This window comes from Sphingomonas sp. CFBP 13714 (genome assembly GCF_014842205.1).
Taxonomy (GTDB): Bacteria; Pseudomonadota; Alphaproteobacteria; order Sphingomonadales; family Sphingomonadaceae; genus Sphingomonas; species Sphingomonas aerolata.
Genome location: NZ_JACYVG010000005.1, coordinates 115344 through 173014, shown reverse-complemented (window position 1 = coordinate 173014; position 57671 = coordinate 115344). Strand labels below are relative to the sequence as shown.

Genomic DNA, 57671 nt, shown 5'->3' with positions numbered 1-57671 from the left:
TGGATTGCAGGCTGTTCGCCACGTCGCGCGCGGGCAGCGCCGCGACGATCGGATCGCACCGTTCGGGCATGATTCCCTGGCCCAGCATCACCGCCACCCAGCTCGGGCGGGCAAAAAGCTCGTCATCATAGCGGAAGATGCGCCCCGTTTCGCGGAACAGTTCCATCTTGTGCCGGAGGCTGTCCGGCACGCTCATGGTCCGGCAATAACGCCAGAACGGCGTATCGTCCCTGTTCGTCGCGACATAGTGCAGCACGATAAAGTCGCGCACCTGCTCGAATTTCTTCTGCATGTAGCGGTTATATTCTACTCGGAGTATATCGGGCATATCCCCGTTGGGAAACAGCGAGATGAAACGGCTGATTCCTTCCTGGATCAGATACAGCGACGTCGACTCGAGCGGTTCCAGAAAACCAGCCGCCAACCCGATAGCGATACAATTGCCGCGCCAGAACTGCCGCCGGTGCCCGGCCTTGAACCGGATCGAGCGGGGCTCTGCGAGAAGCGCGCCCTCGACCCCCTTGCGCAGGACCCTCTCCGCTTCGTCATCGTCCATGAAGCTTCGACTGTAGATATGGCCATTGCCGACGCGGCGTTGCGTCGGAATCCGCCACTGCCAACCGGCGGGGCGCGCCGTGGACCGGGTGTAGGGCGGGGGCGGTCCGACATGCGCGCTCGGCACCGCCAGCGCGCTGTCGCACGGCAGCCACGCGCTCCAGTCGACGAAATCGATGTCCAGCGTCTGCCCGGTCAGCAGCGCGCGAAATCCCGTGCAGTCGAAGAAGAAGTCGCCCTTGACCTGCGAGCACGAGTCCATCGTCACGGCGGCGATGCCGTCGCCCCGCGCGGTCCGGTGAACCTCATTCACGACACCCTCGATGCGCTTGACGCCCCGCTTCTCGGCGTAACGCCGCAGATATCGCGCGTAGAGCGTCGCATCGAAGTGATAGGCATAGCGAAGATGCGAGAACACCGATCGCGGGTTCGGGTCAGGCAGGGCGAAGCGACCTGCGCCGGCGGCAACCGCGGAGAGGCTGTAGTCCTCGATCGGTGCAGTGCCGCCATCCCTGTTCAGGCGCAGCCAGTATTGGTGGAAGTCGATTCCCTCCATGTCGACACCGTGCTGACCGAAGGGGTGAATGTAGCGGTCGCCCTTGTGACCCCAGTCGACGAACTCGATCCCGAGTTTGAACGTCGCCTCGGTGGCACGCATGAACTCGGCTTCGCTGATGCCGAGCATCTGGTTGAAGACCAGCATGTCCGGAATGGTGGCCTCCCCGACACCAACGGTGCCGATCGCATCGGACTCTATCACCGTGATGGACACGTCCTTGGTTTGGACAAGGCTGGAGAGCGCGGCGGCGGTCATCCAGCCGGCCGAGCCGCCGCCGACGATGACGATGGATCCTAGGGGGGCCTGCGTCATTTGCGTGGATCCTGGCGGAGATAGCGTTCCAATTGAGTCATGTAGACGTGGTTCGACGACAACGCGGCGGCGGCACTCGCGACCTGCTGTGCCGCATCGTCGAGATAGCGGCGGACTCGTTTGGCATCGGCGCGGTCCGCCAGACGATCATGGCGTCGCGGACGTCGCCCGATACCGAAGTGCATGATCAGCCAGTCCTCGGGATGAAAGGGCTCGAGGTCGTAGGAGACGAGCAACCCGCGTTCGGCGAACATCGCGAGCTTGTGCTCGAGTTCCGCGTCTGGCGTGTCGCGCGCCGCGCGCCAGAAATCGCTATCCGGCAGGGCGGACGTTTCGAGAAGCGCGCGGGTGAAGCGCATCGCATGATCGTGATCCTCGCCATGCCTGCGGTTATATTCGCGTTCTTCGACGGTCGTCGACGCAGTCGAAACGGGGATCAGCGTCATCAGCCGCTCGATGTCGCGTTCGAGCAGCATCATGGGCGCCAGTGTGAGGGGCTCGACGATGCCGGCCGCGTGTCCGATACCGACACAGTTCCCCGCCCAGGCCCGTCGGCGCCGCCCGAGCGTCGCAGACGCGCTCAGCCCGCCTCTCGCGTTGCACGACGCAGTTGCATCGGAGACCGTCAGCGATCGCGTCGACCCACGCAGCGGGGTCTGTGCCGCCCAGCCCTGGTCGTGAAACGAAACGCTGCGAACCGGCGGGCCAAGCCGGGCCTCGGCCACGTCGTCTGCGGAGATCTGCAGCGCGCGCCCGCCCAGCCACGCGGGATCGAGCCGAGATAGAAGTTCGGCCGACGGTCCGCTGCAATCGAGATACAGGTCGGCCGTCACCATGTCGGCACCATCGAGCGCGATGCCGGTGATCGCTCCGTCGCCCACCGCGACCCGGGTCAGCGCCCCCTTCAGATGGTGGATGCGGCCGGGCGGTACGGCGGCGGCGAAACACCGCGCGTGGCTTGCCGGGTCGAAATGATAGCCATATTCCGCACGCGCCAGCGGCTGCTGACCCGCCGCGCCGGGTGATCGCGGGGGATGCGCAAACGTGCCCCGGCTTCCGGCGACGGCACCGAGAAGAAACGGGTCGAGCCGCGTCATGCCCTGTTGTACCAGATACTGGTGCATCAGGACGCCGTCGATCACCGGCAGCGCCAGGTTGAAGCACTGGATCCAGGACCGCCCGCCTTCCGCCCAGCGCACATATTTGCTGCCCCAGGAAAAGGCGGCGGAACTGCCGAGTACGAGAGCGGGCTCGGTGACACCGGCCGCGAGGTTGAACGCATAGCTGGCCGGACCGGAGACGGTGCCGTAGAAAAGATCGGTGCGCTGGTGATCGCTATCGATCTCAGCAAGCGTGATCCGCACCGTGTCCGGCAACTGGCGCGCAAGCGTCGCGACCGTCATCCAGGCGGCAAGTCCTCCGCCGCAGACCATGACGTGGCTGACGCCGTTGCCCGAGGTCGACGTAGCGGGTGTGCCCGGTCCGTCGATCAAGCCCCGGCAGCGGCCAGACGCGCCGCTCCTCCGCTTTCCCGGATGAACGCGGTGTGCTCGGGTGTCCGCCGTACCGCAGCATCTACCTTCGTGCGCACGTCCGATGCTCTGGCCGTCAGAGCATCGACGCTCATGTTCTCGACGCGCGGATCATGCCGGTCGGGAACGAGATTCTGACCCAGGAACACCGCGACCCAGCTCGGCGACAGGAAAAGGCCGAACTCGTATTGGATCAGGTGACCGCGGCTACGCCAGGCCTCGATCCGCTCGGACAGGCTGTCGGGAAGGCGAAGATTGCGGAAATGGCGCCACATCTCGGAGTCGTCGCGTTGCGTTGCGACGTAATGCAGCAGCAGGAAGTCGCGGATGCGCTCATAGTGGAGGCCTATGCGGCGGTTATATTCCGCGATGTCGCGCGCCGCGAATCCCTTGTCCGGGAAGACCGCGAGCAGTTCGGTGATGCCATCCTGGATCAGGTTGATCGACGTCGACTCGAGCGGCTCGAGGAAGCCGCCTGCCAGCCCGATCGCCACGACGTTCTTTTTCCAGAACTCGCGCCGCCGACCCGTCGTGAACGACAGCCGGCGCGGCTCTGCCTGCATCGGTGCGTCGAGCCCCGCAACGAGCTGGTCATGTGCCTCGTCATCGGAAATGAAGCTGCTGCAATAGACATGGCCATTGCCGACACGGTGCTGCAGCGGAATCCGCCACTGCCACCCCGCGGTTCGCGCGGTCGCGCGGGTGAACGGGCGCAGCACGCCATTGCTCTGCGTCGGGACCGCGATCGCCCGATTGCACGGCAGCCATGCGCTCCAATCGTCATAGCCGCTTTGCAGGGCGGTCTCGATCAGTAGCCCTCGAAACCCCGAGCAGTCGATGAACAGGTCGGCGGATAGCGTCGTGCCGTTCGTCAGCACGACATCGCGCACAAAGCCGGTTTCACCGTCCTGTACGACCCTGACCACCCTCCCCTCGGTGCGCGACACCCCCCTTTTCTCGGCAAAGCCTCGGAGAAATTTCGCATAGAGCCCCGCGTCGAACTGATAGGCATAACCAAAGGTCGATTCGACGGCGTCCAGGTCACCAGAGGGCCGTCGAAAGCGGCCCTGCTCCGCGGCGATGACCGGGTAACTATATTCGTCGATCCGGCTCCGGTCTCCCGATTGCCGCAGCTTCAGCCAGTATTGGTAGAAGGGCACATCGTTGGTCGTCGGCCCGAAATCACCGAACGGGTGGATATATCGATCGCCGCGGCGGCCCCAGTCGCAAAACTCGATGCCCAGTTTGTAGGTGGCCTCCGTCGCCCGCATCATTTCCGCTTCGTCGATGCCGAGCGCGAGGTTGAATGCTCGAATATGCGGCAGCGTCGCTTCGCCAACGCCAACGGTGCCGATCTCGTCCGACTCGACCAAAGTGATCGCTATCGGCAGCCCCGCTAGCTTTGAAGCCAAAGCGGCCGCGGCCATCCATCCTGCGGTGCCGCCCCCGACAATGCAGATGCTGCTAATGTCAGACTGTTCTGCCACGAACGCCCACCACGTATCTTGCGGGTGCACCACAATATGGCATCGCCGCTGCCCCTCCTGTTCCCCGCGCCTATTGGCGCCTTACGCCTGATTAAAGCCTGAGCGCGGGAAGGCAAGCGCGGTCGCGAACGTCGGCAAGTGATTAAAAGACAAGCATTCTGTCGCAATATTCAGGTCTTGATTGTCGCAGAAAGCGGACGTAGCATTACTCTTACATTTGACGACCGGTCGTGATGAAGAGCTCAAAAGCTCAGATCACTCAGAAGCTGGCGCAGGTGAGGAGGAAGCCCGGAACAAACCGGACAAAGAGGGGATGCTGTGATGCAAAATTCGGTTTTTCCGGCGTTATCAAGCTCGACCAAGCGCTTTCTGCTTTCGACTTCGGCGCTCTCGATAGCGTTGATCGGGTCACCAGCCATGGCCCAGACGGTTTCGTCACCGGCAAACGAGCAGACCTCGCCGCCGAAATCCGGTTTGCCGGATACCGACCCGGCGACCGCGCCTCAGACGACCGAGCTCGACGAGACGACGACCGAGGACATCGTCGTAAGGGGCATCCGCGCCGCACTCGAAAGCGCGAAGGACATCAAGCGCAACGCCGACACGGTCGTCGACTCGATCACAGCCTCCGACATCGCCACCTTGCCCGATCTGTCGGTGGCAGAGGCGCTCGGGCGCGTCCCGGGCGTGACGATCTCGCGGTTCGCGACCGGCGGCGCGTCACCCGACTTCCCCTCACCCGAAGGCCAGGGCAACCTGATCCGCGGTCTGGGCTTTGTCCGCTCCGAGTTTAACGGCCGCGACGCGTTCAGCGCCAATGGCGGGCGCGTGCTCGATTTCTCGAGTATTCCGCCGGAGCTCATCGGCGCAGTCGATGTGTACAAGAACCAGACGGCCGATCTCATCGAGGGCGGCATCAGCGGCACGATCAACCTGCGCACCCTGGAACCATTCGATCGCCAGAAGCCGTTTCTCGCGATCTCGGCGGACAATACCTACACCGACCTTCGTAAAAAGTCGTCGCCGTCGGGCAGCATCACGGGCGGCAGCAGATGGAAGACGGGGATCGGTGAATTCGGCGTGGTAGCGTCGGTTTCGCGGTCAAAGCTGAGTTCGCGTATCAACGGCTGGCAGCAGAATTCGCCGTTTCCGCGCGTGCTCGACGCGACCGGCAACGTTCCGCAGACAAGCCTGACCGGCGCGGCGAAGCTGTCCGAGTTCACGGGCGTGGATCCGTCACGCATCCTTGGTACGACGCCGGGATTTCAGTTGCGTACGAACGACGTCGATCGTGATCGTCGAAGCTACTACGGCGCGCTGCAGTGGAAGAATGATACGCTGCAACTCACGGCCAAGTATATCCGGGTTGAGGAGGACACGGACAGCATCGAGCGGACGTTCGAGTGGTTCCCCGAGCACGATACGGGCACGACGGCAGGGATCAGCAATCTCAAGGTCAAGCCGGGCTTCGGATCTGATGGTGTCGCCATGTGCAGCGGCGCGGGCGGCTTCCCCTCGAACCCTGGCGACTGCGAGACGCTGATCCCAATTCGCGGCGGTCTGATGGAATCGGGCTTCGTCACCAACCGGATCGATGCCTGGACGGGCGCGGTGGGATCGCCGGTCGGATCGCTCGGCATCGGCAGGACGGAAGAGAGCAAGACCGAGGATTTCAGCCTCAATCTGCGGTGGCAGCCGACCGAACGCCTGCTGGTGACGGTGGACGGCCAATATACCAAGGCAAGCGCACGGCAGCGTCAGATCTGGGGCGGCTTCAACACCTATCTGGACTGGCAGATTGCGCCCGATCTCGACAACCCGCGGATCGCCTTCTCGGTCAACCCGGCCCATCGCTTCAATCCGGGCAATACGCGCTTCAGCGGTGACAGCGATGCCAATCCGCTCGCGTCGCCGACATCGGCCGGCGATCTGAACGGCGCGACCTGGCAATTTGCGGCCGACCAGTTCCAGGTCGGCAAGGGCGATCTCTACGCCTTCCGTGCCGATACCGCGTACGACGTGTCGGGGAGTGATGGACTTGCCGGCTGGTTCGACAGCGTCAAATTCGGTGGTCGCTACTCCGAGCGGAGCCAGACGAACTCGGAAATGGCGCTGAACTGGGGTGCCATATCGCCTGCATGGGACGGGCGCGGCGGTTACGGCGTGGTCGGCACCTTTCAGGAACCCACCAAGGCTGCAGAGGCCATCAGCTTCGCCAACTTCTTTCGGGGCGGCGTGGTCGAAGGTCCGAACCAGACCTTCGTCTTTGCGAACTCCGCACTTCTCAACGACTATTCCGCATTCCGCAAATATCTGAACGCAGAGCCGCAGCTGGCCAACGGCAATTACAACTGGGTGCCCAGGGGTACGGACGACGGAAGTAAATTCGGGGTCCCCATATTCCGTCCCGAGGACACGTCCAACATCACGGAGCAGACGGCTAACGCGTACGCTCGCCTTGATCTCAAGCACGAGTTCGACAACGGCATGTCGATCGCCGCAAACTTCGGCGTCCGATACGTCCGCACCAAATTGCGATCGACCGGGTTCCAGGCGTTCCGGCCGTTCGTGGCCGATGCCCAGACACCGGCGTTTGCCGACACCGATGGCGACGGCGTTCTTGAGCGGACCAGAACGGATGATGCGGAGAGCCGCGACGATCCCGCGGACTTTCTGCCCCAGTCAATCGCGTACGGGGCTCAGGCGGCCGTACCGATCAGCTTCAAGCAGACCAACGAGAACTGGCTTCCGTCCTTCAACCTGCGCTGGAATGTCGACTCGCAACAACTCATCCGGTTCGCGTACAGCAAGGGGCTGAGCCGGCCGAACGTACAGGACCTGCGCGCGTCGCAGGAATATGTCGTGACCACGAACCGCGTGAACTTTCCGCCGATCACCGATGAGAATGACCCGCTGTTCGGCATCGATCGTGGTGCCCAGAACATCACGGCAGGCGACATCCGCGTAAATCGGGGAAACCCGCTGCTGCGACCGACTACAGCCGACAGCTTCGATCTGTCGATCGAGCGCTATTTCCGCGGGGGATATTTCTCCGTCGCCGGATTCTATAAAAGCTTGTCCAATATCGTCACGAATGGCGATCTGGCGTTGGGAACGACGACGCTCGATGGGCAGACGGTCAATATCATCTACAATGGTCAGGTGAATCAGGCCAAGGCCAAGGTCAAAGGCATCGAGGTCAGCTACCAGCAGTTCTTCGACAAGTTGCCGGGCGTGCTGAGCCATCTCGGCTTCCAGGGAAACTATACCTATATCGACTCGTCGACGACACCGCCTGCGAACGGCGTCGACAGTGATGGCGACGGGAATGTCGATGACCAGACGACCTTCTTCCGGTTCGGCGTCGATGATCTTCTCGGACAATCCGATCACATCCTCAACGTGGTCGGAATCTATCAGGACTCCGCGCTCGAGATGCGGCTGGCGTATAACTGGCGCTCGAAATACCTTACGACCTACCGAGACTATGTGACGGGCAACCCCGTCTACAACTCGGCGGCCGGGTTCCTTGACGCTTCGGTTCGATACAGGATCGGCCCCCTGACGCTGCGCACGTCGGTCGCCAACATCCTCGACACGAAGAGCAAGGCGCGCGTGCAAATCGACCAGAGCGGACAATTGTATGATCGGTTCAGTTTTCTAAACGATCGGCGAATCGTCTTCGGCATCCTGTTGCAGTATTGAGGCTACGCGATCGGGACGGTCGAAACCGTCCCGATCTTCTTTCGTGATGGAGGGCATGATGAAATATGCAGTCCTGATAGTAGCGGCGCTGATCTGCACCCCGGCTGCTGCGCAAAAGGGGTATAAGGCCGCGAAGGCGGCAAGTGACGTTGGTTATCAGTCGTCCGTTGCCGCCGACGGCAGGGTGACCATCGTCTACACCGGCGCAAAAGGCGCAAAGCCCGATGATGTCGCCAAATTCGCCATGTTGCGGGCGGCGGAACTCACCCAGGATGCGGGTAAGGAGTGGTTCGCCGTCATCAAGGCCGAGACACGCGACCTTGCTGCCGGTGGCTCCGACCTGCGCGACAAAACCGGGCCGAGCTTCTCTACAGGGACCGGCGCCAGCGCTTCGGTGGGTTCGGCCAGTCAGGCTGGCAGCCCTCCAGGGGTGGCCGATGCAGCCGTGCCGAATGGCCCTACGACGGGTGGCTTTGGCGGCGGTGACGTTCCCTACCAGGTGCTGGAACGCTGGCGTCCGAGCCAGTCTGCACAGACCACGGTCGTGATCCAGATGGGATCGGGCGACCAGGCCTCGTTTCCAGGGCTCACTACGCAGCCGACAATATACGCTGCTACGGACGTGATCGAACAGATACGGGGAAAACGCAAATAACGCGCAGCGTGCCGATCGGACACCCTCGATCGACCGGTACACTGGTCGCTAACACCCCCCCCTTGGGGCGGCGCACGGCCGCCCCGCTTTTTTTTGCGCGAGACGCAGGCTCGGTCGGTTGGGCAGCACCGAGTTTCGGTGCATGACCATCGCCGATCCTGACAAACCAATGCGAGAGAATGCCAGCGGGCGCCGGATGAGAAGCGCCCCCGTTTTTCCCCTCGATTTGGAGCCGGGATCCGCACTCGGAATGGACGGGTGAAGCAGCAAATCATCGGCATTCTGAAGACGGGCGCGGTGGTGACGCATGGGAAGCTATGGCAGAGAGGCCGGGAATGCAGGCGTTTGTTCGGCCGCATCTGCAGGTCAAAGCCCCCCCCTGCCGAACGACCGCTCAGACAGTCGGCTCGCCGGTGAGATACGGATCGACCGGCACCTCTGTCGGAACCGATACCCGCGGCACCGCCCTTGACGCTGCCGCGGCGAGCCATTCTTCGCCGCCGTCCCTGCGCCGGGTGGAGCCGTCGCCGCGTGTCGAGACGCGCCCGTAGATCGGTCGCTCGCGGTCCGATGGCGAACCGGCGAAGATCGCGGCGATGTTGCCGTAGGTCGACGGGTCGCGACCGTCGAGGCTGAGCCGGTCGTTGAGATAGCAGGCGGTAGACCATGCCGCTTCCGGGCTGGGCGTCATCGCGATGATGCGCTTGCCCCAGTACATCCGCAGGTTGTTGTGCATCCAGCCGTCGACGAGGAATTGCTTCTGGCAGGCATTCCAGGTCTCGTCGCGCGTCTCGCCGTGAAGCATCGCGCTCAACGTCTCCAGTTCGGGTCGGGGATCGGCGGCATGCTCTGCGAGCGTGTCGACTGCCCAGCCGGCGACGCGGTCGTAGCGCTCCGGCGCGGCAAGATTCCGCGCCTGGTAGTGGAACCACTCGCGCCATCCGAGGAGCTCGTCGGCGAACTTTGCCTTGTGCTTGCTACCTGCATCAGCCGCGGCGACCGCGGCCATCACCTCGCACGGGCCCAGCACGCCAAAGTGCAGATAGGGCGACAATCCGCTGGCGCCGTCCGCGCGCGTGGCGTCGTTGCGCGCTGATGCATAGCCGGGCAGCACCTCGGTCACCAGCCGACGCAGCCGTTCCTCTGCCGCGCCCCGGCCGGCCGGGTGTAGGTCGCTGACCGGCACCGTATGATCGATCGCGAGACTGTTCACCAGCGCGTCGAGATCGCATGTCTCCAACCTGTCCGGCGTGAAGGGCAGCGTCCCGGCGTATGCGGGCTGTTCGGGCACCGCCTCCTCCGTCTCCACCCAGTTGAGCCGCTCGGGTTCGTGGCGTCGCAGGAACCCCGACCGTCCACGGATGTCGTCGCCCAGCACGGCCGGGGGTACCAGGCACGCAGCCTCGACCGCGTAGACCGGCGCCGCGGCGCGGGCGGCCACCCGCTCGGACTGCCAGCGGGCGACGAAGGTCGGCTGGTCCTCCAGCACAATCGCCGCCGCATCGGCGCCAAGCCGGTGCACGAGACCTTTTTCACGGTGCCCAGCCCGATCGACGTGGTGAACGCAGGCCAGACCACGCTTCGTGCACCCGGTACCAAGGTCGCGGCTCGCCGCCAGGATAAAGTGATGCAGCCGGTCGGAGGCATAGGGATAATCCTCGCGCACGCCGTGATACACCAGGACCGGCAAACCCAGCGCGTTGCCGAGCAGAATGCTCGCATCGATCACCGGATTGTCCCGGGCCCGCAGCGCCTGCTGCAGCCAGCACAGGACGTAACGGCCACTGACGTTCACCGCACGGTCGTTCAGCACCCGCACGCGCGGCGCTTCTCGCCAGTCGCGAAGACCGGCAGGCAGAACGGCCGTCACCATCCCATGCTGCCCGGTATGCCTTTGAACGGCCCCACAAGGTCCGACGTTATCCAGCCGCCGTAAAACCCGCCGGGCTGCGGGACCACCTGCTCGCCGTCCACCGTGCATCTATCGAGCGGACCGGCATAGAAGGCGACATGGTCGCGCAATACCGCAAAGGCCGGCGTCGGCTCCGGATAGCTCCACGCCACGTCGCGCAGCACTTCGGCTCCGATCGCCAGGTGCCAGTAGACCGCGTGGCCCTTCCACTCGCAGAACGAACGTCGCTCCGAACGGCGAAGCAGGCCGAGGTTCAGAGCGTCTGGCGGCAGGTACCAGCTGGGCGGATGGCTGGTCTCCAGCGTGCGGACAGCCCGGCGCGTATCGGCGACGAGGACGCCGCGATGCTCGATGCGGATCCACCGCTCGCTCGCTTCGGCGATGGCCGGGCGAGGAAAGCGCCACACGCTCTCCTGGCCGGGCGCGAGTGAAGGATCGCGGTCGTTGTCGCTCACCGGCGACGACCGAGCCAGATGCCGATACCCGCAAGGCCGAGCACCGCGATACCGGACGTCGCAGCCGCGACCTTGCGCCCCCGGTGCGGATCGCGTCGGCCGCCATCCGGACCGGCTGCGACGCCGGGCTCGAACAATACCCCGTCGCTGTCGTCACCGTCGGGTGCGCGCGCTGACCAGGTGTCGAGGAAGCCGCTCAGGATCGCCGCCAGCAGGTTCGGCGCTGCGAACTCCCCCAGCTTGAAGGCGATCGCCGGCGCGCCGACTGCGGTGAGATTGCGGGGTCGCGTGGCGAGCCCCACGACGGCCTTCGCAACCGTCTCGGGTGCGAGCGAACCCGGCGGCAAAGAGAGCCGTGCGCCCGTATAGTTGCCGGCGTGGTCGACGCCGGGCGTGTCGACGAAGGTCGGACAGACGTCGCATATATGGATGCGCGGGCGCTTCGACACCTCGCCGCGGAGTGCCGCACTGAACCCGCGCAACCCGAACTTGCTCGCCGAATAGGCCGCCGCATACGGCGTGGCGACGAAGCCGCCAGCCGAGATCATGTTGACCCAGGTGCCGCGATCCTGCGCGAGGAAAATCGGCAGCACCGCGTGCACGTCATTCATGTGAGCGACGAGGTTCACGTCGACGACGCGCGCATGGTCTGCGATCGGCACGTCCTCGTACCGGCCGAGCACGCCAACGCCCTCGCAACTGAACCACAGGTCGATGCCACCGAGCAGGTCGCGGGCCTCGGCAGCGAATGTCGCCACCGCTGCTGCATCGGTACAGTCGACGGATCGGACGATCGCAATTCGGCCCGCCGCGGCACAGCGGCTAGCGACGTCGTCCAGCCCTTCCCTGCCGCGGGCACCCAGGACGACCCGTGCACCCGCCGCCGCGAAGGCCACCGCCGTCGCCGCGCCGATACCGCTCGATGCACCGGTGATCACCACCCGGTGTCCAGCGAATGAGAGGTCCGCGCTCATCGGATCTTGCTCGGGGGGCTTGGCCGCACAGCGTCGGCGGGAGGACGATGTCGCGTCGGAGAGGCTGGCCTGTTGTCATGCATGACCCCTAAACGTTCTGAAGGCGCTGCGGTGTCCCACGAGCGCCGCGGTACGCATCTTACCGTATCGGACACTAGCTTCGAGAGGTGCTCTCACTACGGAATGCCGGACGATTTTGAACGCGACGCAGGTCCGTGCGTTGGTGTTGCTCGAGACGGGGCGCGCGCCCTTGGAACGCAAGGACACGAGATGGCAAAGCCCTTTACGATTGCAGTACCCGACGAGCGGCTCGCCGGCATCAACGCCAAGGTCGCATCGTTCGACTGGGGCGCGCTGCCGGACGCCGGAAGCTGGACGTCAGGGGTCGGCCTTGCGGACCTCAAGCGGCTCGTGGACCATTGGCGCATGCGGTTCGACTGGCGCGCGCAGGAACGTCGGCTGAATGCTCTACCCCAGTTCACGACGGAGGTGCTGGGTGAAAAGCTTCACTTCATTCATGCGCGGGGCGATGGGTCGCGCGCGCCCCTGCTCCTGCTGCATGGCTGGCCGGGCTCGTTCATGGAATTCGAGGCGCTCATCGCGCCATTGGTCGCCGACGGCCATGACGTCGTCGTGCCCTCGCTTCCGGGCTACGCCTTTTCCGGGCGCCCCGCCGCGCCGATCGGACCGCGCCGGACGGGCGAGTTGATGCACGGTCTGATGACCGAGCTTTTCGGCGATGCGCGCTTTCTGGTACAAGGTGGTGACTGGGGCGCGGCGATTGGGAGCTGGATGGCGCACGATCATCCCGAAGCCGTGGCCGCGCTGCACCTCAACATGGTGCTCCTTCAGGCGGCGGACATATCGCCAAAGACGCCCGACGAACTCGCTTGGGCGGCCCGACGTGCTACGCTGGCGAAAGAGGAAACCGGCTACGCACAGGAGCAAGGCACGCGTCCGCAGACGCTCGGCATTGCCATGTCGGATAGTCCCGTCGGCGTTGCCGCCTGGATTCTGGAAAAGTTCGGCGCTTGGGCGGACGTGCCGCGTGATGAACAGGGTCGGCCCGATCTCTGGCAGGTGTTCGATGAGGATACACTCCTCACCAACATCATGCTGTACCTCGTCGAGGGGTCCTTCATCACGTCCACCTGGATGTATCGCGGCCGTATGCTGGAGGGTTCGGGCGAACTTCCGGCAGGCAGCCGTATCAAGGTGCCGACCGGCGTCGCAGCCTTCCCCGATCCCGTCTTCCCGCCGCCCCCGCGCTCGCAGGCGCGCAAGACCTACAACATCGTCCACTGGAACGAGATGAAGGCAGGTGGCCATTTCGCGGCGCTCGAACAGCCCGGTCTCCTGCTGGCGGATATGCGACGCTTCTTTGCCGACCAGGCGTCCTCGAAAGCGCGCAGACGGCGTCGGATCGCCGGCGCGGCGGGTGTCATCGGCGTTGCCGCCCTTGGATTTTGGACGTTGGCGGATAGTCATCGACGCCCGGACGATACCCAAGCCCGGCATCGCGCGACCTACCCGCCACTGGATGTCCCGAAAGCTTTTGCCGAGGGCGTCTGGATCGTCGACAGCGGACCAATAAACGCGATGGGGATAGCGTTGCCCGTGCGCATGACGATCATCCGGCTCGAAAACGGCGATCTGCTGCTGCATTCACCGACCCCCTATTCGGCCGAGCTGGCCAGGGCGATCGAAGCGCTGGGCCGGGTACGGCATCTCGTTGCCCCCAACATCGCGCACTGGACATACATTGCCGATTGGCAACGGGCCTACCCGGATGCGACCACCTGGGCTGCGCCAGGGCTGCGGGACCGGGCACAGGTCCGCGCATCGTCGGTGCGGTTCGATGCCGAACTCGGTGGAACGGCCCCGGCCGAATGGTCGGACACGCTTGATCAAGGCATGGTGCCGGCAGGGGCTGGCTTTAACGAGATTTGGTTCTTCCACCGGCAGACCAGGACGCTCGTGCTAGTCGACCTCATCGAAAACCTCGATCCTGACAAGCTGCCGCCTGTCACGCGGCTATTGATGCAGGCCTCCGCTGCCACGGACGGCACGACCGCACGGTACCTTCGGCTACCAGTACGGCTAGGCGGCGCGGACGCTCGAAAAGCGGTGCGAGCGATCGTGGCGCTCGAGCCTGACCGGGTGATCTTCGCTCATGGTCAGCCGTTCGACTCCAATGGTGCTGCACGACTGAAGCGTGCTTTCGAATGGCTGATCTAGGCGGGCCTTAGGGCAGCTTCCGTGCCTAACTGCAGCGCTGCATCGCGCACCTGCCCGACGCGATCGAGGCAGTTTAGAAAAGTGATGCACGCTGCGCCGAAACGGTTTGCGCGTTGCGCATCGAAGACGTTTACAAGGAGTCACCAATGTCGTTTCCCCGTCCGTACGTCGCGTCCCCGCTCCGGTATGACAGCGGCATGCCCTATCGACGCACCGGCCGAAGCGGGCTGAGGCTCCCGGCAATCAGCCTGGGGCTGTGGCAGAACTTCGGTGGACAGGATGTGTTCGAGACGGGGCGAGCCATCCTGCGGCGGGCATTTGATCGTGGCGTGACCCACTTCGATCTCGCCAACAATTACGGCCCGCCCTATGGCTCGGCGGAGGAGAATGTCGGTCGCGTCCTCGCCTCTGATTTCGCGGCCCATCGCGACGAACTCATCATCTCGACCAAGGCGGGTTGGGACATGTGGCCCGGACCGTATGGGGATGTCGGTTCATCCAAAAAATACCTGATTGCGAGTTGCGACCAGAGCCTCAAGCGGATGGGCCTCGACTATGTCGACATCTTCTATTCGCACCGGGTGGATGCCGCGACCCCGCTCGAGGAGACGATGGGTGCGTTGGTGCAGCTTCATCGACAGGGCAAGGCACTGTATGTCGGCATCTCCTCCTACGAGCCGGGGCTGACCCGCCGTGCGGCCGAGATCCTGGCCGCGGAAAAGGTGCCGCTGTTCATCCACCAGCCCAGCTATTCGATCCTGAACCGGTGGATCGAGCGCGATCTGCTGGCGACGCTGGAGGAGCTGGGCGTCGGCTGCATTGCCTTCTCACCCTTGGCGCAGGGCATGCTGACGAATAAATACCTCCAGGGCGTCCCGCAGGATGCGCGAGCCACCCGTGACGGGTCGCTGTCACAGGCCTTGCTTACGGATCGGAACCTTGCTGCCATCCGTACCCTGAACGATATCGCAGGTGAGCGCGGACAAACCCTGGCCCAGATGGCGATCGCGTGGGTCTTGCGCGACCCGCGCGTCACGTCGGCGCTGATCGGCGCCCGCACGGTCGAACAGCTCGACGACTCCCTCGACTCGGTGAAGACGCTCGACTTTTCCGCCGACGAACTCACCGCGATCGACAACGCGGCCGACGATGGTGGCGTCAATCTCTGGTCGGGATCATCTGACATCACTGCACTGCCGACAGCGCAAGGAGTGCCCGCCTGAACAACGGCCAGGACGACCGCCTTCGGGACATTCCAGGCGGCGTTTGCGCGCCCAACCTTCGGACATCCGTTCATGCCCGGTTACGTTCGCCGACAGCGCCGCAAACAATTGTTAAAATACGCGAAATCGTAATCTGTTTGAGCAAATTACGTTTCTTGAGCCTTGCCCCGTCGTGATCTGAGAAACTCGCGACGCTCGTAGATGCTCGCCTCGAACGAAGAGCTCCGATGTCAGGCTGATAGCGGAATGCCTGCTTCCGATCCGGACCAAGCGGGGCGCCGCCTTACCGGGCCGGGACGACATGGTCGTGTGTTCCGATCTGGCGATGCAGCTTGAGCGAGCCGCCAGCCTGACGCTGCCACAGCCGTATGCCGCCGCCCATGACGGTGCCGGACTGGCCCCCCGCGGTCCACTCGACGCGGAATTTGGGATATTCGATCACCCACGCACCGTGATTTTCGAACGCCAGGGTCCAGACCCGCACGTCGCGGAAGGTCGCGCCGCTTCCCGCTGCAGTATAGGCGGTCAGATAGGGGCGGATCTCGGCCATGCCGGGTTTGGGCGTTTCGGCGAAGGGCATGAAGATGGCGTCGTCGGTATAATCCACGAGCTTCGCCTCGACATCCTTGGTCCGCACGGCTTCGGCGTCGCGGTCGTTATGCGCCCGTAGGAATTCGCCCACGGACCGATCGCCTGCGGCTAGCGGGATGGGCGAGGACGACGGCTCCGGGATCGCGGTGAAGAAGCCCGCGGGATCGGCCAGTGGGCGGAAATAACCCCAGGTGTCGGCCTTGAGCCTGAGGCTGCCGTCCCGCTCGACGCCCCAGACATGCGCGTATTTTCCGCGCTCCTCATCGGTGCGGTCGGACCAGCGGATCGTGAAGGTTCCGATCTCGACCAGTGTGCTGCCCAGGTCGAAGACTTCGCTCGTGACCGGCACATAGCTGATCACCTGCCGCCGTTCGCGCATCGCGCGGTGATAGGCCGCGATCTGGCGCGTGCCGATCAGCACCGGCTGATATTCGGGCATCGAGCGCGCATCGGCGCGGTAGAGCATGGCGCGGGCATCGGCATCATTGGCAAGCATCGCCTGACGCAGCTTAGCGTGCGCGGCGTTGACGCGTTCGGTCGGCGTCGCGGGAGGTCCGAACATCAGGTGCCGCGCGAAGAAGGGCAGCATATCGGTATAGAACCGCCCCTGCTCGCCCCAATGGCGGTCGCGAAAGCCGCCGCCATGCTCCTCGGCTTCGTGTGGAACGCCATATTCGGCAAGGAGATTGGAGAACGCCTGCGCGCCATAGACATGATCGACCAGCGTGTCCTGACGCCCCCAGTCGAACTTGAAGCCCCGCAGCGATTTGAGATTGTCGGCATAAGCGGGGAGCAAGGCCGTCAGCGCGAATCCCTGTTTGAAACGCGCCGTACGGTCGCTGTCCACTACGATGCGCCCGTCGACACGCCGCGCCGGTGGATCGAAGAACAGCGGCGGTCGGTTCGGGTTCGGCGCGAAGGCCTGATAGATCGACGTGAAGATCAGCGAGAAGCCGTCGTCCCGCAGATCGTCGAGCGATGTCGCGCGCGCCATGCGTTCCAAGTTCGGGCGGCTGTGCGTCGGCTGGATATTGGGGCCGCTCGCCACCGGCTGCATGCCATAGACCGCGCCGAATATTTCGGGATGGCGCATCCCGAAGCGGATCGCGCCATAAGCCCCCGGACCGTCCCCCGCGATCCCGCGCGAATCCCGGGTGGCGAGCGTGCGGTAGGTGGCATCGATGTGCGGCACCAGCTCGCGCACCATGAAATCCTCCCAATTGCCCGTCGCCGGCGAATTCACGTACCATGAACTGCCCGCGGGGGTCGTGAAGTCGGCGGTCACGACGATGACGTCGCCGATCAGACCCTGCCCTATCGTCTTGTCCAGCAACGCCTTTGCGCCGTGGCTGGCGAAGGGTTCGCGGTGATCTTCGAAGAAATAGTTGAGGAAGTAGAGGACGGGAAATCGCTTGCCTGCCTCGGCGTAGCGCGGCGGCAGGTAGACCGTGAGGTTGCGGACTGGCGAGATGCCGATCTTGCTGCCGGCGAAGCTGGTCGATTGCAGCGTGCTGACAACCAGCCGGCCCTGCGGCTGCGCCATCGCCGGAGCGACGAACAGCGCCAGCAAGCAACAGGCAACGGCGCAAAGCTTGCGGAGCCCGGTCATGACGACGCTCCATCGCTTTGCCACGTGGGGCCTGATGTACGCCGGAAGGGAATCACGAGTGTCTCGCGTTCCTGGCCCGCCGAGCGATTGAGGAAATAGACCGTGAAGCTATCCAGCCCGGTTCGCGAGAAAGTCGCGCCGTCGAAGTAGAAGCTGGTCGAATCGCGATCGACCAGCGGACGGTCGATATAAGCCGCCTGCGCTTCCCAGCCGGCGAGTTCCGGCGTGAAGTGCTTGACCCGAAGCGTCAGCGAATTGCCAATCTCGGCGAACACGCCGATCTCGTAAAAGGCGAGATTCTGGGGAGCGAGCGCACGGACGAAGCCCGGAAGCTGCCCAAAGCGAGGACTGAGAAGCACGTGCTCGACCGGCCCATCGGGCATGTCGCCGATCCAGTGGCCCTCGATCCACGCCATGTCGGCGATCGTCGCACGCGGCGCCTGGCGGCCTTCGGCGTGGAGCTTGATCATGGCCCGGGGGTTGGCGCGTTGCGCCGATGAAGGGCTTGCGGGGAACAGGATCGCCAGCGCGAACACCGCCGTCGGAAACCTGAAACGGGCATATGCCCTGTGGCTCAACCCCATGCCCACCCCCTGTTTTGGTTGAGCGGCATACGGGCCCGGAACGGGGTTCGCCGGCAATGGATTTTCGCCGGGCGGGTTCGGCGGATCGCCGAGCGGGATCAGCGGGTGAGGTAGACGTCGATTGGCTCGCGATATCGCCGGCTGAACCGGAGCTCCGCGCCGCACGCCAGCCGCACCACACCGTCGCCGTGCGTGCCGGGCCGGACTTCGACCAACCCGTCGAGCCGGACGATCGCGGCGCGATGGATCCGCGCGAACGCAGCCTGGGGCAATCGCGTCTCGAGCGACGTCAGGGGTTCGTGGATCAGCAAGCTGCGTCCACCGGCATGGACCTCGGCATAGTCGCCGGCCGCACTGATCCAGTCGATCTCGTCGAGCCGAATTAGGTGCGCCGAGCCACCGCCGCGCGCGATGAGCGGTCCCTGCCCACCGAGCAGCGATCGCATCCCGTCGCGCGGGCCGTCGCCCGTGCCGATCTGTCGCCGCACCCGCTCGATAACGCGGGCAAAGCGCTGGTCGTCGAACGGCTTGAGCAGGTAATCCAGCGCCTCCGACTCGAACGCGCGCACCGCATAGGCGTCAAACGCCGTCACGAACACGACCAGCGGCATCGCATCCACCCCGATCGCCTCGATCACGCCGAAGCCGTCCATCTCGGGCATCTGGACGTCGAGGAACACAAGGTCGGGCCGCAGCGTGCCGATTGCCGCCACTGCTTCCGCCCCGTGCCCCGCTTCGCCGACCACTTCGAAATCGTCGGGCCCTGCCAGCGACTGGCGCACCGCGCGGCGTGCCAGCGGCTCGTCGTCGATGATCAGGGTCCGGATCACCGCGGCACCAGGATGATGACGCGGAAGCCCTCGCCCGGCGCCGTGTCGATCTCAAGCGACTGGCGCTCGCCATGGAGCTGGCGCAACCGCAGCCGTGCGTTGCCGAGCCCGACGCCCTCGCGGATCGCGCCCGCGCCCTTGCCGTCGTCGGCGATGCTGATCCGCAGCATGTCACCCGCGGGCTTCGCCTCGATCGTCAGCGTGCCACCTTCGATCGTCGGCGCAATCCCGTGGCGCACCGCGTTCTCGACCAGCGGCTGCAGCAGCAGCGCCGGCACCTGGACGGTTTCCAACCCGGGCGCGATGGCGCGGACGATCCGCAGTCGCTCGCCCAACCGGGCTTCCTCGATCGCCAGATAGGTGTCGGTAAAGTCGAGTTCATCGGCAAGCGCGCTGTGCTGCGACCTGCGCTGATCGATCGACAGCCGCAGCAGATCGCCCAGCCGCGCGATCAGCCGCTGGGCGACGATCGGATCGTCGGGCACCAGCGCGGAAATGGCGTTGAGCGTGTTGAACAGGAAGTGCGGCTGCAACTGCGCGCGCAGCGCCGCGGTTTCCGCCTCTGCGAGCTGCGCCTCCAGCCGCGCCGCCGCGACTTCGCGATCGCGCATCGTCCGATAGGCGCGCGCGCCGAGCACGATCGCGACGAGCAGCGCGTAGATCATCAGATGGACGTGGATGCTGGTCGCCAGCTTCGTGATCAGCAGCGCATTGCTCCACGGCGCCCAGGGCGCGCGGACATAGATCATCGCGTTCACCGCGCTGTAGAGCACCGCATGCAGCACCGCGAAGAGCAGCCCGAAGGCCAGATGGATGACCAGCAGCCTGCCCAGCCGCCGCTCGTCTGCGAACGCTCGCGCCACGCTCACAACCCCGGGCGTCAGTGCTGCCCAGGCCGAATACCAGATCAGCCCATTGACCAATGCCTGCCCCAGCGCGAGCTTTGGCCCACCCGCGAAACCCGCGGCATAGGTCTGGAACGCCGTCACCACCGCGATCGCCAGCCACGCGGCCCAAATGCCCAGATAGCGAAGGACGCCTTGGCGATACGCTGCGGTCATGGCCAATCATGCACATTCGCCCGACATTGAACAGCCGCGTGGCAGGGACCGGACCTGAAGGATGAATGCAATAGAACTGCTCAACTGCGATAAATGCAGTTCCGATACAGATCGTCCGCTTAACCCCGCACGATCGGTTCGAAGCCGCCGACGTCCGCGTGCTCCCCAAATTCGCGACCGACGAATTCTGCCTCGCCAACGTCTATTGCGTCGGTGTCGCGATGCGCGCGAGGCGGCGCATTCCGACGCGGTGCAGGCCCTGCCAAAGGCAATCGCCGAATATCCGGTCGGCGCCGACCAGTGTAGCGACTTGATACCGGCGATCGGGTCAATCAAGGTCAACTTCACGCGTCTCGATCGGCGAGAGGGACCCGCCGTTGCCGACTAGGCCGTGCTGCGCATGACCGCTATCGAGGATAGAGAGATCGTCCTCGTCGACGCCGCCTGATTGTCACCTTCACTCTGTAGCGTGCCGCGTACCCGACCAAGCCCGAGGAGACATCGAATGCCGTTCGTCACCACCGTCGACAAGACCGAAATCTTCTACAAGGACTGGGGCAACACGGATGCGCCCGTCGTCATGTTCCACCACGGCTGGCCGCTCAGTTCGGATGACTGGGACGCGCAGATGATGTTCTTCGTCCAGAAGGGCTATCGTGTCATCGCGCATGACCGCCGCGGGCATGGCCGTTCGACCCAGTCGGCGAGCGGTCACGACATGGACAGCTATGTCGCCGACGTCATCGCGCTGACCGACGCGCTCGATCTGCGCGATGCCGTCCATGTCGGCCACTCGACCGGCGGTGGCGAGGTCGCCCGCTATGTCGCGCGCACCAAGCCCGGGCGGGTCAAAAAGGCCGTGCTGGTCAGTGCGGTCGCACCGATCATGGTCAAGACCGATACCAACCCGGACGGCGTGCCGATGGACGTATTCGACATGGTCCGCGAGCAGACGGCCACGACCGTTCGCAATTCTATTATGACTTCACGCTGCCCTTCTTCGGATACAACCGCGACGGCGCGGAGGTGAAGGAGGCGGTGCGGCTCAACTGGTGGCGCCAGGGCATGATGGGCTCGGCGCTTGCCCATACGCTCGGCATCAAGGCCTTTTCGGAGACCGACTTCACCGACGATCTCAAGGCGATCGACGTGCCGACGCTGGTCCTGCACGGCGAGGACGACCAGGTGGTTCCGTTCGCCACCACCGGCAAGATGTCGGCTGAAATCGTGAAAGACGCCAAGCTCATCTCCTACCCCGGCTTTCCCCACGGCATGCCGGTTACCAACGCCGATCGGATCAACGCCGATCTGCTCGCCTTCATCGAAGGCTGAGCCCCGGGCAGGGCACGGAGCGATGGCGCGCTCCGTGCCTCTGCACGACACGCTTCACAAGGAATTGCCGCGATGCCCGATCGGGTTCTGATCTTCTACGGCTCCTATCGTTCCGACCGGCAGGGCATTCGCCTCGCCGAGTGGCTCGTCCGCGCCTTTGCCGAACGCGGTGCATCGGCCGAGCTCATCGACGCCAGGGCGGTCGACCTTCCCATGCTCGACCGCATGTACAAGGAACATCCCAGTGGTGAGGCACCCCCGGCAATGGAGGCACTCGCCGAAAAGATCAGGACGGCCGACGCCTTCGTCTTCGTGGCCGGCGAATATAATTGGGGCGTGCAGCCCGGGCTCAAGAACCTCACCGACCACTTCCTGGAGGAATGGTACTGGCGGCCAGCGGCGATCGTCAGCTATTCGGCCGGACGGTTCGCCGGTGCGCGTGCCGGTCTCGCATGGCACGGCATCCTGTCCGAAATGGGCATGGTGGCGGTGTCCAGCACGATCGCGGTGGGTGGGATCGGCCACGCCTTCGATGCGAGTGGAGAACCGGCGGGCGACGGTGGCGCCGCCCTCACCCGTGCCTTCCCGCGCTTCGCCGACGATCTCGGCTGGTGGACGCAGGCCGCCCGCGCCCAGCGTGAGAGGCGTGATCCGCCCTATTGATCCGGCCGAAGTCCACGCCTCTTCATCACGGCTCCAAGCAACCAAGCTTGTTCACCCCTTCGCTGCCGCTGCGGCCAGCTCCTCCAGATCGAGATCATGCTCGAGATCGTGGAGCGTCTCGTCATCGATACGACCGGCACGGTGCAGGCGAACCAGCTCGGCGCGGCCGGCCGCGACCGCGGCGATGATGACGTCGAAATGGCTCGCGATCGCCACGTTGCGCTCCTCCACTGTCCCGTCGAACGCATCCGCTGCGGTTGCACGGGTCCGGTAGCGCCGCAGGAGCTGCGGATGGATGACCGTGCCGTCGACCGCCACCGCCTCGCGCTCGACAAGCGCCAACTGCGCCTGGAACAGCATCATCTCCGCCGCGTGCAGATCGAGCGGCGGTCGCGCGCTGCCGTCGTCATAGGGCTTCAGGGTCCGGATGACCCAGCCGAGCGAGGTGCCCTGCACCAGGACGGTAACGAGGATCACGACAAAGGCGGTGACGAGCATCAGATCCCGCGCCGGCATCGCCTCGGGCAGCGAGAGCGCAACCGCAAGCGTCACCACGCCGCGCATCCCGGCCCAGCTCATCACCACCGCCGCACGCGTTCCGAGCGGTTGCTGTCGCGTCCATCCGATGCGGCGACCGGTGGCGACGCCGGCATCGACCGCGAAGATCCACAGGAACCGCGCGGCAACGACCGCCAGAACGATCAGCAGCACGGGCCGCGCCATCGTGTCTATGACGATATCGAGCCCGCCGACCCGGTCAAGCAACCCCCGCAAAGACAGGCCGATGAGCAGGAATACGGTGGCTTCGAGAAGGAACACCAGCACCTGCCAGAATGCCATCGCCCGGATGCGTACGCGGGCGGTGAAGACGACATGCTGATACCAGCCGCAGACAAGGCCTGCAGTGACAACGGCAATGACGCCGGACACGTGCAGCAGTTCGCCCGCGATATAGGCGCTCCAGCAGACCAGCACGGTCGCTGCGATCATCAGCGTATCATCGCCGAGCCGGCGGAGCAGAACTACCCAGAGCCCGCCGATCACCGCGCCGACCGCGATGCCGCCCGCCACCAGCACGAAAAACGTTCCGGTCGCCGCCCCCAGATGGAAGCTGCCGGTCAGCACCGCCGCCACCGCAAACCGGAACAGCACCAGCCCCGCGGCATCGTTGAGCAGGCTCTCGCCCTCGAGCAGCGTGGTCAGCCTGCGCGGGAGCGTCACCCGCTGCAACACGGCACGGGCGGATACCGCGTCGGGCGGCGACAGGATCGCGCCCAGCGCGACGCAGGCGGCCCAGGGCAGTTCCGGCATCAGCAGCTTGGTCACGATCGCGACAACCGCCGTGGTGAAGAAGACGGCGCCGACCGCCAGCGAGAGAATGCCGGCCATGTGCCGCCGGAATGGCGCTACCGCGGTGAACCACGCGCCGTCCATCAGCAAGGGTGGGAGAAACAGGACAAGGACCAGCTCCGGATCGATCCCGATCCCTTGCACGCCAGGCACGAAGGCGACGGCGCATCCGCCGACGATCAGCGCGGCTGCTGGTGGCAGCGACAGACGCCGGGCCAGATAGTGAAGCCCCAGCACCACCAGGAACATGAGGATGATCAGCTCGAAATTTGCCGCTGGATGCACAGAGCCGCCCCTTTTTCTGCCCGCCCGGTGGTCCTGCAAGCTGTCCCGAATGCCGTCAATGCGATCGGGCCGCGCGCGCATTTGGACTGGGCCGTTCCCGGGCGATTGCCGTCGTCACGTTCGCCGCGCTAGTGTCGCCGCGCAGAGGGGACAGCGCTCATGGAAACGATCGGCCGTGACCTGCGGGAAATGCAGCGGGTTCCGCTACAGCCTGGGCATATTGCCGCCATCCGGGCCGCAGGGACGCGTAAGCACTATCCCAAGGGAATGATGCTCGCCGAGATCGGCGCGCCGGCCGACCGCTTCGTGTATGTCGAAGAGGGGGAGATCGAGGTCGTCAACCCGTTCACGGGCGATCGGCTGGTGCCGTCGACGCTGGGGGCCCACCCAGTTCATGAGCGAGATCTCGCTGCTGTCCGGCGGCACATGGTCGCTCCCGATGCGCGCCGCGAGCGACACGACCGTCGTCGAAGTCCCGCGATCAGCGATGCTTCGCCTTATGGCGGCGATACCGGAGATCTCGGACATCGTCATCACGGTCCTGGCCGCACGCCGCCGGCGGCAGCTGGATGCCGGCGACGGTATGCTGGTCCTGGTTGGCGAAGACGAGGACAGGGCCGTCAGAAGAGTGGCCGATTTCGCTGCGCGCAACCGCCTGCCCTACCGCTCCTACCGGCTCGGCAGCGCCGAGGCTGCCCATGTCGCCAGCAGTTGCGGAACCACGCCGCTGGAGCCCGTCGTGGTGTTCGGCCGCGACGTGGTGGTGAGCGATCCAACGCCGGAAAAGGTGGCACGGCTGCTCGGACTCGATCAGGACGTTCCCGAAGACGAGGCCTTCGACGTGCTCATCGTCGGGGCCGGCCCCGCCGGCGTGTCGGCGGGCGTCTATGCGGGAGCCGAAGGGTTGCGCGCGCTGGTGGTCGACGAGACCGCGATCGGCGGCCAGGCCGGCACGTCCAGCCGGATCGAAAACTATATGGGCTTTCCCACCGGCATCTCCGGCGCCGATCTTGTGTGGCGCGGCGAGGTGCAGGCGATGAAATTCGGCACGCGCTTTGTCATGCCCCGGCGGATCGAGTCGCTGGACCAGCTCGACAATGGCGCCTTCTGTGCGACCTTCGCCAATGGTCGGCGCGTTCTCGCCGCCTCCGTGGTGGTCGCCACCGGGGTCCAGTACAGACGCCTGCCCATCGCAAGCCTCGCCGAGTTCGAGGGCACGGGCATCTATTATGCAGCGACCGAGAATGAGGCGCGCTTCTGCCGGGATACGGAGGTGCTGGTCATCGGCGGCGGCAATTCGGCCGGGCAGGCGGCGATGTTCCTCAGCCGTACGGCACGCCACGTTCGCCTGCTGGTACGCGGCGACACCCTGGGCTCATCCATGTCCAGCTATCTGTCGAGCAGGCTCGAGGCGGACCCCGCGATCACCATCGAATACGGCACCCACGCCGTCGAACTTCACGGCGGGGACAATCTGGAGGCGGTGACGATCCGCAACGGAGACGGCGACCGCACCGTGGCCTGTACGGGAAAGCTATCGGCGGTGGGTAGGCCGTAACCGGCAATCAGGCTGTCGCCGATTGCGAGTATCAAAGGTCGGTCGAGTGTCATGCGCCGCTGTGAGATAGTTCACCTTCGATGCAATGTAAGGCGTCCGGTCACCATCGCGCCGCTCCTTTGACGCTGGTGCTCCTTCGTCTGCAACAAGATACAGACGGCCGATACGCATTCCGGCGACCATCGCACCATCAGAATTTCCAGACGACCTTTTGCCAACATCGTCGGCCTGGATGGGGTGATGGCCTAACGCCGGAACGCGGTCGTCGGCGCCGATGACGTGGCGTCGTACCTGCAACGTGGCACGGCGAACGATAAATATGCCCGAACTGCCCCGCCAGATGGCCGTCCCCAACGAAGCAGCTTTTGCAACATCAGCCGCCGCCGGAGTCCGTCTCACATTTGTCGTTATGAGCGGTTCGACGAGCCGGATGTATCTGGCTGGGTCAAGTCGAGCACTTCCAACCTTGCAGCGCCCCCTCTCCTTGCAATCAGGCTCCCTACTGGAACCTGGTACGTACCGCGTAAGGTGAACCGCTCGACACGGTAGACACCCCGATCAGTGCTGCTGGTCGAAAAGCCGGTGTAGCGTCGTTCGGAAACCTGCTTGAGGAGGTACCCTGCCCATCCCGTCGAACGCGAGCCGCGCAAGATTTCGGGTTCGTCCGTCTTGCCGTCGGGTCGGATCCAGAAGCCGATGTCGACCCATTTGATCGGATCGACATCGGACGATCTCGCGGGAAGCGGATTGCGCAAGTCGAACTTGCGCGCTTCGTCTTGCGCAGCCGCCAGCGCCGTAGGTCGATAAGGCGGCGCCCAGACCAGCTCAGGGCGGGTCGAGCCATCGCGGCCGATCGCACGCACCAGCTGGTCAATCTGCGCGTTGTCCTTTTGCCCCGCCGCCAGGCGCAACCGGACAACTTGCAGCAGGTTGCGCAACTTTGGATCCGCCGCGATCGGCCGGGCTTCGGCTTCGGCCATAAGCCTGGCCGCACCGGCCGTGTCGGCCCGTGCGTTGGCCAGTCTGACGCGGCGCAACGTCGCCTGCAGGGCGAGCACCGCGTTTCCGTCCGCCAACGCCTGACGCTCCACCGCCTTATACGAAATCTCGGCACTACGCCCCTTGCGCATCGCGAGCCACATATCGCCGGTCGCAAATGCCGCGGCAACGACGGCCGGGTCATTGGCCGGCAGATTGTCGCGCAGCGTGCGAACCTGCTCACCGACCGCGCTCTTGAACGCATCCAGATCACCGTCGTGCAAAGAGACGGTCGCATACGCTTCATACAGTGCGGACACCGGTTTCGGGTCGGTCGCAGCGTGACGCTTGTTACGAGATATGGCGCGCATAAGCGTGTGACGCGCCTTGAGATACGCACCATCCCGGAATTGCTGCTCGGCAAAGGCGATCGACGCCTGTGCATCGCGCAACGGCGGACAGCCCTGCTCGACGCAGGCTGCATACGCTTCCGAAAGCTGCCTGCCAGAAATTACGATATCGGGGGTGGCGGCCTGCAGCGACAATGCGAAGAATAAAGCAATCATCACCAGGCCTCCACTTCGAGTCGCACCTTGCACCGCTGCAAGCCTGACCTCGCATCAGTGACTGTATTGCGAAACTTTTATCTTTGCAGCAGCGAATGACTGATCAGAAGAGGAATGCCGACTCTCTCGATAGATGAGCGGTAAACCGGGTGGCCGCTTTTAGAGCGTGGAGTGTTAAATGCGCCACCGCATCCGCCTGTCTATGACTTCAGCGGCGCCGCCCTGACGAGTGGCATTCGCCCAACCACGTACTGGGCAGGACGTTGATCGCGGCACGCGGTGGTATTCTGCAGGCGGCTTTCTGGCGTCTCCTTACGGGGATATTACCGCCTTGTTCGGCTCGAGCATCGCGAGAATCTGGTTCTCGCAGATGTTGAGATCGAAGACGACCGTTTGCCGGCTGTGATCGTCGCCTGCGGCGGCGGTTGTCAGTTGAAGCCCCGTATATTCGCAAGGTCCCGTCCAATATGTCGATTTTGAATGGGTCGTGTGGTCCCCAACGGAATTGTTGGCCCTCTCATTGAAGTTGAGGATTTCGTAGCGCCCCGGGTCATGTCGCAATTTTGTCACGACCCGCGGGTCGTACGGAAACTCGTTCACGTGCCGTCGTGATCGACTTGGGTCCCGCAGGCTTATGATCTTTCGGTCCGAACAATTGACCAGAAGCAAGACCCCCATCTCGTTCTTTTGCTTCGGCGCTGGCAGCGCCAGAAGACCAATGGCGTCATCGGCAATCGAGGGTGCGCGCAGTTCACATATCGATTCCCGCACGCTCCTGACGACGTTGCCGGATTCGAGCGGGTTGGAAGCGACGGCCACCGCCTCGGAAAACATAAGAGCAACGGCAAACATCTTTGTCTCCGTTATTGAGCTGCCGGTTGATATTAGCACTAGTGCTTATCGGCAGCCAAGTCGGTTCAGCAGAGATAGTGAATGTTGGGCGGCTAGCAAATCTTGCCGGTTTCCACTGAGCCGGTTTACCGGAGCAGAAGCCCGCTGTTGGACAGCCCGCTCCTTGGCGCTGACATCCGCCGGGTCAGTCCGCTTTCACGAAATACTCTCTCGATAGACCTTTTCGGAAGTTACCGCTGGCAACGAACGATCAGACGTCATCGGGCTGAGCGAATGTCCGCGCTCTCGGCCGTATGAATTGCCACGGGGGTGTCCGACTGGGTATGGCTGAGATCCGCAGCGCCCTCGCCCTTATCGAAAACGGTCGGCAGTCTCTAAAACCGGCATGTCGGAAGTTCGTGCTGTTGCCGTCAGATATATCCGCTATGCTGGATTTATGGATAAGGATTCGGCTATCGTTGCGTTTGCTGCGCTCGCTCAGGGCACCAGGCTCGACGTATTCCGGCTGCTGGTGCGCCACGAACCGGAGGGCATGGCGGCGGGCGAAATCGCCCGCCGGCTCGACGTGCCGCAGAACACCATGTCCGCGCATCTCGGCATCCTAGCGCGCGCCGGCATCGTCCGCGCCGAGCGACAGAGCCGGTCGATTATCTACCGCGCCGATCTGGACGGCCTGCGCGCACTCACGCTCTTCCTGGTCAACGACTGCTGCGCCGGCTCGCCCGAGCTGTGCGTGCCGCTTCTGGCCGAACTCACCCCCTGCTGCTGAAAGGACGCGTCATGGCCGTCGACATCGTGATCTACCACAACCCCGCCTGCGGCACGTCGCGCAACACGCTGGCGATGATCCGCAATGCCGGCATCGAGCCGCACGTCATCGAATATCTGAAAACCCCGCCCTCGCGCGCTTTGCTGGTCCAGCTGATTGACCGCGCCGGTATGACGCCTCGCGAACTGCTGCGCGAGAAGGGGACGCCCTATGCGGAGTTGGGGCTTGGTGATGAGACGCTGACGGACGACGCGCTGGTGGACGCGATGATGGCGCATCCGATCCTCATCAACCGGCCACTGGTCGTCTCGCCGCTCGGCGTGCAGCTGTGCCGACCATCCGAAGCGGTCCTCGGTCTGCTTCCCGAGCCGCAACTGGGGGCCTTTGCCAAGGAAGACGGCGAAGCGGTGGTGGACGCCTCGGGTCAGCGCATCGCTTGATGCTGCTCGCGCTCGCCATCTTCGTCGCCACGATCACGCTCGTCATCTGGCAGCCCAAGGGGCTCGGTATCGGGTGGAGCGCGCTGGGTGGTGCGGTCGTGGCGCTGCTCGTCGGGGTGGTCTCGCTCTCCGACGTCCCGGTGGTGTGGGGTATCGTCTGGAACGCGACCGCGACGTTCGTCGCCATCATCATCGTCAGCCTGCTGTTGGACGAGGCCGGCTTCTTCGAATGGGCGGCGCTGCACGTCGCTCGCTGGGCGGGAGGACATGGCCATAGGCTATTCGTCCTGATTGTCCTTCTCGGCGCGGCCGTGTCGGCGCTGTTCGCGAACGACGGCGCGGCGCTGATCCTGACCCCGATCGTCATCGCAATGCTGCGGGCGCTGGGCTACCGCGACAGGGCGACGCTGGCGTTCGTCATGGCGGCCGGTTTCGTCGCCGACACGGCAAGCCTGCCGCTGATCGTCTCCAACCTGGTCAACATCGTGTCGGCCGACTTCTTCGGCATCGGGTTCGCCGACTATGCGTCGGTGATGGTGCCGGTCGACCTCGCGTCGATCGGTGCGACGCTGATCGTGCTGCTGCTGTACTTCCGCCGTGACGTCCCAGCAAACTACGACGTGGCGCAGCTCCGCGCGCCGGCCGACGCCGTCCGCGATCGGGCGACATTCCGGGCCGGTTGGGTCGTCCTTGCGGCGCTTCTGGCGGGCTTTTTCCTGCTCGAACCTATTGGCATACCGGTCAGTGCAGTCGCCGCTGCCGGCGCGGTGCTGCTGCTCGTCGTCGCCGGGCGCGGCCGCGTCATCGAGACGCGCAAGGTACTGCGCGGCGCGCCGTGGCAGGTCGTGATCTTCTCGCTCGGCATGTACCTGGTCGTCTACGGCCTGCGGAACGCCGGCCTGACCGACCACCTCGCCGGTCTGCTCGACCGCACCGCCCAAGGCGGCGTATGGGGCGCGGCGTTCGGCACCGGCATCATCGCCGCGCTGCTGTCGTCGGTCATGAACAACATGCCGACCGTGCTCGTCGGCGCGCTGTCGATCGACGCGACCCACGCCACGGGCGCGATCAAGGACGCCATGATCTACGCCAACGTGATCGGCTGCGACCTCGGCCCCAAGATCACGCCGATCGGCTCGCTCGCGACGTTGCTGTGGCTGCACGTGCTCGAGCAGAAGGGCATCCGCATCGGCTGGGGCTATTATTTCAGGATCGGCGCGACCTTAACGATCCCCGTGCTGCTGGTAACGCTCGCCGCGCTCGCCCTGCGGCTCGGTGCCGCCTGATGCCGTGGAATCGAACCAATGACAGGACATACCCCTGATGCCCCTGCGCACGCTTTCCGACCCCGACCATCTGCCCGCACTCGATCGACGCTACACGCTCGACCGGCCCGCCATCGGACTGGGTGCGGGAGACCCGCCCCCGCGCATCCTGCTGCTCTACGGCTCACTGCGCGAGCGGTCATATTCCCGGCTCTGCGTCGAGGAGGCCGCGCGCCTGCTCCGGTTCTTCGGAGCCGAGACGCGCATATTTGATCCCTCGACCCTGCCGCTGCCCGATCAGGTGGCTGGCGACGACCATCCGGCGGTCCATGAATTGCGCGAGCTGTCGCTATGGTCCGAGGGGCATGTCTGGTGCAGCCCCGAGCGCCACGGTCAGATCACCGGCATCATGAAGCTGCAGGTGGATCACCTGCCGCTGTCGATGGGCGGGATGCGACCGACGCAGGGCCGGACGCTCGCCGTCATGCAGGTGTCGGCCGGATCGCAGTCGTTCAACAGCGTGAACACGCTGCGCATCCTCGGCCGCTGGATGCGGATGGTGACGATTCCGAACCAGTCGAGCGTCGCCAAGGCGTTCGAGGAGTTTGACGACGCCGGCCGGATGAAGCCGTCCAGCTACTATGATCGCATCGTCGACGTGATGGAGGAGATGGTCCGCTTCACGGTCCTGCTCCGCCCTCACGCGGCCCAGCTCGTCGACCGGTATTCGGAACGGAAGGCTTCTGGCGTGCCGTTCGATCCGACAACCGATCTATCGAGCATTGCTACGGTGTCGCATCCATCACGGTGAACGAATGCCAAGTTTGGGGCAGTCTCGATGATGTGTCGACCGCGACATTCGACATCAATGCTCTGAGATTTCGGCGAATGGTTGCCGATCGCCGTCAGCGTCTTAAGCCGCCGACCTTTAAACGGCGCGTCCGAGATGAAGGCTCAGACACCGTCTTCGGGTCAGGACCCATTGATGCGAGAGGCGCGATCTGATTCAGGCTCCGTGAGGAGAGCGTGGAAAAGCGACCTGTGCTGGCTGACGGATGAGCCGATGGCGCGTCTGCAACCGTTGTTTCCCAAAAGCCATGGTAAGCCTCGGGTCAATGATCGGCGGGTGCTCCGCGGCATCGTTTTTGTCAATCGCAACGGGCTACACTGGTGTGATGCGCCGAAGGACTATGGGCGGCATTGCGGGCTGTTGCTTGTCCCAAAAAGGATGGTGTTTTGGGAATGGCGGCAGCCCTCATGATCTAAGCGACATGGACGCGATCCCGAGACCTATCCTCGTCGCGCCACACCGATCAACGCTGTGGAAGGGATCGGAAGTTGTGGCCGGCCTTCCATCATTCGACGCAGCTCAGCGACGATCACCCCCTTCTGTCCAGCGTCCAGACTCGTCCAGTCAGGCGATGGGCCGAAAAGCGCGTCGAGGTCGTCCATCGCTGTCATGTCGAGTTCGAAGTCGCGGGTCACAAGTTCGATTTGCGGATCACGATAACCTGCCTCGAACAGCGCGTCGGCAAGGCCCTTCTCGGTGCTTAGGGTCGCCATGGCCTCCGGCATGGGAGACAGGTCGCGCTCCGGAAACAGTCTCCGGATCAGCTGGCCGAGCAGCATGAACGCGCCGGCGCCACGATCTTGCCAGACCGCAACAACGCCGTATCCGCCGGGTCGTGTGACCCGTGCCATCTCGGCCAGCCCCTTTCGCCAGTCCGGGAACATGAACACCCCGAAGATCGAGAACACCGCGTCGAATTCAGCGTCGGGCAGGTCGAGCGCCTGACCATCCATCACCCGCGCTTCGACGTTCGGCACCGCCTTGGCCGCGATGCGCGCAACCATGCCTGGCGAGAAGTCGGTTGCCCGAACCTGCGCTCCGGTCCGCGCAGCTGCTAAGGCGAGCGCGCCGGTCCCGGCTGCAATGTCGAGCACCCGGGACGCCGGCGTCAACGGTACATGCGCCAACGCAGCTTCGACATAGCGCGTCGTGTAGGGATGCGCCGTCTTCTCGTATCGATCGGCCGCGCTGTCCCAGTGGTCGGCCTTGTTAAACTCACGCACCGGCTATGCTCCACGAATCATGCAACTCAATAGGTATCTTGATAGTGGGGGCTTGCCAAGTCGGTGCCAGCAACGAAGGTGGCGTCATGCGGAACGACGGTCGCCTCTCTCGTATGTTGCATGTGCTGATCCATATGGCGCGGCACGATGGCCCGATGACTTCGGAGACGATCGCCCGGATGCTGGGCACCAACCCTGTCCTGATCCGACGCACGATGTCGGGCCTGCGGGATGCGGGTTACGTCAGGTCGGAAAAGGGGCACGGCGGCGGTTGGGCTATCGCAGCCGATCTGAATGCAGTGACGCTACTGGACGTGCATCGTGCCGTTGGCGGCCCCCGCCTCTTTGCAATTGGAATTGAGCATCCCGAGCCCGGCTGCCAAGTCGCCAGCGTCGTCAACGAAGCCTTGGGGAACGCGCTACAGGAAGCGGAGCGGCTGCTGATTACGCGCTTGGGATCAATCAGCCTCGCGGCACTCGTCCATACCTTCAATGATCGCTGCGACCGCGCGGGCAAATAGACGGAGCAAGTCTTTCCCGATTGGGAATTTAGAGCGTGAAACCCGCCCCCCGATCGGGCTGACGGCCACAGGCGGGGGGCGCATTCCCCAAATCTGTTACCGTTTGCTCCGTCCCGAAATCGCCCCTCTGATATGGAAAATCACGGATGCCCGCGCTTAAAAATTGGCCGTTATTTGGCGCCCGGATCGCCAGCCTAAACGTCCGGACGTGGACGATACTGTTGGGCATCGCAGGGCTGCCCAGAGCAACATTCCGTGATCCCGATGCGGCTTTTGCCGTTCCAGCTTCCGACATCTGTTCAGGCTCGCCGCTGACTTGAGTTTTCAATCATGCCAGCGGTACGGAGCAGCTTTCGCGGGCCAGCGACGTATATCCGGTGCAGTGATCTCTCTTGACCCGCTCCTCAGAATTCATCCGATTGGCAAGTTATCTCGTCAGATGGAGGGGAGTGATGCGGGATGGCCGATCTTCCGAGAATCAGATCATTGGCGTCCTGCGCGAGCGTAAGGCTGAGGCAAAGACCTCGCCCGGAGAGCGGCGATATCGGCCAACCGAACTGTAGCTAAGCCAATCATGGCGATTTACGATTGCAGGTACGAGCATTACCGCCGACGGACTGATTTACAGGTAGTTGGAGGGAAAAGCGCTGACATTGGATCTCCGACCGAGCGCGTTGATCAAGGCGAATGCGGATAGCCTGCGCCAGACGGTCCGCGTGATCGTTGCGACTGCAGCAGCGTTTGCGGCGTACAAGACGCTCGGCCTGCACGAAGGCTATTGGGCGGTGTTCACCGTGCTGATCGTGATGCAGGCATCGATCGGGGGGACGCTCGGCGCAGCGACCGATCGGTTGCTGGGGACCTTGCTGGGCGCAGTGCTGGGGGGCATCGGCGCGGCGCTCGGGCGAACCGATACGCTCGAACTCGGGCTGGTGCTCGTCACCGTTACCGGCATCGCCGCGCTCGTCGCGTCGGTCCGGCCGCGGTTGCGGATCGCGCCGGTCACCGCGGCAATCATGCTGCTCAGCGCGCCGCCGGGCTCTTCGGTGGAGATCTTCGTCCGGGATCGCATCATCGAGATCGGCCTGGGCGGCATGATCGGTGTGCTGGCGGCGATGCTGATCCTGCCGGCACGATCGCACGGCGTGGTGATCGCGCGCACGCTTGCCGTGCTGAGCCATATCGAACGGATGCTGCGGGCGCAGGCCGACGCGTTGACCACCGGGCTGGCGCTGCCATCGTCCCCCGAACACGCCGCGCTGCGTCATGCGCTCGCCGCGGTGGAGTTGGCGATGAAGGACGCCGACCGCGAACGCGCCTCGCGTCTCGCCGATCACGGTATCCCCGCCGCCGTCCCGCGCACGCTCTGGCGTATCCGCAACGATTTGGTGCTGAGCGGTCGCGCACTCGACGAGCCGCTGCCCCCGGCGGCGATGGCAGCGCTCGCCAAGCCATCGGCGGCGATGCTGACCGCGCATGCCGCGCTGGCGACCCGGTGTTCAGAGGCGCTGCGCACGCGGGGCAAGGTCGATCGGGGCGACGTCGAAACCTGTTATCGGATGTTCGGTGCTGCGCTCGATCTGTTCCGACGGAGCGAGGCCGCGGCGACCCTGGATTTCGACGCATCGGGCCGCGTATTCGGGCTCGCCTTCGCCGCGGGTCGGCTTCACCGCGACCTGCTCGACCTTGCCGGTCGCGTCGACGAAATTGCCCCGACCAAGGTGCTCGCTGCCGAACAAAGCTGACCGCGCGACTTTGCCGCTGGCCCCGCGCGCGGTACTGGCGACGATGACCGAAACCTTATCGACGCCCGACCTCGCCACCGAACTGGTCGCGCTGCTCGACCTCGAACCGCTCGATACCGACCTGTTCCGCGGACTCCAGCGACCCGGCGCAACCGCGCGCGTTTTCGGCGGGCAGGTCGTGGCGCAGGCGCTGATGGCGGCGCAGCGTTCGGTCGATGCACCCGCCGTGGCGCACAGCATGCACGCCTATTTCCTACGCGCCGGCACCGAGACGCAACCGATCATCTTCCGGGTAGAGCGTGATTTCGACGGCAAGTCGTTCGCGAACCGCCGCGTCACCGCCAGCCAGAACGGCGCGACGATCCTGACGCTGGCCGCATCGTTCCAGCGCCCGGAAGCCGGCCTGGAGCATGCGGTCGCGATGCCCGACCTTCCCCCGCCAGAGGAACTGCGCTCGCTCGACATCCTCGCTGGTGACTATGCGGGTATCTCCGCGCAAGCCGTCGCGTTCCTCGGCCAGCCGTCCGCCTTCGATATCCGGCCCTGCGGCGTGCCCGCGTTCCTCCAGACCAAACCCGGCACGCCCGTATCCCATGTCTGGATCCGGTTTCGGGGTAGCGTGCCAACCGATCCCGTCGTGCGCCGCGGCTTGCTCGCCTATCTGTCCGATTATGCGCTGCTCAGTGCGTCGCTGATCCCGCACGGGGTCAACATGTTCGAGCACAGCATGCAGACCGCGAGCCTCGATCACGCAATGTGGTTCCACGACGACGTGCCGCTGGACGATTGGCTGCTCTATACCAGCGAAAGCGCGTGGTCGGGACATGGCCGCGGCATCGCGCGCGGTGTCTTCCATAGCCGCGACGGGCGAGCGATCGCGCATGTCACGCAAGAGGGATTGATCCGGATGCGGCCCGATCTCGCACCACGTACGACGCTCCCGCATATGCCCTGATCGGTGCACCCCGGATCGGATCAACGCGTAAAACCATGTTGACAGCGCATTTGTACGGACATTAGGATCATCTTACGCCAGTGAAGCTGGTTCCAGGATGTCGCGCCGCGCAAGACGGACGATCCCAATCGATGAGGATGTCTGTATGCGTCATTCGTACGCCGTATCGCTGTGCGCGTTGCTAGCCGTGCTGCCATCGGCAGCGCGGGCGCAGACGGCGTCGCCGCTCGATACCGATCCGTCGTACCAGACGATGCTGGCGCTGATCGACGAGATGGTCGAGAACAAGCTGGTCAGCCGCGAGCGCGCTGATACGCTGATCGCGAATGCCAAGGCGAAAGCCGGCCGTGCGCTTGCCGCGAATGCCCCACCTCCGGCCGCTGCCCCATCAACGGCCCCGCAACTGGCAGCGCCTGTGCCAGCACCCCCGTCAGCGGCCCCGACCCGCGTGCAGGTCGCCAACCAGACGGCCGATCCCGGCGCGAAGATCGCTCCCGTGCCGGTCGGTAACCCGCAGGTCGTCAACGCCGGCGGGGTCGCGCTGCCCGCCGATCTCGCGGTCGACTGGAGCCGGGGGGCCCCCGTGTTCAGCAGCCGCGACGGAAAGTTCACCTTCAAGATGCGCGGGCGGTTGTTGGCGGATATCTCTTCGACCGGGGGGTCGGATTTCGACCGTCGCAACATCACCGTCTCGACGCTGCGCCAGTTTCGCGTCGGCGCGATTGGCACAATCGGCGATCACCTATTCTATCAGTTCGAGACCGATTTCCGGCGCAACGCGACCGAGGTCGTGCAGGCGTTCGTCGGTTACCGCCAGAAGTTCGGCAAGACCGACGCCGATGTCCGGTTCGGCAACCTCATCACCGATCGCGGCATCGACATCGGCACCGCGTCGACCGCCAACCCCTTCATCACCACCAACATTAATACCACCGCGCTCGCGACGCAGGGCGGCAAGGTCTTCCTGATGGGCGCGGTCGGCCGTGCGGGCGGCAAGAACTGGCATGCGAGCCTTGGCGTTCACGGCGATGCGATCGACAGCGATTTCACGCGTAGCGACAACCGCATGCTGCTGGGCCGCGCGCATTGGAACCCGATCCTCACCAAGCATGGCCTGATCCACATCGGCGGTTGGGCGTACAGCGAGAACATCCCCGATACGACGCTGCCGACCACGTTCGCGCAAGGCATGGCGGGCGCGCTCAACAACAGCGTCCGTGTCGAGTCCGCGGCGCTGGCTGGCGCGGACGGATCAAAGGCGTTCGGCCTCGAACTCGGCGGCACGCTGGGGCCATTCTACGCGTTCGGCGAATATGGTCAGCGGACCGTGCATGGCGGCCCGACCTCGACCTTCCGCAGCGGCAAGATCAAGGCCTTGTCGGTCAATGGCGGCTTCTGGATCACCGGCGAGACGCCGACCTATGCCTCGCGCAGCGGCACCTATGTCGCGCCGAACGTGCTGAACTCGGTGCTCGATGGCGGATGGGGGGCGCTGGAGGCGGTGGTACGCTACGAGGATCTCGACAGTTCGAGCCTCCCGCTCGGCGGCACCGGGACGGCAGGTACGGTCGGCCTGAACTGGTCCCTAACCAACAATTTCCGGTTCATGGCGGACTATACCCATTTCCGTACCGACAACCGGACCGGCGGTTTCATCGGGCGCGATAGCGGCGACACGTTCGCGGCACGGGCCGAAGTGGCGTTCTGACCGTCGACGTCGGCTTCACCTTGCCAGCGTACCATAAGTTCGATAATGTCCGTACAAAGCGATAAGGAGGATGTATGAGCCTTTCGGCTATCAAAGTTGGCGAGCAACGCTACCGCGCGAGCTATGGCCGGTATCTCGAGGATTTCGTCGTGGGCGACATTTACGAGCATCGCCCCGGGCGGACGATAACCGACGCGGACAATATCCAGTTCTCGTTGATGACGATGAATTCGCACCCGATGCATTGCGACGCGCAATATGCCGCCAAGAGCGAGTTCGGGCGGCTGCTGGTGAATAGCGGGCTGACCCTGGCGATCGTGCTCGGCATGACCGTCAACGACGTGAGCGGCAAGTCCCCCGCCAATCTCGGCTGGACCGAGATCAAGCTGACGCACCCGGTGTTCGGCGGCGACACGCTGACCGCGGAAACCGAAGTACTCGAAATCCGCGAGTCCAAGTCGCGCCCGACGCAGGGGATCGTCACCACCCGCACTCGGGCGTTCAATCAGGACGCCAAGCAGATCATGGAGTTCACGCGCAACTCGCTGGTCTACAAGCGCGGCGAATCTCCCGACGACAAATAGCCCGACCGATCGACTAACCGGTCGCCGTTGGTGACCGGACGCCCCCAGCGCGGCCTGCGAGAGCTTCGACAAAAGAAGACCCGGCCCGTCGTCATTACGAAGAGAGGTAGCCCCATGGCCGATACCATCGCCGTCAACGCAGGAGCCAGGCTGGACCGTCTGCCTATCTCCCGATTCCACTGGCGCATCCTGGGGCTGATCAGCGCGGGCGCATTCCTAGACGCGTTCGACGTGTATCTCGCGGGGGGTGTCATCGCCGCGCTGAAGGCCGAAGGATTCTCGACGCTGGCGCAGGCCGCGGTGTTCATGTCGATGACCTTCCTCGGCATGATGATCGGCGCGGGCATGGCCGGCTATGTCGGCGATCGCTTCGGACGTCGCGCCTCTTACCAGTTCAACCTCGCGCTGTTCGGCCTAGCCTCGATCGCGGCGATCTTCTCGCCCAACATGACGTTCCTGATCGTCTGCCGCTTCATCATGGGCATCGGCCTCGGCGCCGAGCTGGTGGTCGCGGCGGGCACGCTCGGCGAGTTCATCCCGCCGGCCTATCTCGGTCGCTGGGTGTCGATCATGGGCATGGTCGTCAATTCGGGCCTGCTGGTCGCGACGTCGGTCGGCTATATCGTCATTCCGACGCTCGGCTGGCGCTACATGTTCGCGATCGGCGGCATCCTTGCGCTGATCGTCTGGGTGATGCGCAAGAAGATGCCGGAATCGCCGCGGTGGCTGGAATCGGTCGGCCGCAACGAGGAGGCAGAGGCGACGCTTCGCGAGATCGAAGCCGACGTCGTCAAGCACAAGGGCCCCCTCGCCGCCGTCCCCGAAGTCCGTTTCGTGCCAAAGGTCCACGCACCGCTCAGCGCGCTCTTCGGTGCCAAACTGCGCCGCCGCCTGATCGCCGCGACGCTCGCCGCGATCGCCGTCAACGTCTCGGTCTATGGGTTCGTCGCGTGGCTGCCGACCTTCCTGGTGAGCCACGGCACGGGGATCGTCACCTCGCTCTGGTACACGACGCTGATGTCGTTCGGCAGCGTGTTCGGTGCGATCGTCGCGATCGGTATCGCCGACCGCATCTCGCGCCGCGCCTCGCTGATCGCGGCGGCTGTCGCGATCATGATCTTCGGCTTCCTGTATCCCAATGCGCACGGTGACCTGATGGTGCCGCTAACGGGCTTCCTGCTCGTGTCGAGCATCTACACGCTCGTGACGCTGGCGCTGTTCGCCTACATCCCCGAGCTGTTCCCGACCGCCTATCGGCTGCGTGGCACCGGTTTCGCGGGCATGTGCGGACGGGCCGCGTCGATGGTCACGCCCTATGCCACCGTCGCGCTGTTTGAGCGCTTCGGGCTGGAGGGCGTGCTCGGCATGGTCGGCGTGGTGCTCGCCTGCATGATCGCCGCCGTCGGTCTTTTGAACATCGAGACCACCGGTCAGTCGCTCGACGTCGTCGCCGACGATTCGCTGGTCCTTGGGGGAGCTGCTAAGTGACGCTCTCGCAAACCTTCGCCGATTTCGCGACTGGCCTGACGATCGATGCCATTCCCGAGCGGGTCAAGGAGCGCGCACGCCACCTGATCCTCGACTCGGTCGGCACTGGCCTAGCGGCAGTCGGCGCAGACTGGGCCGAGGCGACTTTCGCCGCCGCGAGCGACCTCGGCAGCGGAACAGCGCCGGTGCTCGGCTATGGCCGCACGCTGGCGATGCGGGACGCGGCGCTGATGAACGGCGTCGTTACGCACGGCCTCGACTATGACGACACGCATTCACGCGGGATCATCCATGCGACCGTCAGCGCCTTTCCGACTGCGCTGGTCGCGGCGGACAAAGCCGGCGCATCGGGCGCCGACCTGCTCGTCGCCTATATCGCAGCGATGGAGGTTTCGACGCGGGTCGCGGCTGTCGGCGCGGGCGGGTTTCACGGCTTCGGCTTTCACCCGACCGGATTGATCGGTGCGTTCGGATCGACACTCGCGGCCGGCAGGTTGCTCGGACTTGACGCGCAGCAGATCGCGATGGCGCAGGGGATCGTGTTGTCGATGGCCGGCGGGAGTCTGGAGTTCCTGGCCGACGGTGCATGGACCAAGCGCTTGCATCCAGGCTGGGCGGCGAGTTCGGCACTGACCGCGGCGACGCTTGCCAAGCGCGGCTTCGTCGGACCGCCGGCTGCCTATGAAGGGCGCTTCGGTCTTTATGCCCTGTATCTTCGCGACGCCGCCCCTGCCCTGCTCGCGCAGGCGACCGAAGCGCTTGGCGAGATCTGGGAGATCGAGGCGGTGTCGGTGAAGCCGCTTCCCGCCTGCCACATGACACACGCCGCGATCGATGCGGCGATCGCGCTGCGTGCGGAATACGACCTGACCGCTGCCGATATCGCCACGGTCATCGTACTGGTCCCCGAGGCGGTCATTCCGATCGTCTGCGAGCCGGTCGCTCCCAAGCGGACGCCACACACCGGCTATGACGCGCAATTCTCGATTCCCTACACGGTCGCGACCGCGCTGCTGACGGGCAAGTTCACGCTCGATTCGCTCGATCCGGCAGCACTGAACGATCCGGCGGTGCTCGATCTAGCGGCCCGCGTCTCATACGCCGTCGACCCCGACAGCGATTATCCCAAGCACTTCACCGGCGAAGTCATGGTCGAAACCCGAGATGGCCGGATGCTGCGCCACCGCGAGGCGATCAACCGCGGTGCATCCGACCGGCCCCTCAGCAACGCCGACATCGACGCCAAATATTTCGAGAACGCCGCTCGCACGGTCGACGCGGCCCGCGCCGCGCATATCCGCGCCGCCGTGCTCGACCTGCACCTGCACCCCGCTTCCGCGCTCGGCGACATTCTCGCCGGCGCCACTGCCCCTCAAGGAGTATCCACATGACCCTGGCAAACGCGATCGCCGCCGATGGCGCGATGACCGACGAAGAGATCATGATCCTCGATTCGATCGACAAGTTCCTTGAAACCGATGTGAAGCCGTTCGTCCACCAGCTTGAGCATGACGACGAATATCCGCAGAAGATCGTCGACACGATGAAGGAAATGGGGCTGTTCGGGCTCATGATCGCACCCGAATTCGGCGGGTTCGGCGTCTCGACGCTGACCTATGCGCGGATCATCGAGAAGATCTCGACCGTGTGGATGTCGGTCGCAGGGATCATCAACAGCCACATGATCATGGCGATGACGGTCCAGCGCTGCGGCACCGACGCGCAGAAGGATCATTATCTGCCCCGCTTCGCAACCGGCGAACTGCGCGGCGGCATCGGCCTGACCGAGCCCGACGCGGGCACCGACCTTCAGGCGATCCGCACCACCGCGGTCCGCGACGGCGACGACTATGTCGTCAACGGCAGCAAGATGTGGATCACCAATTCGGGCTCGGGCAACACCATCCTGCTGCTGGTCAAGACCGACACGACCGCGGAGCCGCGCCACAAGGGGATGAGCCTGCTGATCGCCGAGAAGGGCGACGGGTTCATCGTCTCCAAAAAGCTCGAAAAGCTCGGCTACAAGGGCATCGACAGCAACGCGCTGACCTTCGACGGGTACCGTGTGCCGGTCGACCGGCTGATCGGCGGGGTCGAGGGCGTCGGGCTGAAGCAGGTGCTCGGCGGGCTCGAGCTCGGCCGCATCAACGTCGCCGCGCGCGGCGTCGGGATTGCGCAGGCGGCGCTCGACGAGGCGGTCGCCTATGCACAAACGCGCAAGACGTTCGGCAAGCCGATCTGCGAGCATCAGGCGATCCAGCTGAAACTCGGCGAGATGACGACCCGCACCTACGCCGCGCGGCTGCTCACCGAAGCCGCCGCCAAGGCGTATGACCGTGGCGAGCGGTGTGACATGGAAGCCGGCATGGCGAAGTATTTCGCGACCGAAGCTGGCCTGGAGAACGCGATCGAGGCGATGCGGATCTTCGGCGGCTACGGCTATTCGAAGGAATATAATGTCGAGCGCCTCTACCGCGATGCACCGCTGCTGACGATCGGCGAAGGCACCAACGAACTGCAACGCATCATCATCGCCAAGCAGATCATCGCGCGGAACCCGGCATGAACCAGCCACTCGCGGGTCTCCGCATCGTCGCGGTCGAACAATATGGCGCGGGCCCCTTCGGCACGCAGCAGCTCGCGGATCTCGGCGCCGAGGTCAACAAGATCGAGAACCATAAGGATGGCGGCGACATCGGCCGTCACGTCGGGCCGTATTTCTTCGCACCGGGCGACAGCCACTTCTACGAATCGCTCAACCGCAACAAGCGGAGCATCGGCCTCGACCTGAAGAGCGCGGACGGGCGCGCGGTGCTCGAGAAGCTCGTCGCGGAGTCGGACGTGGTCTTCAACAATCTGCGCGGCGACCTGCCGGCAAAGCTCGGGCTCGACTATGCCGCACTGTCGCAGTTCAACCCCGCGATCGCCTGCGTCCACCTCTCCGCCTATGGTCGTACCGGCAGCCGCGCGGCATGGCCAGGCTATGACTATCTGATGCAGGCCGAGGCCGGCTATCTGTCGCTCACCGGCGAGCCGGGAACGCCGCCTGCACGCTTCGGGCTGTCGATCGTCGACTTCATGACCGGCACCACCGCTGCGCTCGCGATCCTGGCCGGCGTCGTCTCGGCGCGCGGCAGCGGGATCGGCCGCGATCTCGACGTCAGCCTGTTCGACGTCGCGCTCGGAAACCTCAACTATGTCGCCGAATGGTATCTCAACGGCGGCGTCACCGTCGAACGCACGTCGCGATCGAGCCATCCCTCGCTCACCCCCAGCCAGCTCTACACGACCAGCGACGGCTGGATCTTCGTGATGTGCAACAAGGAGAAGTTCTTCGAGGTCCTGTGCGGGCTGATCGAGCGTCCCGAATGGGCGACCGATCCGCGCTACGCGACCTTCGCCGCCCGGCTTGAGAACCGTCCGGCGTTCAACGCCGATCTCGATGCGGTGCTGTCGACCCGCACCACCGCGGACTGGATGCAGCTGTTCGAAGGACGCGTGCCGGCCGCGCCAGTGCTCGACGTTCAGCAGGCGCTTGACAATCCGTTTCTCGCAGAATCGAAGCGGATCATCGATTTCCAGCATCCCGAACACGGCCCCCTGCCCGGCATCGCTTCCTCGATCCGCGCGGGCGGCGTCGAACATCCGGACAAGGCTGCTCCCACACTCGGTGCGGATACCAGCGCCATCCTCGCGACCCTCGGCTACACCGATGACGACGTGGCAGCCTTGCGGACCCGCGGCGCGGTCCGGTGACACCCGCGCTTGCATCGAACGCCAAGGCATTGGACGGTGCGCTATTGTCCGGATCACCCGACAAAGCGACCGATGGATATTTGATGCCCCAGCTTCGTCAGCAACCGCGTTACCTGCAACTCGCCCAGACGCTGATCAACGAGATCGAGGATGGGCGCTATCCAATTGGCACGCTGCTGCCGACCGAGTTCGAGCTGTGCGACCAGTTCGGCGCGAGCCGCTTCACCGTGCGCGAGGCGATCAAGCGGCTTGTGCAGTCGGGGATGGTCTCGCGGCAGGCCGGGGTCGGCACACGCGTCCTCGGGCTGTCGCGCCCGGCGGCGTATCGTCAGGTGATGGAGGGGCTGTCCGATCTCCAGCAATACACCAACGAGACCAGCCTCACGATCATCGCGCGCGAGACGATCGCGCTGGACGGCCCGCTCTCTGAACAAGTCGGCGCGACATCAGGCCAGACCTGGCTGCATCTCATGGCGTTGCGCCGCGCCGCCGGGACAAGCCCGATCTCCTTTTCGGACATCTATCTCCACCCCGCGTTCCGCAGCCTGAAGCTTGACGACGATGTCGGCGATATGCCGATCTTCAGCCGGATCGAGGAGCAATTCGGCGAGCGCGTCGCCGAGGTCCGCCAGCATATTGAAGCGGTGGCGATCCCCGCGCCGATCGCCAAATTGCTCGAAACCAAGACCGGTGCGCCGGGCCTGCGCCTGACGCGCCAGTATCTGAACGCACGCGGCGAGGTCGTCGAGATGGCGATCAACACCCATCCCGCGGACCGCTATTCCTATTCCCAGACCTTCCGCCGCGATCCCGTATCCGGCCTGTAGAGGATTTTTCATGACCAGTGCCGCCCGCAGTATCCTGTTCGTGCCTGGCGATCGTGCCGAGCGTTTTGAAAAGGCGCGCGCGAGCGGCGCGGACATCGTTGTGATCGATCTCGAAGACGCTGTCCTCCCCGACCGCAAAGTTGCCGCGCGCGATACGATATACGATGCGCTCGCCAGTCTGCCGGAACCGCGCTTCTTCGTGCGCGTCAACAGTCTGGATACCGATTGGCATGCGGACGACGTACGTGGACTCGCCGCACTGCCAGGCGTCGCTGGACTGATGCTGCCCAAAGCCGAGCGCGCGTCGGACTTCGCGGCAATTCACGAGGCAGCAGCCGGCAAGCCGCTCCATGCACTGGTGGAAACCGTTTCGGCGGTCTTGAATCTGTCGGACCTCGTCACCGCGCCCGGTCTCTCACGACTGTCGTTCGGCACAGTGGACTTTCAGGCGGACGCCGGCATCGACGGCGACCAGGCGGAGATCGACTATGTCCGTACCCAGCTCGTCCTTCACTCGCGAAGCGCCGGACTTGCAGCACCGGTTGATGGCGTTTCGACGGATCTCTCTAACGACGAGGCGCTGGCACGCGACACCGACCACGCACGTCGCTTCGGCTTCGGCGGAAAGCTTTGCGTCCATCCACGACAGGTGGGGATCGTCAACACGGCATTCCTGCCCTCCGCCTCTGACGTGGACTGGGCCACCCGCGTGGTCGCCGCTATCGACGGCGCGTTCGGAGCCGTTGCCGTCGACGGCAAACTAATCGACAAACCCGTCGTCGATCGCGCTCGTCGAGTTCTTGATACATATTCCGCATTTGATTCTTTCCGCCGGTAAGCAGACAGCGTGGATGGCCCGCCGGGTCGCAATATTTGCGGAGGATGGCCCAGATGCAGACGTTCAAATGCAGTCGGTTGCGTCCCGGAGGTGGACGCTCATTTATCATTGATTGGAGCCGGTTTCGGCGGGGTAACGCAACGGAGGATGATTGGAAGCGTGGTCAATTCGCCGCCAAGCCATGTGCATCTGATCCCAGACCTTCGAGGGCTCACGCATCTCGCAAGCTTCATTGCCAGGGTCGGCTCGCAAAGCTACGTCCTTTGAGACGACATATGCGCGTCTACCCCCGCCAATCCTTGATGTCATTCTGTTGGTACAGCCGGTACTCTAGCCCTTTGAATAACGATCGATGCTCGTCCAGAAAGCGCTGGCTAATTATCACTCTCCCGACGGGCAAACAGATCACCGATGGACGCGACAAAATGCGTATTCATTGCTGCGGTCGCAGCTTTCGGGTCACGATCGGCGATCGTGCGCGCTAACGCATGATGATGTGCCAGCACGGCGGCACGCTGCCGCGCGGTGGTCCGCGTTGCCCATGCTGCAGGAACTGCATGAACCATCATCGGTGCGAACGAGCGGATGATCTGCAAGAACAACATGTTGCGTCCAGCCTGCGCGATTGCTTGGTGAAACGCGATGTCGTGGCGGGTCAGCGCATCGATATCGCTACCGGCTGCTTCCATTGCCTCGGCCAGACCGATGATCGTCTGCGCCTCTTCGTCGGTGCGGTCGATCGCGGCGAGCTCGGCAGTGCGCAGTTCCAGCGTACGGCGCACGTCCCAGATCTGTACCATCGAGATTTGCGCCGTTGCCACCGCGTGGTCGAGCGACGTTGCCATCACAGATCCGTCGATCGCGGCTACACGCGCGCGCCTGCCGTTGCCCACGTCGATAAGTCGCAACGCCGCTAGCGCGCCGAACGCCTCGCGGAGTACTGGGCGGCTGACACCCAGTTCTGTCGCAAAATGCCCTTCGGACGGCAGCGTGTCGCCGACTTTCATGTCGTTCGTGCGGATGTGCGTGCGGACCGCATGGACCGCCTGATCGACCAGCGAGCCGCCCTCGATCAGTCGCACGCTCGTCGCGCTCATGCCGCGAGCCGTGGTGCGCGCAGCGACGACGGGGTCGCGCCAAACTGCCGCGAGAAGGCCCGCGTAAAACTGGCATTGTTGAGATAGCCGCACTGGTATCCGATCGACGATACCGGCAGATCGGTCGCGACCAGCATCTGGCGTGCCGCTCCGAGCCGCCTGTCCAGCAGCGCGTCGGCGACCGTGCAGGCGAACATGTCGCGGAAGCCGCGGGTCAGCTTCGCACGGTTCAGTCCACAAGCGCGCGCGATCGAATCGAGCGTCATCTTCTCACCCCAGCGCTCGTCGATCATGCGCTTGGCCGCGACGATCCGCTGGCTGTCCCTCGCAGACAACTGCCCGGCACCCGCGAGCGGCACAAGGTCGTCCTCGACGATCCGCTGAAACGTGATGGACAGGAGTTCGATGCATTTCGCGGACCGGTGTGTGCTGCGCCAGGGCTCGGAGAGCGCGCAATCGCGGATCGCGACGACGATCAGCCGCAATTCGCTCGGCAGATGACACGCGATGTTCGCGTCAGGCGCGTAATCGAAGACCCGCAGGCAGGCACCGCGTTCGACCGCGAGAATGAGGACCGCCCGCTCCTCCGAAGGAACCGCACCGGTCGTGACGGTGACCTGCGCCGGCGTGTGCTCGCCCAGCGTGAAGCAGAGGACCACGGCATCGGCAGGAAACGTCGTCGGGTCGACCATACCCTCCCCGATGAATGCCGCCATCTCGGGCGACACCGTGACGCGTTCCTTCTGCATGCTTCCCTCGCCCACCACCGCTCTCCTTCTCCCGTTTGCCGGGCTTGGGTCGATCATGCAGCTATCAGATAGCTCCTGCAAGAGCTATCTTACAGGTCAGGCCGTTGCTGACATCGGCGCGCGACGCATTGCCATCGTAAAGGCGACGACGGAGATCGCGCTGGTCACGACCCCGACGATCGCGAGACCTTGCGCGAGATGCGCTTCGCCGCCCAGCATGCCGCTTGCAGCCGCGACCAGCGTGGGTGCGAGGCCGTAGCCGATCAGCCCAGCGATCGCGATGAACGCGCCGATGCACAACCCACGCAGTTCGTTGGGAATTAGCACGGTCAACGCCACCGAAGTCACAACGCCCGTCACCGCACCGCACGTTACCAGCAGACCCACGGCGACCCCGAACAGCGGGACCGAGGGCATGATCGGGAACAACGCCGCGGGTACGCCGAGCGCGGCGGCAAGGATCGCACCGATCAGCAGGCCACCGCGGCGGCCGCTCTGTTGCCCGCGATCGGCGGACAGACCACCGACGATCGCACCGACCACGCCAGCACCGAACAGCAGCGCGCCCATCCAGCCGGCGAACTGGTCGGGTTGGAGGTGGAACGTTCGCGACAGAACCGGCGAAACCCAGATCCCAGCCGCGGCATCGGCCATCACGACGCTGATCTGGCCGACGAACAACGGGATCAGGAACACGCGACGCGCCCAGAGTTCGCCGGCCACGACCTTGAACGGCGCATGCGTGCCGGCCGCAACCTCCTGCCGCACCGGTTCGCGCAGCAGGAACAGTGGCAGGATGGCGAGCATGCTGACGACCGCCAGGCACAGATGCACACTTCGCCACGGCATCATGCCTGCGAACCACGCTGGCGCGCGACCATGTGCGAACAGCCCGAACAGTGCGCCCGACAGTGCCAAGGCGAGCGCGACACCGAGCGACTTGCCAAGGTTGACGATCAGCATCGCCCTGCCCCGCTGCGTCGGAACGCAGAAATCGGCGCACAGCGAGAGCGCTGCGGTCAGCGCGCCGGTCGTGCCGATCCCGGTCAGCATACGTGCGACGAACAGCAACGGAACGCTATGCGCGAGCCCGGTCAGCACCGTGCCCAGCGTCCACACGAACGCGAGTGCGATCATCATTCGCACGCGGTTGTAGCGATCGACCATGATGCCGATCGGGATCGAGAACACCGCCAGCGGCAGCGCCGCCGACAGCCCCTGGATAAGGCTCAGCGTATAGTCGCTGAGGTGAAGTTCGGCTTTCGCGCCTTCCTGCACCGTGCCGAATGCGCCCATCATCGTGAAGCCGACCGCCATGGCCAGCGCGAGCGCAAGCAGCGGCAACAGCGTCTTGGCAAACGGCGGTGCGGCCGCCTCCATCGGTCGGGCGAAATCGGTCATTCTTGATCCTTATGCAAGCGCACGGCGCAGAGCCTCGTGGCTGTCGCGGCGTGCCTGTTGCGAGACCGGACCGTCGGCGAAGATGTCGAAGGCGTGATAGCCGCCGGGATAGACGTGAAGCTCGACCGGCACTCCGGAGCGGATCAGCCGCGTCGCATAGTCGATGTCCTCTTCGACGAAGAGATCGAGCGCGCCGGTCGCGATATAGGCGGGCGGCAGGTTGCCCAGATCCGTCGCCCGCGCTGGTGCCGCATAGGGTGACACGGCGTCGCCACCGGGCGCGTGGCCGAGCAACGCGGTCCAGCCAAAACGATTGCTCTGCGCAGTCCAGACGAACTCTCCGGCATAAGGATGCGGCGGTGCGGTACAGCTACGGTCGTCGAGCATCGGGTAGATCAGGTGCTGGAATGCGAGCGCATGTTCGCCCCGGTCGCGGACCATCAAGGCCAATGCCGCGGCATACCCGCCGCCCGCGCTCTGCCCCATCACGCCCAACCGCGCCGGATCGATCTCGAGCCGGTCGGCATGGGTGATCGTCCATACCAGTCCTGCGTAGCAATCCTCGATCGGGCCGGGAAAGTTCGTCTCCGGCGCCAGCCGGTATTCGACCGACACCATGACGCATTGCAGATCGGCGACGAGCGGACGAAGCAGCGGATCATAGTCGGACACCTTGCCCATCACATAGCCGCCGCCATGGATGTGATAGATGCACGGCAGGGCGCCAGTGACGCCCGCCGGGCGGAAGACGTGCAGGTCGATATCAGGCGCCCCGGCAGGCCCTGGAACCGTATGGATCTCCAGCGTCGCCAGGGTTTCGTCGGCGGGCGGCAGCATCGACGGTCGGTCGCGCATCGCCGGCAGGATGTCGGCGGTGAGCGAGATCTGCGGCATCATCTCGAGCAGCGGGCGCAGCGTCGGATCCACCAGGTGCAGGCTGTCCATCATTCTCTCCACGATCCTTGTTGTGACGCGCGTCCGATACCGGAACGGCGTTTAGAACGCGAAGATCTTGCCCGGATTGAACAGATTGTCGGGGTCCAGCGCGTGCTTCAGCGTCCGCATCAGTTCGACCGCGTCGCCAAGTTCAGCGACCAGCCAGTCCTGCTTGCCGATGCCGATGCCGTGTTCGCCGGTGCAGGTGCCGTCCATCGCCAGCGCGCGTTCGACCATCCGTGCGTTGATTGCCGAGACCTCGGCCAGCTCCGCCTCGGATTCCGGATCGATCGAAAAGACGACATGGAAATTGCCGTCGCCGACATGCCCGAGAATGGTCGCGGGGACCGACGACGCCTGGAGGTCAGCCTTGGTCTCGCCGACGCACTGCGCCAGGCGGCTGATCGGCACGCACACGTCCGTCGCCCAGCCGACTGCGCCCGGACGCAGGTTGACCGCCGCGTAATATGCCTCGTGTCGGGCCTTCCACAACTTCGAGCGTTCCTCGGGCAGGTTCGACCAGCGGAAATCACCGCCGCCGTTTGCCGCCGCGAGCTCGCGCACGGTCTCCGCCTGTTCGTCGACATAGCTTGGCGAGCCGTGGAATTCGAAGAACAGCGTGGTCAGTTCGGGGTAATCTAGCTTCGACCAGGCGTTGACCGCCTTCATCTGCATGTCGTCGAGGATTTCGACGCGAGCGAGCGGCACGCCGATCTGGATCGCCTGAACCACCGTATCGACCGCGCCGTTCAGCGTTTCGAAGCTGCACACCGCGGACGAGATCGCCTCGGGAATGCCGTGCAGCCGTAGCGTCACCTCGGTGATGATGCCGAGCGTGCCTTCGGAGCCTACGAACAGCCGGGTCAGATCATAGCCCGCCGCCGACTTCCGCGCGCGACGGCTCGTACGGATCTCGCGCCCGTCTGGCGTCACCACGCGCAGGCTCAGCACGGCCTCGCGCATCGTCCCATAGCGCACCGCATTGGTGCCGCTTGCGCGCGTCGCGGCCATCCCGCCGATCGTCGCATTCGCACCGGGATCGATCGGGAAGAACAGCCCCAGGTCGCGGATATGCTCGTTGAGCTGTTCGCGACGGACGCCGGCCTGTACCGTACAATCAAAGTCCTCGGCGTTGATCGACACGATCTGGGTCATCTCGGACAGGTCGACCGAAACGCCACCATGCACCGCCAGCGTGTTGCCCTCGATCGAGGTCCCCGCACCGAACGGGACGATCGGCACCTTGGCCGCGGCGCACAGCCTGACGAGATCCACCACCTCCTCGGTCGACCGCGCGAAGACGACCGCGTCGGGCAGCATCGGGGCGAAATGCGCCTCGCTGCTGCCGTGGTGGAGCCGCATCGCGTCGCTCATGTGCAGCGCAGTGCCGAAACGCTGCTGGAGCGCTGTGACGAACGCCGGATCGAGCGGCGCCCTTTCGATCTGTTCGACGTGCATGGTCATCCTAGAACCGGAAGCTCGCGCGCACGCCGTATCGGCGGCGGTCGCCCTGGATGGCGAGGTTCGACGCCAGAGGCGCAAGCCCGGCCCGCACCAACGCCGATTTGTCGATATAGCTTTCGATGAATTTGGTATTGAACAGGTTGGTGCCGAACGCGGTTACCGTCAGGCCACTGGAGAAGCGGAAGCCGAGCGAGGCGTTGGTAATCGCATACGCCGATAGTCTGGGCGCGACATCGGGGTCGAGCGACGACCCGATCCGGCTGCCCTTCCCGAAAATCCCCGCGTCCAGCAACACCGCGTTATCGCCGACCGGGACGGTGTAGGTGGTGTTGAAGTTGAAGTTGTAGTCGGGCGTGAAGATCACACGATCGCTCGATACATGGACGCCGGTGGTCGCGAAATACTGGCTGTCGTCGGTGATGCGGGCGTGGAGATAGGAGGCGCCGGCGTCGATCCGCCAATGATCGGTAAGGCGGAGGTGCGCTTCCAGTTCGGCGCCGTAACTCTTGACGGTGCCGGTGTTCAGGTTGATCGCGACGAACCCGCCCGTGGCACTCGGCGCCAGCGAGTTCTGTCCGATGAAGTCCTTGTAGTCGTTGTAGAATATGTCCGCGTTGATCGTCAGGCGGCGGTCGAATGCATCGAACTTCGTGCCCAGCTCATAGGTCCAGACATTGTCGCCCTTGTACGTCGCGTCCTGCGGCCGCGTACCCGGACCGTTCTGACCACCGCCGCGGATCCCCTTGGCGACCGAGGCATAACTCATCACCGCCGGCGTCCAATGCTGGGTCAGCGTGACGCGGGGTTGGAACTGGTCCTTCTTATAGACCGGCGCGGTATAGGGGGTCACGCCGTTGACCTGGCTCGCGACCAGCTTCTGGTGATCGTAGCGCCCACCGACCGCGAGATCGAGCGTGCCAACCTTCAGGAAAGCGGTCGCGAAGATCGCGCGCGTGTCGTTGCGGACATAGGTCGACGAAGGCGTGGTCGAGGCGGGCAGCGGGAAGGTCGGGCCCAGCAGCGCGCGGAAATCGATCGTCGTCAGCTGATCACTCACCTGCGTGTAGCGATTGCCGTACAGCCCAATGAGCGTCGAAAACGCATCGCTCCACTGCGTATCGAAGCGCAATTCGGCCGTCTTGGTCTTCAAGGTCGAACCACCGCGTGTACGGAGCAGGTCGACCGCACCGAAATCGCCGTCATTGACCCCGGAGAGGTTCTTCTGGTTGTACGCCCCGATTGCGGTAATCTTGGTCTTGAGCGATGCGACGTCGAACTCGCCCTTCAGGTTCGCGCCGTAATAATCGATCACCGCCCGGTTCAGCACGTTGGTCGCGCCATCGAGCCGGTAATCGGTCGGCCCGGCGACATGGATGTACGACGTGCTGCCGCCTGCGGCCCGGTCGTAGTTGCCGTTGACGGTGAACACCGCCCAGTCGGCGGGCGTGAAGCGGAGCGTGCCACCGACGCTCTGCTGCTTCAGCGGGTTCAGGTCGCCGATCGTCAGCGTGTTGCGCATGAAGCCGTCCTGCTCGTGATAGGACGCGCCGATCCGGAACTGGAGCAGGTCGCGGACGATCGGCCCGCTGACCGACCCCGAGACCGAGGCGTAGTTGTCCGTACCGGCGATCGCGGCGTCGAACCGCCCCTCCCACTCGTTACCCGGCTGGCGCGTGATGACGTTGATCGCGCCGCCCAGCGTGTTGTTGCCGAACAGCGTCCCCTGCGGCCCGCGCAACACCTCGATCCGCGCGACGTCAACAATCGGAGAGTTCAGATATGATGTGTTCGGCTGATAGACGCCGTCAATGAAAATGCCGACGCCGGGCTGCACCGTGTCGATCAGCGTCGTACCGATACCGCGGATCGACACGAATGCGCGGCCGACGCTGTCGGAATTTATGTTGAGGCCCGGCGTGTAGGACGCGATGTCCTTCACCGTATTGACCTGCAACTCCTTCAGCCGGTCGCCGGAGATCGCCGTCACTGCGATCGGCACATCCTTCAACGATTCCTGGCGCTGACGTGCGGTGACGATGATGTCGTCAGAGCGTGCGGGAGGTGTCGCCTTTGCCTGATCGGCGGCGTCTTGCGCGGATACCGGCGTGGCGACGAGCGCGGCGACGGCGCATCCTCCGGCGAGCAATGTCTTGAAGCGCATTGGATCCTCATCCCCTCAGAGCGCCGATCCATCGCCGGCTACTTCTAGGCTCCAAGCTATCTGATAGCTGACCTGTCTGAAAGGTTATCGACTGTGCCGCCCGGCTCGCGGGCTTCGCCGATCGGTACGCTACCAGCAGCTATAGCCGCCATCGGCGAGCACGATGCTGCCGGTCATCAGACTGGCCGCGTCCGAGGCAAGAAAGGCGACGATCGCCGCGACTTCTTCAGGTTCCCCCAAGCGCCCCTGCGGCGTACCGTCGATCCAACGCTTGTACATCTCCCCCTTGCGGTCCGCGAAGCTGTTGAGGACGGTATTGATATAGGTCGGCGCGACGGCGTTCACGCGCACACCGCGCGGCGCCCATTCGGCCGCGAGGCTCTTGGTGAGCTGATGCACCGCGGCTTTGGATGCGTTGTAATAGCTTTGCGGTTGCGGCCGGTTGACGATGAAGCCGCTCATCGAACCGACGTTAACGATCGCGCCCTTCCCTGCCTCCAGCATGTGCCGTCCAAAGGCGCGTGCACACCAGAAGGTGCCGTTAAGATTGACGTCGAGCACGTTCAGCCAATGCTCGTCGGCGACGTCCTCCGCGGCGGTTTCGCTCCGCGCGATGCCGGCATTGTTGACGAGAATGTCGATCGCCCCGAGCTGATCGGCCAGGGCGGTGACCTGTGCAGCGTTCGTTACATCCATCACATGGCCGTCGACCGCATAGCCCTTGTCCGCAAGCGCAGCTCGCCCCGCCGCGATCGCCACCGCGTCGCGGTCGGCTAACGTCACGTGTGCGCCCATTTCGGCTAACGCCTCGGCACAGGCGAGACCGATTCCCGCCGCGCCGCCCGTCACGACAGCACGGCGGCCGGTGAGCTTTAGTCGTTCAAGATACATGACCGGTCCTTCACGGCAGATAGGGTGCGGCGGGCATGACGGGCTCATGCCGCGCCTCCTGCCGGACCAGCGAATAGACCTGACGAGTCTCGGCATCGAACTCGCCCCAAGGCAGGCTGCCGTCCGTTGCGAAGCGGATCCACAGCGCGTGCATCCGGTTGGCGAGGTCTTGCGGCGGGTTGGGTCCGCACAAGCCCTGCTCGCCGGTTGCGGTCGCCAGCGTATCGAACACGAACGGCAACTCCATCCCGTGCGACGCACCGAGTTGGCCGCCGAACATCGGCGAACGCCAGTCGAACTCGTACATGTGCGTGCGCCCTTGGTGCGCCTCAGCAAACCTGCGTGCCGGCCAGCAAAAGACGAGGTCGTTCATCGCGTCGGTCAGCGCCTGGCCGGGCTTCCTGCCCTTCGTCCCGATACCATATACCTTCAATACCTTGCGGGCATGCGGTTGCGACTTGTGGAGGACATAGGTTGCCAGCAACCGCCCGATCTTGTCCCGCACGCCGGTCGGGACGAGGTACAGGTTCATCTCTTCCGCGTTGGTGCCGATCAGCAGGTCGACTTGCGCGCCCGCACCGTTCGCTAGCGCATCGAGCGGACGCTGCGGCAGCACGTCGTCGCCGTGGACGGGGACGAAGCGGCTGATTCCGAACACCGGTTCGTGCCCGCCCTCGTCGCGCAGATCGATCCGTGCGGTCGGCGCGGATACCGCCTCTACCGCGTCGATCAGCGCATCGTACGGCACGCTGCCAAAACCACTGACGTCGGGGGTGATCTTCAGGATCTTCGCCAGCTTCTTCACCAGACGCTGCATCACCGGCACCGAGCGCGTCATCCCGCCATGCCCGCTCTGAACGATCGCGCGCCGGAACAATCCCCTTGAGAGCGGGGATGCCATCAGGTCGGCGATCGCCATCGCGCCGGCGGATTCGCCGAACACCGTGACATTGCCCGGATCGCCGCCGAACCGCGTTATGCCGTCTCGTACCCACGTCAACGCCGCGATCATGTCGCGCAGGCCAAGGTTCGTCGGCACGCCCGGGATCGGCAGGAAGCCGTCCACCCCCATCCGATAGTTGATCGCGACGCAGATCACGCCGTCGCGCGCGAAGGTGCCGCCGTCCTGCACGGGCGCATCCTTGCTGCCGATCACGAAGCCGCCGCCGTGGATGAACACCATCACCGGCAAGCCGGTCCGGTCGTCATCGGGACGCCAGATATTCGCCGTCAGATACTCGTCGCCCGGCACCCAGCCTTTGCCGATCAGCGGTACGATATCGAGGCCGGGAAATGCCTTGGTCCGCTGCGGCGCGTTGGGTCCGGCCACCGTCGCGTCGCGCACCCCGGGCCACGGCGTGACCGGTTGTGGCGGCGCGAACCGGTTCGCACCCACCGGCGCCGCGGCGTAAGGCACGCCGAGGAACCGTAGAACACCGCCCGCAGCGTTTCCCTGCACGATACCGTCGGCGGTGGAGACCATAGGTTCGCTCACGATATTCTCTCCTTCCGATCCGCAGCAGCGGTCGGAGGCAAAGGTAGCAGCCGCGGGACGCCCGTCTCGAACTCAGGCTATGCCAATCGTTGTTTTGATCGTGCCGTACGGCGGGCAAGCACCCGCCCGCGTTACCAGGCTCCAGTTCCAGTCGCCCCCTGCCGGTATTCGGCGATGCGCCGTCGGGTCGCCGGGGACGTAGTTTCAGGCAGGTCGTCCACCGGGAACCAGTCAGCCTGTTCGATCTCTCGCAGATCAACACGACCCAGGATTCTGCTTGCTGCCGTTCGCACGATAAAGATCACGATATGATCGTCCTTGCTCTCTCGGCGACTGTGATAGACGCCCAGCACCCGCTCGATCACCGGGTCGGCAATCGCCACCTCCTCGGCAAGCTCCCGCACAAGCGCGGCGGCGATACTTTCGCCCTTTTTCACGCCGCCGCCCGGAAGATACCATTGATCGACATAGGTATGCCGCACCAACGCGACCCTCTCGTCCGGATCCAGCAACACAGCGCGGACACCGATCGTGCGCGGCTTGCTGATCCGCCATACCAGCCTTGCTACCCTGCCGACCATCCGATGATGTATCCCCACGCGCTCGTTTCCCTGCCTGTAGTCGACGCTTCGCAGTGGTATCCCAGAACAGGGCCGTGCGCTCCAAATGCCTTCGGTGCGCACAGTCATGCAGCGGCCTTGCACAGTAATTGGTTTCGTCGCCTGCCCCGAATGCGCGCAGACTGCGACAGCTCTTCTGATATCCGGATCACGGGGACGACGCGTCGGGATCACGTCTGCTCGCCGTGCTTGCCATCCCGGACATCGGCGAGGGGCGAAGACGTGGGAGAGTGATGGTGAATCAGGGTGCGCAGCTGTTTGCGATCAAGACGCGGGCACGACCATGAGGCAGCTTCACCGGGCGAACAATGTTGCTGACCTGCGCCTCATGGCACGCAAACGGCTGCCACGACCGATCTTCGACTATATTGACGGTGGCGCCGACGACGAAGTGTCGCTGCGCCGAAACGTCACCGCATTTTCAAACTACGAGCTGGTGCCGGACATACTGAACGACGTCTCTGCAGTCCGGACCGGCACGACGCTGTTCGGACAACCATCGCGCTGGCCACTGATGCTGGCGCCGACGGGGCTCACCCGGATGTTCCACGGCCATGCCGAACTGGCCGTCGCTCGCGCTGCTGCGCGTCACGGCATAGTGTACAGTCTGTCGACGATGGGAACGACGCGGCTGGAAGACCTTGCCCAGGCATTCGCCGGACCGAAGGTTTTCCAGATCTATATTTTCAAAGACCGCGGTCTGACCGCAGAGTTCGTCGCGCGTTGCCGGGATGCAGGCTTTCACGGGCTGGCGCTGACCGTCGACACGCCGGTCGCCGGCAACCGCGAGCGAGACAGGCGCAGCGGATTGTCCCTCCCGCCCAAGCTGACGCTGAAGTCGTTACTGAGTTTCGCGCGCCATCCGTCATGGTCGCTGCCCGCGCTGACAGGGTCCAAGTTCGATCTTGCGAACGTGAGCCACAGGATCGACGCGCTCGCGTCGGGACCGATGAGCCTGTTCGATTATATTGGCGGCCAGTTCGATCGGTCGGTCGGTTGGCGCGACGTCGAATGGCTCGCACGCGAGTGGAACGGGCCGCTCGCGATCAAGGGCGTGATGACACCCGAGGACGCGCGACGTTCGATCGCGTCGGGCGCGACCGGCGTGATGGTATCGAACCACGGCGGACGCCAGCTCGATGGAGCGCCCGCCCCGATCGACCAGATCGCAGCGGTACGCGACGCGGTTGGCGGTGGGCCGGACGTCATCTGCGACGGCGGCATCCGACGCGGCTCGGACGTGGCGAAGGCGTTGGCGCTCGGGGCAACCGCCTGTTCGATCGGGCGCCCCTATCTGTACGGCCTCGCAGCCGGCGGAGAAGCAGGCGTCGATCGCGCTCTGACGTTGTTGACAGAAGAGTTCGAGCGCACATTGACGCTCGCCGGCGTGAACGATGCAGCAGTCCTGTCACGTGGCCATGTTCGGACTCGGGAGAACCGGCGTGATATGACGTAGCTCTCGACTTGAATGAGAGCGCCATGTTCGCTTGCGCTACTGGGCAGGCTTAACGATGCGTGTGTATCCGACGCCTGCCGCCTTGGCCGGATCTGATCTGTTTCTGCATAACTATACTCAAGAGACCAGCCTAACGCCTTGATCTAACCAACCAACATTCGGGCCCTTGCTCCAATTTGCTCCAAAATCAGATTCGCCTCCAAGACCGGCCGTTCCGACGGCTTTCAGCGTCTCGCAACTCCGGACGCTCGTTCATATCCGTCACACGACTACGCGATAATCTCGGCTTTAGGTCTTTCCTGCCGTTCCTCCTCGGCTGGCGGGAGCATTGACAAGGTGAATGTCGATCGATCCTAGGTTCGGATAGACGATCCGGGGGACCAGCCATGAAGACGATTTTCGCGACCTGCACCGCCACGCTGGCGTTGCTCGCCGGCCCCGCGATTGCACAGAGCAAGCCGCCAGCGGCGACCCGGTACGAGATCGCTTTCCCCAACGCGGTCCATCATGAGGCACAGGTGACCGTCACCTGGCGCGACCTCGGACCGGCCCCCTTGCGCGTCCAG

General features: G+C 64.5%; 46 protein-coding genes and 4 pseudogenes (2 of these 50 cut by a window edge). 26 read left to right on the top strand and 24 right to left on the bottom strand.

What is annotated here, in order from left to right:
- The 4 genes from IFT54_RS12850 to IFT54_RS20240 all read right to left on the bottom strand — a co-directional run.
- A protein-coding gene (locus IFT54_RS12850; protein ID WP_192070930.1) for a tryptophan halogenase family protein crosses the window boundary here: on the bottom strand, window positions 1-1426 show its 5' portion. 86 nt of this gene lie to the left of the window's left edge; 1426 of the gene's 1512 nt are visible here — the first part of the coding sequence; the start codon lies at window positions 1424-1426; the stop codon falls past the left edge of the window.
- Window positions 1423-2919: a tryptophan 7-halogenase gene (locus IFT54_RS12845; RefSeq protein WP_192070929.1), complete on the bottom strand. Its 1497-nt coding sequence runs from the start codon at window positions 2917-2919 to the stop codon at window positions 1423-1425. The genes IFT54_RS12850 and IFT54_RS12845 overlap by 4 nt, the downstream gene beginning before the upstream one ends.
- Window positions 2916-4445 carry a tryptophan halogenase family protein gene (locus tag IFT54_RS12840; protein WP_342354828.1) on the bottom strand — a complete coding sequence of 510 codons (1530 nt, stop codon included), beginning with the start codon at window positions 4443-4445 and terminating at the stop codon, window positions 2916-2918. Before IFT54_RS12840 ends, IFT54_RS12845 begins: the two co-directional genes overlap by 4 nt.
- Window positions 4446-4687: 242 nt before the next feature.
- Window positions 4688-4864, bottom strand: a complete 177-nt coding sequence (locus IFT54_RS20240) for a hypothetical protein (RefSeq protein ID WP_197975285.1) — start codon at window positions 4862-4864, stop codon at window positions 4688-4690.
- On the opposite strand from IFT54_RS20240, the gene IFT54_RS12835 reads away from it, so the two are divergent.
- Together IFT54_RS12835 and IFT54_RS12830 are read left to right on the top strand one after the other, a co-directional pair.
- The gene (locus tag IFT54_RS12835; protein WP_197984670.1) at window positions 4863-8150 is read left to right on the top strand and encodes a TonB-dependent receptor; all 3288 of its coding nucleotides are present in this window, start codon (window positions 4863-4865) and stop codon (window positions 8148-8150) included. The genes IFT54_RS20240 and IFT54_RS12835 overlap by 2 nt on opposite strands.
- Before the next feature lie 55 nt (window positions 8151-8205).
- Window positions 8206-8805: a CC0125/CC1285 family lipoprotein gene (locus IFT54_RS12830; protein ID WP_192070926.1), complete on the top strand. Its 600-nt coding sequence runs from the start codon at window positions 8206-8208 to the stop codon at window positions 8803-8805.
- 394 nt (window positions 8806-9199) lie between these two features.
- On the opposite strand, the gene IFT54_RS12825 is transcribed toward IFT54_RS12830, so the two are convergent.
- Genes IFT54_RS12825 through IFT54_RS12815 form a run of 3 tightly spaced genes read right to left on the bottom strand, consistent with a single transcriptional unit; the run spans window position 9200 to window position 12146 of the window.
- Window positions 9200-10678: a deoxyribodipyrimidine photo-lyase gene (locus tag IFT54_RS12825; RefSeq protein WP_192070925.1), complete on the bottom strand. Its 1479-nt coding sequence runs from the start codon at window positions 10676-10678 to the stop codon at window positions 9200-9202.
- A complete protein-coding gene (locus tag IFT54_RS12820) occupies window positions 10672-11172 on the bottom strand; it encodes a DUF427 domain-containing protein (protein WP_159511804.1) in 501 nt (166 codons plus the stop codon). The genes IFT54_RS12825 and IFT54_RS12820 overlap by 7 nt, the downstream gene beginning before the upstream one ends.
- A complete protein-coding gene (locus tag IFT54_RS12815) occupies window positions 11169-12146 on the bottom strand; it encodes an SDR family oxidoreductase (protein WP_192070924.1) in 978 nt (325 codons plus the stop codon). Before IFT54_RS12815 ends, IFT54_RS12820 begins: the two co-directional genes overlap by 4 nt.
- An 81-nt stretch (window positions 12147-12227) precedes the next feature.
- Between IFT54_RS12815 and IFT54_RS21015 the strand changes: the two are divergent.
- The 3 genes and pseudogenes from IFT54_RS21015 to mgrA form a co-directional block, all read left to right on the top strand.
- Window positions 12228-13052: pseudogene (locus IFT54_RS21015) on the top strand (epoxide hydrolase family protein); the annotation flags it as partial.
- A 717-nt stretch (window positions 13053-13769) separates the two neighbouring features.
- Window positions 13770-14384, top strand: a complete 615-nt coding sequence (locus IFT54_RS21010) for a DUF4336 domain-containing protein (protein ID WP_446740676.1) — start codon at window positions 13770-13772, stop codon at window positions 14382-14384.
- Between the two features lie 146 nt (window positions 14385-14530).
- Window positions 14531-15607, top strand: coding sequence for an L-glyceraldehyde 3-phosphate reductase (mgrA, locus tag IFT54_RS12805; RefSeq protein WP_192070923.1), 1077 nt, complete (start codon window positions 14531-14533; stop codon window positions 15605-15607).
- A 283-nt stretch (window positions 15608-15890) separates the two neighbouring features.
- Here mgrA and IFT54_RS12800 read toward each other — a convergent pair whose 3' ends face one another.
- The 4 genes from IFT54_RS12800 to IFT54_RS12785 are packed head-to-tail and all read right to left on the bottom strand — an operon-like array spanning window position 15891 to window position 20282.
- Entirely contained in the window at window positions 15891-17807 is a 1917-nt protein-coding gene (locus IFT54_RS12800; protein ID WP_192070922.1) for an alpha/beta hydrolase-fold protein, read from the bottom strand.
- On the bottom strand, window positions 17804-18448 hold the full coding sequence (locus IFT54_RS12795; protein WP_192070921.1) for a DUF6265 family protein: 645 nt from the start codon (window positions 18446-18448) through the stop codon (window positions 17804-17806). Before IFT54_RS12795 ends, IFT54_RS12800 begins: the two co-directional genes overlap by 4 nt.
- 41 nt (window positions 18449-18489) lie before the next feature.
- A complete protein-coding gene (locus IFT54_RS12790; RefSeq protein WP_192070920.1) occupies window positions 18490-19221 on the bottom strand; it encodes a response regulator in 732 nt (243 codons plus the stop codon).
- The gene (locus IFT54_RS12785; protein WP_192070919.1) at window positions 19218-20282 is read right to left on the bottom strand and encodes a sensor histidine kinase; all 1065 of its coding nucleotides are present in this window, start codon (window positions 20280-20282) and stop codon (window positions 19218-19220) included. Before IFT54_RS12785 ends, IFT54_RS12790 begins: the two co-directional genes overlap by 4 nt.
- Before the next feature lie 505 nt (window positions 20283-20787).
- Between IFT54_RS12785 and IFT54_RS12780 the strand changes: the two are divergent.
- Window positions 20788-21614, top strand: a pseudogene (locus IFT54_RS12780) (alpha/beta fold hydrolase).
- 72 nt (window positions 21615-21686) lie between these two features.
- Window positions 21687-22277, top strand: a complete 591-nt coding sequence (locus IFT54_RS12775) for an NADPH-dependent FMN reductase (RefSeq protein WP_192070918.1) — start codon at window positions 21687-21689, stop codon at window positions 22275-22277.
- A gap of 51 nt (window positions 22278-22328) precedes the next feature.
- Here IFT54_RS12775 and IFT54_RS12770 read toward each other — a convergent pair whose 3' ends face one another.
- The gene (locus IFT54_RS12770; protein ID WP_342354827.1) at window positions 22329-23912 is read right to left on the bottom strand and encodes a Na+/H+ antiporter; all 1584 of its coding nucleotides are present in this window, start codon (window positions 23910-23912) and stop codon (window positions 22329-22331) included.
- Between the two features lie 394 nt (window positions 23913-24306).
- On the opposite strand from IFT54_RS12770, the gene IFT54_RS12765 reads away from it, so the two are divergent.
- Complete coding sequence (locus tag IFT54_RS12765; RefSeq protein ID WP_244648944.1) at window positions 24307-25470, top strand: FAD-dependent oxidoreductase; 1164 nt, start codon at window positions 24307-24309, stop codon at window positions 25468-25470.
- 407 nt (window positions 25471-25877) lie between these two features.
- On the opposite strand, the gene IFT54_RS12760 is transcribed toward IFT54_RS12765, so the two are convergent.
- Both IFT54_RS12760 and IFT54_RS12755 read right to left on the bottom strand, forming a co-directional pair.
- On the bottom strand, window positions 25878-27014 hold the full coding sequence (locus IFT54_RS12760) for a hypothetical protein (RefSeq protein ID WP_192071103.1): 1137 nt from the start codon (window positions 27012-27014) through the stop codon (window positions 25878-25880).
- A 312-nt stretch (window positions 27015-27326) separates the two neighbouring features.
- Window positions 27327-27866 (bottom strand): hypothetical protein, encoded by a 540-nt coding sequence (locus IFT54_RS12755; RefSeq protein WP_159511788.1) that lies wholly within the window; start codon window positions 27864-27866, stop codon window positions 27327-27329.
- 436 nt (window positions 27867-28302) lie between these two features.
- Here IFT54_RS12755 and IFT54_RS12750 point away from each other — a divergent pair, with 436 nt between their 5' ends.
- From IFT54_RS12750 to IFT54_RS12730, 5 genes and pseudogenes are all read left to right on the top strand, one after another.
- A complete protein-coding gene (locus tag IFT54_RS12750) occupies window positions 28303-28635 on the top strand; it encodes an ArsR/SmtB family transcription factor (RefSeq protein ID WP_159512852.1) in 333 nt (110 codons plus the stop codon).
- A gap of 11 nt (window positions 28636-28646) precedes the next feature.
- Window positions 28647-29075: an arsenate reductase (glutaredoxin) gene (gene arsC / locus IFT54_RS12745; RefSeq protein ID WP_159511787.1), complete on the top strand. Its 429-nt coding sequence runs from the start codon at window positions 28647-28649 to the stop codon at window positions 29073-29075.
- Window positions 29075-30361: an arsenic transporter gene (locus tag IFT54_RS12740; RefSeq protein WP_159511786.1), complete on the top strand. Its 1287-nt coding sequence runs from the start codon at window positions 29075-29077 to the stop codon at window positions 30359-30361. Before arsC ends, IFT54_RS12740 begins: the two co-directional genes overlap by 1 nt.
- Window positions 30362-30398: 37 nt before the next feature.
- On the top strand, window positions 30399-31151 hold the full coding sequence (arsH, locus tag IFT54_RS12735; RefSeq protein ID WP_192070916.1) for an arsenical resistance protein ArsH: 753 nt from the start codon (window positions 30399-30401) through the stop codon (window positions 31149-31151).
- A gap of 174 nt (window positions 31152-31325) precedes the next feature.
- Window positions 31326-31580, top strand: a pseudogene (locus tag IFT54_RS12730) (transposase); the annotation flags it as partial.
- Window positions 31581-31630: 50 nt separating this feature from the next.
- Here IFT54_RS12730 and IFT54_RS12725 read toward each other — a convergent pair.
- Entirely contained in the window at window positions 31631-32413 is a 783-nt protein-coding gene (locus tag IFT54_RS12725) for a methyltransferase domain-containing protein (protein WP_192070915.1), read from the bottom strand.
- Window positions 32414-32499: 86 nt separating this feature from the next.
- Between IFT54_RS12725 and IFT54_RS12720 the strand changes: the two genes are divergently transcribed.
- From IFT54_RS12720 to IFT54_RS12670, 11 genes are all read left to right on the top strand, one after another.
- Window positions 32500-32934, top strand: coding sequence for an Rrf2 family transcriptional regulator (locus IFT54_RS12720; RefSeq protein ID WP_192070914.1), 435 nt, complete (start codon window positions 32500-32502; stop codon window positions 32932-32934).
- Between the two features lie 653 nt (window positions 32935-33587).
- Complete coding sequence (locus IFT54_RS12715) at window positions 33588-34679, top strand: FUSC family protein (RefSeq protein WP_197984668.1); 1092 nt, start codon at window positions 33588-33590, stop codon at window positions 34677-34679.
- Between the two features lie 43 nt (window positions 34680-34722).
- Window positions 34723-35634 (top strand): acyl-CoA thioesterase, encoded by a 912-nt coding sequence (locus IFT54_RS12710; protein WP_192070913.1) that lies wholly within the window; start codon window positions 34723-34725, stop codon window positions 35632-35634.
- A gap of 145 nt (window positions 35635-35779) precedes the next feature.
- On the top strand, window positions 35780-37342 hold the full coding sequence (locus tag IFT54_RS12705) for an OprO/OprP family phosphate-selective porin (RefSeq protein ID WP_192070912.1): 1563 nt from the start codon (window positions 35780-35782) through the stop codon (window positions 37340-37342).
- Between the two features lie 74 nt (window positions 37343-37416).
- Complete coding sequence (locus IFT54_RS12700; protein WP_031441432.1) at window positions 37417-37926, top strand: MaoC family dehydratase; 510 nt, start codon at window positions 37417-37419, stop codon at window positions 37924-37926.
- Window positions 37927-38040: 114 nt separating this feature from the next.
- Window positions 38041-39414 carry an MFS transporter gene (locus IFT54_RS12695; protein WP_192070911.1) on the top strand — a complete coding sequence of 458 codons (1374 nt, stop codon included), beginning with the start codon at window positions 38041-38043 and terminating at the stop codon, window positions 39412-39414.
- Entirely contained in the window at window positions 39411-40805 is a 1395-nt protein-coding gene (locus tag IFT54_RS20910; protein ID WP_192070910.1) for an MmgE/PrpD family protein, read from the top strand. Before IFT54_RS12695 ends, IFT54_RS20910 begins: the two co-directional genes overlap by 4 nt.
- Entirely contained in the window at window positions 40802-41980 is a 1179-nt protein-coding gene (locus tag IFT54_RS12685; protein ID WP_192070909.1) for an acyl-CoA dehydrogenase family protein, read from the top strand. The genes IFT54_RS20910 and IFT54_RS12685 overlap by 4 nt, the downstream gene beginning before the upstream one ends.
- Window positions 41977-43170 carry a CaiB/BaiF CoA transferase family protein gene (locus tag IFT54_RS12680; protein ID WP_192070908.1) on the top strand — a complete coding sequence of 398 codons (1194 nt, stop codon included), beginning with the start codon at window positions 41977-41979 and terminating at the stop codon, window positions 43168-43170. Before IFT54_RS12685 ends, IFT54_RS12680 begins: the two co-directional genes overlap by 4 nt.
- 83 nt (window positions 43171-43253) lie before the next feature.
- Window positions 43254-43997: a GntR family transcriptional regulator gene (locus tag IFT54_RS12675; RefSeq protein ID WP_192070907.1), complete on the top strand. Its 744-nt coding sequence runs from the start codon at window positions 43254-43256 to the stop codon at window positions 43995-43997.
- Between the two features lie 10 nt (window positions 43998-44007).
- On the top strand, window positions 44008-44835 hold the full coding sequence (locus IFT54_RS12670) for an HpcH/HpaI aldolase/citrate lyase family protein (RefSeq protein ID WP_192070906.1): 828 nt from the start codon (window positions 44008-44010) through the stop codon (window positions 44833-44835).
- Between the two features lie 374 nt (window positions 44836-45209).
- Here the strand turns inward: IFT54_RS12670 and IFT54_RS12665 are convergent, their stop codons facing one another.
- From IFT54_RS12665 to IFT54_RS12625, 9 genes are all read right to left on the bottom strand, one after another.
- Window positions 45210-45932: a FadR/GntR family transcriptional regulator gene (locus IFT54_RS12665; RefSeq protein WP_192070905.1), complete on the bottom strand. Its 723-nt coding sequence runs from the start codon at window positions 45930-45932 to the stop codon at window positions 45210-45212.
- On the bottom strand, window positions 45929-46696 hold the full coding sequence (locus IFT54_RS12660) for a helix-turn-helix transcriptional regulator (RefSeq protein ID WP_342354826.1): 768 nt from the start codon (window positions 46694-46696) through the stop codon (window positions 45929-45931). The genes IFT54_RS12665 and IFT54_RS12660 overlap by 4 nt, the downstream gene beginning before the upstream one ends.
- An 81-nt stretch (window positions 46697-46777) precedes the next feature.
- Window positions 46778-48082 (bottom strand): MFS transporter, encoded by a 1305-nt coding sequence (locus IFT54_RS12655; protein WP_244648940.1) that lies wholly within the window; start codon window positions 48080-48082, stop codon window positions 46778-46780.
- A 9-nt stretch (window positions 48083-48091) separates the two neighbouring features.
- A complete protein-coding gene (locus IFT54_RS12650; protein WP_244648938.1) occupies window positions 48092-49030 on the bottom strand; it encodes an alpha/beta hydrolase in 939 nt (312 codons plus the stop codon).
- Between the two features lie 48 nt (window positions 49031-49078).
- Complete coding sequence (locus IFT54_RS12645; protein ID WP_446740671.1) at window positions 49079-50482, bottom strand: FAD-binding oxidoreductase; 1404 nt, start codon at window positions 50480-50482, stop codon at window positions 49079-49081.
- Between the two features lies 1 nt (window position 50483).
- The gene (locus IFT54_RS12640; RefSeq protein ID WP_192070903.1) at window positions 50484-52643 is read right to left on the bottom strand and encodes a TonB-dependent receptor; all 2160 of its coding nucleotides are present in this window, start codon (window positions 52641-52643) and stop codon (window positions 50484-50486) included.
- 129 nt (window positions 52644-52772) lie between these two features.
- A complete protein-coding gene (locus tag IFT54_RS12635; RefSeq protein WP_192070902.1) occupies window positions 52773-53534 on the bottom strand; it encodes an SDR family NAD(P)-dependent oxidoreductase in 762 nt (253 codons plus the stop codon).
- Between the two features lie 10 nt (window positions 53535-53544).
- Complete coding sequence (locus IFT54_RS12630) at window positions 53545-55029, bottom strand: carboxylesterase/lipase family protein (protein WP_342354825.1); 1485 nt, start codon at window positions 55027-55029, stop codon at window positions 53545-53547.
- Window positions 55030-55160: 131 nt separating this feature from the next.
- A complete protein-coding gene (locus IFT54_RS12625; protein ID WP_342354824.1) occupies window positions 55161-55628 on the bottom strand; it encodes an NUDIX domain-containing protein in 468 nt (155 codons plus the stop codon).
- A gap of 67 nt (window positions 55629-55695) precedes the next feature.
- Here IFT54_RS12625 and IFT54_RS12620 point away from each other — a divergent pair, with 67 nt between their 5' ends.
- A complete protein-coding gene (locus IFT54_RS12620; RefSeq protein ID WP_244648936.1) occupies window positions 55696-57105 on the top strand; it encodes an alpha-hydroxy acid oxidase in 1410 nt (469 codons plus the stop codon).
- 386 nt (window positions 57106-57491) lie between these two features.
- Window positions 57492-57671: pseudogene (locus tag IFT54_RS20520) on the top strand (M61 family metallopeptidase); its annotated part runs 393 nt beyond the window's last position; the annotation flags it as partial.

Bases quoted from the DNA above. Each gene is read 5' to 3' on its own strand.
- IFT54_RS12665 (WP_192070905.1), bottom strand. From the start codon at position 45,932: ATGAGCGCGACGAGCGTGCGACTGATCGAGGGCGGCTCGCTGGTCGAT.
- IFT54_RS12645 (WP_446740671.1), bottom strand. From the start codon at position 50,482: ATGACCATGCACGTCGAACAGATCGAAAGGGCGCCGCTCGATCCGGCG.
- IFT54_RS12785 (WP_192070919.1), bottom strand. From the start codon at position 20,282: ATGACCGCAGCGTATCGCCAAGGCGTCCTTCGCTATCTGGGCATTTGG.
- IFT54_RS12740 (WP_159511786.1), top strand. From the start codon at position 29,075: ATGCTGCTCGCGCTCGCCATCTTCGTCGCCACGATCACGCTCGTCATC.
- IFT54_RS12825 (WP_192070925.1), bottom strand. From the start codon at position 10,678: ATGGTGACGGCCGTTCTGCCTGCCGGTCTTCGCGACTGGCGAGAAGCG.
- IFT54_RS12655 (WP_244648940.1), bottom strand. From the start codon at position 48,082: ATGACCGATTTCGCCCGACCGATGGAGGCGGCCGCACCGCCGTTTGCC.
- IFT54_RS12700 (WP_031441432.1), top strand. From the start codon at position 37,417: ATGAGCCTTTCGGCTATCAAAGTTGGCGAGCAACGCTACCGCGCGAGC.
- IFT54_RS12695 (WP_192070911.1), top strand. From the start codon at position 38,041: ATGGCCGATACCATCGCCGTCAACGCAGGAGCCAGGCTGGACCGTCTG.
- IFT54_RS12670 (WP_192070906.1), top strand. From the start codon at position 44,008: ATGACCAGTGCCGCCCGCAGTATCCTGTTCGTGCCTGGCGATCGTGCC.
- IFT54_RS12720 (WP_192070914.1), top strand. From the start codon at position 32,500: ATGCGGAACGACGGTCGCCTCTCTCGTATGTTGCATGTGCTGATCCAT.
- IFT54_RS12705 (WP_192070912.1), top strand. From the start codon at position 35,780: ATGCGTCATTCGTACGCCGTATCGCTGTGCGCGTTGCTAGCCGTGCTG.
- IFT54_RS12750 (WP_159512852.1), top strand. From the start codon at position 28,303: ATGGATAAGGATTCGGCTATCGTTGCGTTTGCTGCGCTCGCTCAGGGC.
- IFT54_RS12640 (WP_192070903.1), bottom strand. From the start codon at position 52,643: ATGCGCTTCAAGACATTGCTCGCCGGAGGATGCGCCGTCGCCGCGCTC.
- IFT54_RS12650 (WP_244648938.1), bottom strand. From the start codon at position 49,030: ATGATGGACAGCCTGCACCTGGTGGATCCGACGCTGCGCCCGCTGCTC.
- IFT54_RS12755 (WP_159511788.1), bottom strand. From the start codon at position 27,866: ATGTTTGCCGTTGCTCTTATGTTTTCCGAGGCGGTGGCCGTCGCTTCC.
- IFT54_RS12815 (WP_192070924.1), bottom strand. From the start codon at position 12,146: ATGAGCGCGGACCTCTCATTCGCTGGACACCGGGTGGTGATCACCGGT.
- arsH (WP_192070916.1), top strand. From the start codon at position 30,399: ATGCCCCTGCGCACGCTTTCCGACCCCGACCATCTGCCCGCACTCGAT.
- IFT54_RS12800 (WP_192070922.1), bottom strand. From the start codon at position 17,807: ATGACCGGGCTCCGCAAGCTTTGCGCCGTTGCCTGTTGCTTGCTGGCG.
- IFT54_RS12710 (WP_192070913.1), top strand. From the start codon at position 34,723: ATGACCGAAACCTTATCGACGCCCGACCTCGCCACCGAACTGGTCGCG.
- IFT54_RS12830 (WP_192070926.1), top strand. From the start codon at position 8,206: ATGATGAAATATGCAGTCCTGATAGTAGCGGCGCTGATCTGCACCCCG.
- IFT54_RS21010 (WP_446740676.1), top strand. From the start codon at position 13,770: ATGACGATCATCCGGCTCGAAAACGGCGATCTGCTGCTGCATTCACCG.
- IFT54_RS12675 (WP_192070907.1), top strand. From the start codon at position 43,254: ATGCCCCAGCTTCGTCAGCAACCGCGTTACCTGCAACTCGCCCAGACG.
- IFT54_RS12680 (WP_192070908.1), top strand. From the start codon at position 41,977: ATGAACCAGCCACTCGCGGGTCTCCGCATCGTCGCGGTCGAACAATAT.
- IFT54_RS12835 (WP_197984670.1), top strand. From the start codon at position 4,863: ATGGCCCAGACGGTTTCGTCACCGGCAAACGAGCAGACCTCGCCGCCG.
- IFT54_RS12760 (WP_192071103.1), bottom strand. From the start codon at position 27,014: ATGATTGCTTTATTCTTCGCATTGTCGCTGCAGGCCGCCACCCCCGAT.
- IFT54_RS12685 (WP_192070909.1), top strand. From the start codon at position 40,802: ATGACCCTGGCAAACGCGATCGCCGCCGATGGCGCGATGACCGACGAA.
- arsC (WP_159511787.1), top strand. From the start codon at position 28,647: ATGGCCGTCGACATCGTGATCTACCACAACCCCGCCTGCGGCACGTCG.
- IFT54_RS12775 (WP_192070918.1), top strand. From the start codon at position 21,687: ATGCCCGATCGGGTTCTGATCTTCTACGGCTCCTATCGTTCCGACCGG.
- IFT54_RS12635 (WP_192070902.1), bottom strand. From the start codon at position 53,534: ATGTATCTTGAACGACTAAAGCTCACCGGCCGCCGTGCTGTCGTGACG.
- mgrA (WP_192070923.1), top strand. From the start codon at position 14,531: ATGTCGTTTCCCCGTCCGTACGTCGCGTCCCCGCTCCGGTATGACAGC.
- IFT54_RS20240 (WP_197975285.1), bottom strand. From the start codon at position 4,864: ATGGCTGGTGACCCGATCAACGCTATCGAGAGCGCCGAAGTCGAAAGC.
- IFT54_RS12620 (WP_244648936.1), top strand. From the start codon at position 55,696: ATGCCTTCGGTGCGCACAGTCATGCAGCGGCCTTGCACAGTAATTGGT.
- IFT54_RS12765 (WP_244648944.1), top strand. From the start codon at position 24,307: ATGAGCGAGATCTCGCTGCTGTCCGGCGGCACATGGTCGCTCCCGATG.